We start from the raw sequence: 57,671 nt of genomic DNA, 5'->3' as shown, positions 1-57,671 counted from the left end.
ATCTTTATAAACTTCACGGCCGATACCAGATTTTTTATAACCACCAAATGGCGCACCAGCTGGAATTTGATTATACGTATTAACCCAAATACGTCCAGTACGAATTGCTTTTGCAACATTTAATGCACGAAGTAAGTTTGTAGTGAAGACACCACCAGCTAAACCATATTCTGAATCATTAGCAATGTTAATTGCTTCTTCTTCATCTTCGAATTTTTCAACAACAACAACAGGTCCAAAAATCTCTTCTTGTGCTAATTTATGACTATTATCTGAAAGTTCAATGATTGTTGGTTCGAAGAAATAGCCTTTATCTAAACCATTATCAGTAATACGATGTCCACCCGTTAAGATATTTGCTTTGTCATCTTCTTCTGCTAATTTAATATAACTTTCAATTTTTTCAATTTGTTCTGGGCCAGTTTGTGCACCCATTTTTGTATCTTCAGCGAATGGGTCACCTACTTTAATATTTTCGAACGCTTCTTTTAATTTTGGTAATAATTTATCATATAAAGATGATTGTACTAATAAGCGTGAACCGGCACTACATACCTCACCTTGGTTGAATAGAATACCTAATTGAACGCCTTCAATGACTTGATCTAAATTTGCATCATCAAAGATAATATTAGCACTTTTACCGCCAAGTTCTAATGTAGTCGGCACAATACGTTCAGCACCTGCTTTAGCAACACCATAGCCTACATCAGTTGAACCAGTGAATGATAATTTATTTACACCTTCATGTTTGAAAATCGCATCACCTGATTCTGAACCTTTACCAGTAATGACGTTGACTACACCTTTAGGTAACACATCTTGAAGAATTTTAGCTAATTCAATTAAGCTTAATGGTGTAGAAGATGATGGTTGAATCACCACTGTATTACCTGCTGCTAATGCTGGACCTAATTTCCAAGATGCAAGTAAGATTGGGAAGTTCCATGCTACTACTGCACCTACTACTCCCACAGGTTCATTTACAACTAAACTCATAGTGTTATGATCTATTTGATTAACCGAACCTTCATCAGTCGTTAATACTCCTGCAAAATATTTAAATTGTTCAGCTACTTGAGGAATATCGATCGTTGAAGTTTCACGATAAGGTTTACCATTTTGAAGTGATTCAACTGTTGCTAGATGTTCCTTATTTTCTTCAATACGACGACTAATTTCTAATAAATAATCTGCACGTTCTGCTTTAGAAATTTTACTCCAGCTATCAAATGCATCATGTGCTGATTGCACTGCTTTATCAACATCTTTTTCATTTGCTTTAGCAACTTTAGCTAATTCTTCACCATTTGCTGGGTTAGTTACCGTAAGTGTTTCTCCGCTTTCACTTGGTTGGAATTCGCCATTTATAAATAAATCATATTGTTCATCTAAAAAATCTCTAACATTTACTTTTGCCATACGTTTTCATCCCTCTTTCTTTGTTTATAAATAAATCATAACGTAACTCTCTATAAAGTAATGTTAAATTCACTTCATCATTGATACGTTTTGTATATTTATTATTTACCCTTTTTTTACAAAACTATGCTTAATTTAACCATTCAATTACATCTTCTTGTGGTTGACGTGTTTTAGGTTTTGTAGGATTCTCTTTTCTGTAACCAAAAGCTACCATAACTGAAGGTGCAAACTGATTACTATCAATGATTCCTTCATGTTCTAATAACTCAGTTACGCCATCTAAATCGAAACCTTCCATTGGACAGGAATCAATATTCATTAATGCAGCTGCTGTCATCATATTACCTAATGCAATGTAGGTTTGTTTAGACGCCCAATCCAAAATGGTTCTAGCGTTGTCATTAATATGAAAACGTGTTTGGAATCCCTGTACTTTATCTTTAAACATTGGAATGGTGCTCTCTTCATACTGCTTAATCCCTCTAATAAATGACTGTACATAATCAGACGTCTGTGTTACATTCTTACGAGCTAAAATTAGTACAAAATGACTGGCAGATTTAAGTTGCTTTTGTGCACCAGAACTATAAGGTATTAATTTCTCACGCAGCGTTTCGTTTTGAATCACAAGAAATCTCCAAGGCTCAAGGCCTAACGAACTAGGAGATAATCGTCCTGCTTCAAGAATTGTATTAAATTCAGAATCACTTATCTTTTTTGTTGTATCGAATTCCTTAGTAGCAAATCTAAATTTAAACGCATCTATAATGGTATTTTGAATCTGATTGATAGTCATCCACTCCTCTATTAAAAATCTTACTCAAATTATAAAATACAAACTATTTTAGCCAAAATAATTAGCTCAAAATGATTTGTCTAATTCTAAGTTGTAATATTTCATTTTAAATGATATTTTATGTATATAATTTCACATTATACAAAATAAAAAATCCTTTTTAATTGATTTGTGAACTAATTCACAATATAATAGGGTTGTAAGTTTTGTTAGAGATAATATTTAATGATTTTGTACCAAATCTCTTACTTTAACTTTAGTCTTACGTATTTATTAAATTTTAACTTTTTTATACAAAATGAAATGGGGTTATTTTAATGACAAAAATTATGTTTTTCGGAACTCGTGATTACGAAAAAAAAGACGCTTTAAATTGGGGTAAAGAACACAATGTAGAAGTTGTTACTTCTGAAGAAATTTTAAGCGAAGACACAGTAGATCAATTAGAAGGTTTCGATGGCGTAACTACAATGCAATTCGGTAAATTATCAGATTCTGTTTATCCTAAACTTGAAAAATACGGTATTAAACAAATCGCTCAACGTACTGCTGGTTTTGATATGTATGATTTAGATCTTGCAAAAAAACACAATATTGTAATTTCTAACGTACCAAGTTATTCACCTGAAACAATTGCTGAATACTCAGTATCAATCGCTTTACAATTAGTACGTAAATTCCCTGCAATTGAAAAACGCGTTCAAGAACATAATTTCAAATGGGCTGCACCTATCATGTCTACACCTGTTAAAAACATGACTGTTGCAATTATCGGTACAGGCCGTATTGGTGCTGCAACTGGTAAAATTTATGCTGGTTTTGGCGCAAAAGTAGTAGGCTATGATGCATATCCAAACAACTCATTAGATTTCTTAGAATATAAAGATTCAGTTGAAGAAGCCATTGCCGATGCTGATATCATTTCTTTACATGTACCTGCTAACAAAGAAAGCTTCCACTTATTCAATGCTGACATGTTTAGCAAAGTGAAAAAAGGCGCTGTATTAGTAAATGCCGCTCGTGGTGCTGTTATTGATACACCAGCTTTAATTAATGCTGTAAATGATGGTACTTTATACGGTGCTGCCATTGACACATATGAAAATGAAGCTGATTACTTCACATATGACTGGACAGGTAAAGAAATTGAAGATAAAACTTTACTTGAATTAATTGAAAATGAAAACATCTTAGTGACACCTCATATTGCTTTCTTCTCAGATGAAGCAGTTAGAAACTTAGTTGAAGGTGGATTAAATGCTGCATTATCTGTAATTAACACAGGTAAATGTGACACTCAATTAAACTAAGATTTAATATATAAAAAGGCCTGGGACAACTTATGATGTCCTAGGCCTTTTTTATGTGTTAGTAGTCGACTACTGAATGAGACGACGAATTATTCTGTCTCACTCTTTAATACTTTTTCTTCTATAATTTGAAGTACCCCTTGTTCATCATTACTTGGCGCTATAAATTTTGCAATATCAAATAATGATTGATCATGGCTATTTGCCATAACATAACTATGCTCTGCAAATTCTAGCATATCTTTATCATTGTTAGCATCACCGAATGCCATTAATTCAGATGGTAACATTTCCCATTTTTTTAACAAACGTTTTAACGCTTGGCCTTTTGTCATATTAGGCATAATAATATCAATACTATCATGGCCACTTGAAACCAGTTTAATTTCTTCTTTAAACTTTGTTTCTAAATCTGTATCCAAAGTGGGATGTGTCTCACGATTAATATTTAATGCAATCTTCACATATTCATCATTAGGTAAAGGTTGAAATGTATCTATTTCTTCTAATTGACGATAATAAAAATGGGCATCTTTTTTAAAGGCTTCTGACGTATCTTTTAAAATATATGCACTTTTAAGTCCACATATAATGAATTCGTCGATATGTTGATCAAGATGAATATAATTCACTACTTTTTCATATATGGTTTGATCAAAACTACGGTAATTATACAATTGATTACCATGATAAATCACTGCACCATTCTCAGAAATGAAGTACATGTCTCGCTCTCCAAAAATAGACTTTAACTTAGCATATTGATTACCACTGGCTGCAATAAATTCAATATGTCTTCGTTTTAATTCTTGATAAATTATCTCAAAGCGCGCTTTGTCATATTCTTTATTTGTATCTAAAAATGTCCCATCCATATCTACTGCAATGGCTCTAATCATGAGTGGTTTCCCCCTTACAATACTTTTCATCGTCCATTATATCCACCTTATGATTGGGATTGAAGTCAGTACTTGAAGAGTGAAACTATATTCACATTTAGAAATTACATACAAAGAATAAAATTTTATGCATAAAAACCGCTCATCAATGAGAAGATGAACGGTCAACTAAAATATTTATTTAATTTGTTTAGCTACGAAAATTTTTCTTTTTTCCCAAACGCCTGTTTGTTGATTATAATTATCACACGTTATTAATGTCAGTTGATTAGTTTCCCCTTTATGTTCGTCCAATACTTGAACATCTTCAGGATCTACATCTCGAATGCTTGTCATTTTATATTCTCGAGTTTCATCTCCAACTTTAAAATAAACTTTGCTGCCTTTTTTTGCTGCTTTTAAATTTGTAAATTGGTAATGTGGACGATCAGTAAATGTATGTCCTGCAATAGAAATATTTTGATCATCAAGTGATTCGTCATCTTCTGCAAAACTTACACCTCTATTAAGTTGTTCAGGTGTCGCAGGACCAGGATAAACAGGTTCTTTGATTTCCGCATCGGGTACACTGATATACCCTGCCATTTTCGATTTATCTTTTGGAATCGTAGGTTTTTCTTTTGATGTATTGCTTTTATCATTTTTATCATATTGTTCTATTTTATCATCATTATCTTTTTCATGTAAGTAATTATCAATATATGGTTTCGCAAATAAATATACTGCTACTAATATCAAAATCACACCAATAATGGTCATGAGTCGATTTGTCCAATTTTTCACTAAGTAGTACTCCTTTAATTTTAAAATTCTTAATTCATAGTATATCATTTATTTTTCTAAATAAAATGTTAGATTATATGACATATATTTGATTTAACTTCATGCAAGTGCTTAAATTAACAATAAATACTATAAGTAGGTGCTTATCATGATTAGAAAAGCAGAACGTAAAGATTTACCTGATATATTAAATATTTATAATGATGCCATACTGAATACAACTGCTGTATATACTTATAACCCACAAAGTCTTGCTGAACGAGAAGCATGGTTCGAAACAAAAGTGCTTGCAAACGAACCTATATTTATATTTGAAATAGATAATAAAGTTGCTGGGTTTGCCACGTATGGTCAATTTAGAAATTGGCCTGCCTATTTATATTCTATTGAGCATTCTATATATGTAAATAAAGATTATCGTGGAAGAGGCGTGGCATCACATTTACTCGAGCATTTAATTGATGATGCTAAACACCGCCAGTATCGCACTATAGTTGCAGGCATAGATGCATCAAATGAAGCAAGTATTAAACTTCATGAAAAATTCAATTTTAAACATGCTGGTACGATTGAAAACGTAGGCTATAAATTTGAACGTTGGCTTGATTTAGCTTTCTATCAATATGATTTAAATACGGATAAATAACTCATAAAAAAATCGAGATCTTGTTATTCACATAACTGTCTCGACTTTTTTGTTTATTCTTCATCTCTAAGGCTATCTATTTTTTCATGTTTTCTATTTTCAAGCATAAAACACACATAGTAAAAAAGAAATACAAACATTATACTCATGGACATTGATTGAAGTAAAAGATTCTCCCAAGTTCCTTCGATCGTCCATACACGCGTTAACGTTGTATTAATGATGAAGGCTAAAAATAAGAGATATAATCTAAGCATATCATCATCCCCTTTTGAGTTATTTTATATCCAAAAGTGAAATATTGCAATTACTTTTTTGAAATTTTCTGATAATTTAAGGCGTAAAAAAACCACTCTTGAATATGTTGTCATTCAAGAATGGTTTAGGATTTTAAATGTTATGAAAAACTATTGACTGGGTCTTCTGCATTACCAAAGATTTTTTGTTTAATGGCTTCTCCTGTTGGTGTACCTGCTAAACCACCTAGTCCAGTTTCTCTAAGTTGTGCAGGTAAGTTTCGCCCTACTTTGTCCATCGCTTCGATGACTTCATCGATTGGAATTCTACTTTTCACACCAGCTAAAGCTAAATCAGCTGAAATTAATGCATTTCCTGAACCAATGGCATTACGCATGACGCATGGAATTTCAACAAGTCCAGCCACTGGGTCACACACAAGGCCTAATAAGTTACTAATAGCTAATGCCATCGCATGACCTGAAGCTTCTGGTTCACCACCAAAGACAGATACTGCAGCTGCTGCTGCCATAGCTGATGCTGAACCTACCTCTGCTTGACAACCTCCCGTTGCTCCAGCAACACTCGCATTATTTGCAACCACACGTCCAAATAATGATGCAACAAATAGAAAATCAATCATTTGATCTTCTGTTAAACCATGTGTTTTTTCTAATTTAAATAATACGCCCGGAATCGTACCGGAGGAACCAGCTGTCGGTGTTGCACAAATAATCCCCATTGCTGCATTGACTTCATTTGTTGCTACAGCGCCTTTAACTGCTTCCATCATTTCATGGCCTGATAAAGCATGATAATTCTCGTTGTAATCACGGATTTTAGCTGCATCATGTCCCGTATAACCTGTGACACTTTCTACCCCATCTCCTGTAGTCCCTTTAACTACAGCATCACGCATTACTTGTAAATTTTCTTTCATTAAATCTCTAACTTCATCACGTGATTGACCTGATAATTCCATTTCTTCTTGAATCATAATATCCGCGAATGACATATTGTTTTCAACAGCATAATCTATAGTTTCTCTAATTGAATCGAACATTTTTAATCCTCCTTTATTTTATATAGGATATATTTAAGTGATTATATTTTTCTTTGATTTGATTTAATGTTGATTCTTTGATTGCTTTTGTTAACGGTAAAACAACTAAACTATTATCATCATCTGTTTCAACCAATTCTTCGTCTATACTTACGCCAAGTTCGTTTACTTCATTTAAGAAATGATTCACTTCCGACTTATTTTTAGATCCATCCATGACTAAAATGGGTAAGCCATGATTAAAGTTAACATCTATACCTTCAACACTAATTCTTCTCAATTTAATGGTACCGCCACCTATAGAATTACCAATCACTTCAATATGACGTCCATTTGCTTCAGCAATTAAATAAGCACAATTTGGATGTTCTCCAATACTTTCTCCATCTTCTTCAATAATGTCAACATGAATACCTAAATCGTTAGCAATAGTTAATGAATCTTTAATTCGATTATCGAACGTACTATAACCCATTGCACCACCTACAATTGCTAAATCTGTACCATGCCCTTGGTGTGTTTTTGCGAATGATTCATAATAATGAATTGCTAATGTTTCTGGTTTAATGCCTCCGAGTACATTAAAAGCAGCATTCCCTATTTTTACTGCTCCAGCTGTATGAGAACTTGAAGGTCCCATCATGACTGGTCCAATAATATCAAACGCACTTTGATAGTCATAACTTTTTTTAGTAGCCATTCTTAAACACTCTCCTTAGGTTGTTTTTGTTTAGATGGTAATTTGATAGATAAATCCATGAGATTGAATTTTTTAATCAATGTACTGATCACGAACGCCAAAATGATACTTGAAATTGCTACAGCAATGATTGTAATTACTGCTTTCATAGGTGTATTAAAGCCAAACAATACAATTGCACCAGCAATTGGTGTAGCCATACCTTTTACATTTATTACTAGTCCACTAAATGTTACAATACATGCATTTACTACACCAATCAAGGCATTTGTTCCATATAATTGTAATGGATATTTAGCAATTAAATCAATTTGAGTGAGCGGTTCAACAAAAACTGCAAATGCTTTAGATGGACCACCAATGTTTAATCTACTAAACATCACGTAGTTAACAAATGAAGCGCCTGTACAAGTTAATGCACCGATTGCCATTGGTACACCTGTTAAACCTAATAAGCTTGTCAGTACCATTGAACTTAATGGTGTCATACCTGTAACTGGAATGACTAATCCAAGTATCACTGCTAAAGCGTATGGATGACTATCTCCTACAGCAGTAATTGCACCACCAATTTGTTGCAATACAGCCATTACTCCTGGGCTAATGACTGTTGCTAAGCCAAATGCAACAGCTGGAGCAATTAAAATAACTGCAATTAAGTCTAAACCTTCTGGTACTTTTTTCTCAATAAATTTAATACCAAATGAAATAATATACGCTGCAATAAATGCTGGTAATAATTTAAAATCATGTAATACTAAACCAACGATAACTGCAAATACTGGTGAAATACCTAAATTAACACATGTCAAAATTCCTACTGCAACGCCAGCTAAACTCCCTGCTAAATCTCCAATCACTTGGAAGAAGTGAATATGGAAAACGCCACCTATCGCATAACTTAAGAATGCCTGTGGCAAGAAAGTTGCACACGCTGCTCCCGACAGTGCTTGTAATCCTTGTTTCCCATATGGTGCAAAGTTTAAGAAAAGTGTCATTACAATTAATACTAATACAAGAGTCCCAACGCCTAAAATAATATTCATTTCCCGATAACCTCTTTCTCTCTAATTTCCTAGCCAATGTCATAGTACACCCCTTGGAAAACGTTTTCAACACCTAATACAGTAAATCTAAAATTTATTTGTGAAATAATTCACATTTTAAGTATTTTAACGAATTTAATTTTCATGTAAAAAAAATTAGACGCAAAATATTAATTTTGTTCATAAAAAAACAGTAGAAACGAGAAATATACTCACTTCTACTGAAAAAGATGTTTATAAATACACTCAGTTATAATACATCTTTTAGTAATATGAATGTTCACCACTTGATTGAATTTTATCAATTATTTATTGTTTTCTTACTCACTCTATTTCTTAATGGGGTGGATCTCTTATACACACAAACATACTTAACTATATCGTTTTACTATTCTAAAACGTTAGAATAAGTTGTTATATTTTGCGTATCGATGAGTGTATACATGATATAAAATAACTCATGAAAATTATTGAAAAAAAGTTGAAAGGATAGAAATGGCGTTTCTAAACATGCATACTTATTATAAATTGTACGAATGTATACATAGTATTCTAGTAATAATCGTTTAAATAATAAATTTAGGAAAAGATTCATAGAGGGTTTTAAATCATTGGAATTTAAATAAAGCGTCTCAATCATATTTACGTGTGATAGTTGATCAATGAAATTAGTATTGTTCATAACTATCACTCCTTTCCATACTTAACAGATAATGTTATTTGGAATGAGGAATTTATATATATTATTTAATATCTATATTAGATTTTTGTCAATATATTTATTAAAAAATATATTATTTTAATTATAATAAGGAATGTTAATGGGAATTTACTATTAAAAAGTAGGGACATAAAAACGATATCTGTCCCTACTTTGTCATCTGATTCTTCGAGTTTCTTTCTAAATAATCATGGGCTAAACGCTTTAAATCTTTAATAATGCTTCTGTAAGTTGATGTGTATGTTGATAGATTTGTTTATAAATATTGTAATAAGATTCATATTGTTGATGTCGTTGCAAATTTGGTTCATATATATGTTCAACGTCTATAAATTGCGCTACACAGTCATCAAAAGAATCAAACCATTGTAACCCATACGCCGCAATCATTGCTGCCCCCATACTTGGTCCTTCTTCATGCTTCAATTTACGTATAGATGCATTAAAAATATCAGCTTGCATTTGAAGCCAAAATTCACTTTTTGCTCCTCCACCAATTGAAGTAATATGTGTAATTTCTTTTCCCGCTTCTCGCATCAATTGAATTGAATCATATAAAGAAAAGGTAATACCTTCTAGTACCGCTCGTGCAAAGTCTGATTTAGAATGGTTACCGCTAATGCCAATGAAACTTCCTCGAATAAATGCATCGCCATGTGGTGTACGCTCACCAGCTAGGTAAGGTGCAAATAATAAACGATTTGCACCTATTGAAGAGGTACTCGCTTGTTTAACAATTTCATCAAACGTATCGTTCTCAAAAAATGTTCTCTTTAACCAATTAAGACTATATCCTGCAGCCAGCGTTACTCCCATTGCATAATATGTATTTGGAACACTATGATCAAAAAAATGTATATTATTTTTATAGTGCGTTTGATTACTTTTTTCTACGTTTACGATTACACCAGAAGTACCAATACTACATAATGTATCATTATCATTGATTATACCTGCACCAATTGCACCACAAGCATTATCTCCACCCCCAGCAAATACTTTTACCGAAGATGTAAAACCCAGTTCACTCACTAAGGGTTCTTGAATAGTTCCAACTTCGTCTGTGGATTTCACAAGTGAGGGATAAACATCTCCTATATCAAATGTATCTCCAACTTCTTTTGACCAATCATGCGTTTCTGGATTAAGAAGGAGCGTACTTGCAGCGTCAGAATATTCCATGTGAATCTTACCTGTTAAACGATAACGTACATAATCTTTAGGAAGAACGAACACATCTACTTTCTTCCATAGTTCAGGTTCATGAGTACTTACCCACATCATCTTAGGAAGTGTAAAACCCTCAAGAATCGGATTTCCATTTAATCGCTCTCCATAAACCGATCTAATTTGCTTACATTGTTCTGAATTACGTGTATCATTCCAAAGAATAGCATGTCGTACAGGGTGACCTTCTTTATCTAAAGCTACTAGCCCATGCATTTGCCCTGAGAATGAGATACCCTTCACTTTATATAATTTCATTTCATCAGAATGATTTAACTGATATATGCCTGTTTTAACTGCATTAAACCATTCCTCTGGATCTTGTTCACTATATCCAGGTTGGGATTGTATTAAATTTAAAGGCACACTTGTTGAAGTAATCACATGGCCTGATTGATTTACCGCAATAATTTTAACTGCGCTAGTTCCAAGATCAATACCTAATACTGCTTCTTTCATACGACTCACCCTTTATATCACTATTCATATAATTATATTAATGACAATTTATTATTTTTATATTTTCTATTATATATAAATTAAATTTAGCTATCTATGTATTTATGATAGCGTTTTAAATAATTATTTCAATACTTATTTTAAGTAAATAAAAAAAGGACAAAAACCGATTGATTTTTGTCCCTTTTTATTATCTGTTTCCTACATCTTGTCCAACTTCCACTGTTCTATCTTGCTTGTTATAAACCGCACCTTGAACACTACCAAAGTTAGGATCGTTACGTTTTTCTTCTACACCAAAACCTAGACTTTTGAAAATATTGACATCATTATCATCCATAGCATTTTCATAGAAGATTGTTCCACCATCATTATAAAAACGTGGCTTATTAATAGATTCTTGTAACGTCCCATTTCCTCTTAAATAATCTACAATGACTTCATTAAGAATCGTTGGAATTTTATTTCCTCCAGGCGAACCAATACCCATATAGAAGTCGGGTCCAACAATAATAGTAGGTGACGTATAAGAACGTGGTGCTTTATGTTTCTCACCATAGTTTGGACTGTTTGGATCTGTTGAAAAGTTTGTTAGCGAGTTGTTCATATAAAAACCTTCTTTAACATATTTACCTGTTCCAAAGAAGCTTGATAATGTATTTGTAGTACTTGCTAACTTACCGTTCTTATCAATCACTACAAAGTGTGTTGTACTTGTATTATCAATACGTTGTGTATTGAAGTCACTACCTTGTTCATCAAAATTGATACCGTTAATCTTATCTAGTAAATAATCTTGAGATAAGTAGGTATTGCTACTAGATTCTTTACCGTTAACAATATCTCTATTTCGATACATAATATCACGAGATTTGACAATCCCTGTAATATAATCTGTACGATCATTTGCAGAATTTACGCTTTCATCAATCTTCAGACCTTGTTCCATTAAGATTCCACCTAATGGGTTAGATGCAGCATAAACAGTATTGTTTAAATATTTTGTACTAATAGGTTTCTTTTCTTCTGTTTTTACTTGTTTAAAATCCTCTTCAGTGAGTTGATTTTTTAATTGTTTAGATAAACTTTTTCCAATATGATTATAAAAATAATCCGGTCCTTTATCTCGAATTTTCTTTAAAGTATTTGCTAAAGCAGGTTGTTTTACAATTGCACCTTCACGAACTGTACGCTTGCCTTTAAAGAAGGGAGAGTTTCGATCAATGTCAGAACCAAATAATTTCAAGCTACGTTCTAACTCTGAATCTACTTCAAAGCCATCTTCAGCTAATGGAATGACATAGTTTAAGATTTTTTTCTCATCCATTTTACCTTCTTTTTCATGCATATCATGTAAACCGCGTACAAAACCAGGTGTCCCTATTTTATCTCCCTTTTTGTAATTAAATGAAGATGTTGTTTTATATTCATACATGCGAGGTTCTTCACCATTTTTACCATCGTATGTAAGTGTAGCGCCGCCACCACCTAATCCAGATGAATGAGGTTCTGTTACTGCAAGCGCGTATGCGACACCTTCCGCTGCGTCAACTGCATTACCACCATCTTCAATAATTTTATTACCTACACGTGTTGCGATCGCATTGTTTGAAGCGACACCATACGTTTTTTGCTCATCAGAGGTTGCTGATTTACGGTTAGCAATCTTATTTTCATATAGATCATCTTTATCAAGTTTATCTTCTTTATTAAAAAAATAAAATATAAATGAGATTAAAATTGTAATCACTAAAATGACTGATAGTGTCACTTTATTATAGATATTCATACTACTTGGCCCCTTTAGATAAATATTGCTCCGTGGCTTTATTTAATTCATTTTTTTCGTAATTATCGAGACCTTCATTTGCTCTAGCAAATGTAACCATTAATAAAATAGCAATAATAATGAGTGTTGTAACAATAGGTAACCAATGTTGTTTAATATTCAAAAGAATACCCCCCATTCTTTTCTTTCAGATGAATTGTTTTATCTTTAATATTATTGTAATAACGTTGTGACTCCATACTATTCATATGATCTTTTGTTAATTTTCCATCTGCAGAGCGAACAGGTGTAATTTGAAATTGATGATGCTGACCATCCCAATCATGTTGAACAACTATACTTTTTTGATTTTTTGATAGAAAATCAGCAGAGGTTAAATTTCCTAAACTATAAAAAATACTAGCATGTTTATATTTCTCAATACTTTGTATAACTGTATTATGGCCAATGATTACATCTGCACCTGCATCAACTAATGCATGGGCATAAGCTTTTTGGCGATCTGTTACATTACGTTCGTTAGGAATCCCCCAATCTACGTTCACAACTACAAGATCATTGTTTTCCTTTAAGTTTTTAATTAATGGTACAAAAATTTTGGGATCTAAGCTAATAGATGTCGTATTTTTTAAAGGATCTTCATAATACGATTCAATATCTGTGAACGAAACATTAGCGACTTTTTTATTTTTAACTTTTTGTTGCACCGTTTTACTATTAATTGGATTCGAACCATTTCCAGTTAAAAAATTATAATCTGTTTGTGCTTCAACTTTTTTGGATAAATCTTGCGCTTGTACATTATCTATAGTGCTATTAATTAAATTGATACTTTTAATATTTTGTTTTTTTAAAAACATAATGTTTTCTATGTTTTTGTTTATATTTTCTTTAGGATTTTTAGAAAATTGGTTCACATATAAAGAAGCTGTGGAAAAATCACTTTGTTGTAATGGCTGTCTTAAACTTTTAAAAACATCATTTAAATTGACTTTTCTGATGTCATTATTCAAAGTGATATTTCCTAAATATGTATTTCTAATACTATTACCCGAATGTGGCATCGCCTCTACAGGTTCAACTTTAACAGCTCGAATAGCAAAAATTAGAAGTACTACTGTGATAACTAAGACAATAAACGTATACAAAAAGTTTCTTCGTTTATGTCGTTTCGATTGCTTAAGTAACCATTCGCTCGCTGATAATCGTTTTTTCTTTTTCATTATTATGCGCTCCTCGCTCGCGATTAATTAATAAAGCTATATAAGAACAAGATGACATAAGTAATACATGTTAATAACATTGTCGTAGCTAATGTAATTACAACACCTTGTTTTTGAATGGTATTGGCAATAATACCAGGAATAACAACTCCGATACCTGAAACCTCTACAACTTCAAATGGAGTGAGTGGATAAATTAAATCAAAAACAAATTTTAGAACCATACCAGTTAAAATCATCGCTGCAAATTTACGTCTACCATAAAGAATGACCCATCTACTAATACCAAACGTAACAATAAAATAAGTGAGACAACTAATGACCAACACAGATAGTAACATAATGGGTTGATCAAAAATAAGTGCTAAATAACCAGGTACAACAAGACCTGCGGGATTAATCCCAAATTTTTCTGCAAAAATTAAACTTAATACAATACCAACAAATAGGGAAAAGTATAATTCCGAACCTATCATTTTATTCTATCCCTTCTATAAATTCTGCTATTTTTCCACCTGGACCATGAATATTTCCAACACAAAATATGAGTGCCTGATGTGATTCACTAAGAATCGCTTTTTCTATATCTGAAAAATCATGATTTTCAAGGTTTATGTATGTTTTTTCAGGTAGATGTTGCATTAAATCTGTAACCATTTGCGTGCTTTTTCCTGTACAAATTAAGGTATCGAATTCGACGTCCTCAATAAAATTCTCAACGAACTGTCGCGTTCGATCCACCCTGTCAGAACGACAGTTAAGAATCACTACTTTTTTTGTATAAGGATAATCGTATGATTCTACTTTATTTAATATCGCTTTCGTAGACTGAGGCTCATTAGCAGCAAACGCATTAACAAATACATTTTTTGTGTTATTTGCATTAAAATATTTAATTTCAACCGCTCCTGGATCAGGAGGTGCATTTAACATGCCGCGCAGTGCAACGTCTTTTTCAACTCCTACAGCTTGCGCTACACCTAAAGCGATAGCGACATTATCAGGAAATACTAAATAATTAAATTTCCTTAAGTATGATTCAGGTATATCATTTTTATCTACAACAATAAGTTCAGTTTTACGTTTTTTAGCTTCCTTAGCAAAAAAGTCTGTAAACTCATCCTTCATGACTACTAATTTTCCATTTCGGGGAATCGTTGCAGTAAATGCTTGAGCAATATCTTGAAGTGTCGGCCCTAATACGTCCATATGGTCTTCCATAACATTGACAATGACACCAATATTCGCTTTTACTAAATCTTCTTGAAAGACAATTTGATAATCTGGATTCACTGCCATACATTCATTAACAAGCGCATTGCCTTTTTGCTTAACTACTTTTTGCACAATGTCTCTTTGTTCTCCTATGTTGGCGCCTTGCGGTTTTCTAAGGACAGGATATTCTTTCTCTGTAAACCAATACAACATTCTGGCATCAGTGCCTGTTGTTTTACCAATGACATGATATTGATCTTCTCGCAAAATACTATAAATCATTCTTGTAATAGTTGATTTACCACGAATACCATTAATATTTATTCGTAGAGGAATCTTATTTAAACGGTGTGTATGTCGCTTTTTCTCTCTAATTCCTAGAAATAATATCAAAGCGATACAAATGATAATGAGAATCAAACTGAAGTCCCTCTCTTTAAACATATTTTTTCTTTCATTTAATATTATCTTAATGAATGCGTTAAACACTTTAATAAGGGTATGCTATCATCTTAATATTTAGTCAGTTTTAAAAATGTAAATATTCAGTTAAAAATAGTATAAAATTATAAAAAAGTTAATAGAATATCAATATTTTCTCGAATAAATTATTGATTATTTCAAATTAATATCGACAAATTTAATTACCTTACATTTATTAATAGTAAATCGATAAATATTTACTTCTTATTTACATTTACTTAAAACTCTCATGTTAGTTTATAAGTAAACATTGCTATGACTCTAGGAGGACATAAATGGATAAATCTATGGCTAAACCTGTTAAAATTGCAGTTGGCATTTATCTTTCTTTAGTTTTACTGGCTTGTTCTAGTTATCTCATCTTTATTTTGATTGGCAGTCTACAAGGAAATGACATGAGTAATTCTGTATTAGATACTGATCATCGTTATATCAACAACAGTTCTCAATCTTCTCACGAGACAATCAATAAAAACAAATCACCACATTCGACTTCAAATTTTACTGAAATAGAAAAAGAAGATGCCCTATCTTCACATAACGATACTATTAATACTGAATATAAAGAAACAGATACTAACTCTAGAGAATAATACAAGTTAGTATCTGTTTTTATGTTTATATAAAATGCGAATTAATATGTTACTTACTGCTAGACTATTAATAAGTGACATGTTTTTATTGAATTTTGCTGAAATTTTACAACCTAAATATTCGATTTTCATTGTATTTCAAATTCTTAGAATGATATTCATTTTACTCATTATTTTATTATTATCTTTTTAAAAAAACAGCCTAGTCATGTGTGCTATCATAGATGTTTCATTCTTTATTCAAGTGCTTTTAAAAATAACACCAATGTTCAAACTAGTATTTAATCTTTTCCCATTATATTTTTCAGTTGTGTAAAGAACTTTTGACGTTCTGGTAATGGGAAAATAGGATAAATATGGAATAAGTTATAACCAGGTGTAAAATCATGTTTAATTCCTTTATCATTTAACATTTTAGAGAGCTTTAATGCATCTGGATATAACGTTTCTTTTGTGCCTATAAAAATAGATATACGACCAAGACCCTCTAAATCTCCGTTAATTGGCGATATTTTATAGTCTTCTATTGGCGTATCACCAGACCATAATTGAATGAAATATTTACTTCCTTCAATTCCTAGCATAGGATCTACTTTTTCATACTTTTTAGCTTCAGGATTACTAAATGTTGCATCAAGAACTGGAGACAGCATCACAATATGTCCTGGTTGTGGTAATTGTGTTTCTTTTTTAAGATATTGTGCAAATGATAAAACGATTTGACCGCCTGCTGAATCTCCCATTATCGTCATATGTTGCGGATTTTCAACTTCCAATATTTCTTTTTGATAAATATTTTTTAGTAATTCAAATGTTGTTCGATAGTCTCTGTGAGGTACTTTAGGATAAACAGGCATAATCACTCGTGCATCCAATTCTCCTGCAAGTTGATCAATAAAATCAAAATGATTATCTAATGGATCTTGGAACCAAGCACCACCATGAATGTAAAGCACAACATCTTGATGAGGTTCTCTTTTATCATTAACTATATATGTGACAGATCCATTAATACTTCTAGTATGCGCACGATGTTTAAATTCATAATCCGTCCCATCATATTTACCAGCTGTTAAAGGTTTAACTTCCTCTAATGCTTTTTTAGCATCATTCGTATTTTCAAATGTTTTTTTTCATTCCAGACATACGAATATATTTTTCAGTAATAAAGCTTTGATAACTGCGTTTTTCTTTTACTTTAATGTAAGCTAAAGTTCCAAGAATTGCAGATGTCGCTACGGTTAATAATCGTTTTTTCATCTTTTGACCTCCTATACTCTATATTATTATATACCTCAGAGTCGTTATATTTTAGTAAATCGCTTATTCAACTTTTAAATATTTAAAAAAGTAGTGATAAGTGCTATTCTAAATATAATTATCAGAATTTTTATTCTATTTTAGAAAGTAGGTTATGCTGAATGAAAAGAAATAAAATTGTGCTGATTGGTAGTGGATTCGTAGGTTCTGCGTTTGCACATGCAGTTGTAGCTAAAGGACTAGTCGATGAACTAGCTATTATTGATATTGATGAAGATAAAGCAAAAGCAGATGTATGGGATTTAAATCATGCTACACCTTTTGGTGATAAGTTTGTAGATGTACATCTTGGTTCGTATAGTGATTGTAGTGATGCTGATATCGTCGTGATCTGTGCAAGTGCAAAATTAGATAAAGGTGACACACGTTTAAAATTATTAGAAGATAATGTGAATATCTTTGTGCCTATGATTCAAAAAGTCATTGCTCATGGTTTCGATGGTTATTTTGTACTTCCATCTAATCCAGTCGATATTATGAGTTATGTTATAAAACGTGTGTCTCAATTTCCTAAGAATAAAATTATTGGATCAGGAACTTCATTAGATACAGCTCGCTTCGAATTTTTCTTAAGTCGCACGTTTGATGTGGCACCACAAAATGTCTATGCGCCTGTTATTGGCGAACACGGCGATTCTCAAGTAGCTGTTTGGTCTCATGCTCAAATTGCCGGTGAACCTGTCCTTGATTTACTGAATAAAGGAGTAGACCAAACCACGTTCAAACAATCTATCGCTTCGCAAACCACTCAAGTGGGATATGATATTTACGTTCGAAAAGGTACTACAAACTTTGGTATATCATTAAGTTTAGTACGTATTGTAGAAGCTATTTTATTTAATAAAAATGTGATTATGAATGTTTCAAGTTATCTTGAAGGTGAATATGGACTAAATGACCTTTATATTGGAACGCCAACAGTGATTAACGGTAATGGTGCTGATCGTGTCATTGAACTGAAATTGGAAGAAGATGAACTTACTCGTTTCAAACAATCAAGTCATATTATTTTAGAGCATCAACAACGTGCTGATGCTCTCATTGAATCAATTTTAAATAAATAGTAATAAAAGAGCCTAAACACAACAATTCATTTATCGTGTTTAGGCTTTCTTAACTTATTTTAAACTCTCATGCATTAAACTTAATTGGTGCTCAAAATCTTGCATATCAATAAAACGCGCTTGTCGATGCATTTCTTTTCCGTCCAAAAATATTAAGTCCACTGGAACAGTAAATATAGATAGTTCTCCCGCAATAGCTTCTACATTAGATTGATTGATAACAGCAAAATGGACTTTAGAATAATCATTGACGATATCTTCAATTTGTGGCAATACCGCATGACATACTGAACAATGATTCCGCATAACATGAATCACTACTAATCGATGCGTTTGAATAAATTGATGAAATTGTTCAATACTTTCAATATTTTTAGTCATATTTTCACCTACTTATTTAATTTAACGGTCTCGTTCTCTTATACATACTTATTTTACGATGTTACACTTATTTTTTCATCTAAATCCTCTTGTTAAATACGTTCAACAATAGTTCAATGATTTTCTCTTCAAAATAGAATACATCTTATTAAATTAATGTTATAATGTTTGTGAAATAATTCACAATTTATATTGGAGGAATCAACATGAAAGCTTACATCTATGAAAAACCTGGCGTAGCTAAGCTCGTCGATAAAGAAAAACCAGTTGTTACGGAAAGTACTGACGCTATTATTAGAATGGTCAAAACAACAATTTGTGGTACTGACTTACATATTATTAAAGGAGACACACCTGAAGTTCCTCAATATACTATATTAGGTCACGAAGGTATTGGTATTGTTGAATCTGTTGGTTCGAATGTCAATAACTTCAAAGTCGGCGATAAAGTCATTGTGTCTTGTATCTCATCTTGTGGCAAATGTTATTACTGTAAAAAAGGTATCTATGCTCATTGTGAAAATGGCGGTGGATGGATATTAGGTCATCTTGTTGATGGTACGCAAGCAGAATATGTGAAAGTCCCTTTTGCAGATAATTCTTTATATCATGCTCCTACTTCTTTACCTGATGAAGCACTCGTGATGCTTTCAGATATTTTACCGACTGGTTATGAAATTGGTGTATTAAAAGGAAAAGTAAAACCTGGTAGCACTGTTGCTATTGTAGGTGCTGGACCAGTTGGATTAGCTTCTTTATTAACTGCTCAATTCTACTCACCTTCAAAAATAATTATGATTGATTTAGATGATCATCGTTTAGCTACAGCCAAAAAATTTGGAGCGACTCATACAATTAATTCTAGTAATGTGAATGAAGCAATTAAACAAATCAAAGATATCAATCATCGTGGCGTCGATGTTGCTATTGAAGCAGTTGGTATTCCAGCAACATTTGATTTATGTCAAAAGTTGATTGGCGTCGATGGAACAATTGCTAATGTTGGTGTTCACGGCTTACCCGTTCAATTTGATATCGAAAAATTATGGATTAAAAATATCAACGTTACAACTGGTTTAGTTTCTGCTAATACCACTGAAGAATTGTTGGAAGCACTCAAATCTAAAATCATTCAACCTGAACAACTCGTGACACATTATAGTAAATTAAGCGAAATTGAAAATGCTTATGACTTATTTAGAAATGCTACAGATCATAAAGCAATCAAATTATTAATTGAGAATGATATAACTAAATAATGTTGTGTATTAAATAAAAAATAAAAGAGAAAGATTTCTTTTTGAATTCGTCGCCCTACTATAGCAAAGAGAACTAGCATTGAAAACCTTGAGACAACACCTTTTCAATTCAGTCATCGACCGCCAATACATTAAAAATGCCTGAGACACATATGATGTCCCAGGCTTGTTTTATTATTTAATTGTCATAATACGCTTACCAGGATCTACTGAATCAACATCATCGAATGTTAATGTTTTATCATCTTGATTTGTAATAATCACTGGTGTGACAACACTTGGCGCATGTTCTTTTAAGTATGCTAAATTAATCTTCATTAATGGTTGACCTTGTGTAACAGGTTCATTGACATCAACTAAACTTTCGAAGCCTTCACCATTCAATTTCACTGTATCGATACCAATATGAATTAATACTTCAATTCCTGTATCAGATTCTAAACCGATGGCATGTTTCGTTGGGAAAATTGTTTTAACTGTACCATCAAATGGTGCTACAATTTCGCCTTTTTCAGGAACAAATCCAATACCGTCACCCATCATTTTTTCCGAGAATACTTTATCTGGAACTTCAGATAATGGAATGATATGACCCGTACCTGGTGCATAGATATCCGTTTCTTTTACCTCTTCCAACTGTACTGGCTCATCTGATGTATCTTCAGTCACAGTGGTTTCACTAGGTTTTGTGATGTCTCCATTCATAATGCGTGCCATATCATGTTTAATTTGATCTGATTTAGGACCAAAAATAGCTTGCATATTATTTCCTACTTCAAGCACCCCTGAAGCACCAAGAGCTTTTAGTCCTTCAACGTCTACTTTAGACTTATCATTGACTTCAACACGTAAACGTGTAATACAAGCATCTAAATGCTTGATATTTTCTTTACCGCCCATTGCATCTAACACATCAAAAGGTAATTTACTTGCAGATGTATTAGCTACAGAGGCTTGTTTATCTTCACGACCTGGCGTTTTAAAGTTGAATTTAACAATTAAGAATCTAAATACAACATAATAAATAACAGCGTAAACTAATCCTACTGGAATCACTAACCACCATGGTGTTTTATTTGGAAGAATACCTAATAAAACAAAATCTATGAATCCTCCAGAGAATGTATATCCTAGATGTAAATGTAGTAGATAAAGTGTTAAAAATGATAATCCATCAAGTACTGCATGAATAAAGAATAATAATGGTGCTACGAATAAGAATGAAAATTCTAACGGTTCAGTAATACCAGTTAAGAATGATGTTAAAGCTGCTGATAACATCAAACCTCCAACTACCTTTTTATTCTCAGGTTTAGCTGTTTGATAAATTGCTAATGCTGCTGCTGGTAATCCAAACATCATAACAGGAAATTCACCTTGCATGAATTTACCTGAAGTTAAATGAACACCTTCACGTATTTGCTCAATAAAAATACGTTGATCTCCTCGAATAATTTCTCCAGCTGCATTTTTCCAAGAACCAAATTCAAACCAGAATGGCGCATGGAAAATATGATGTAAACCAAATGGAATAAGTAATCGTTTAATAAATCCAAATAAGAATACTGCCAATCCAGTATTAGATTCTAACAAACCTGTACTAAATGCATTTAATCCATTTTGAATGAATGGCCAAATCCAAGCCATTGGGAAAGCTAAAATAAACGATGTCGTTGCCATCATAATCGGCACAAAACGTTTACCCGCAAAGAACCCTAAATACGATGGTAAGGAAATATTATAAAATTTGTTATAACACCAAGCTGCTAGAGCCCCTATAATAATCCCACCAAACACTCCAGTTTGAAGTGTAGGTATGCCTAAAACATTTGCGAATCCTTTAGATGGGTCTTCCAATTGTGCTGGCGTAACATTTAAGAATGCTCCCATTGTTTTATTCATAATAATAAATCCGACAAAAGCAGCAATGGCTGCTACACCATCTCCACCTGCTAGTCCTATTGCTACACCGAGTGCAAAAATGATAGGTAAGTTATCAAAAATAATACCACCAGCACCTGTCATCATGTTAGCAATATTTTGAATTACTCCATTTTTAATAAATGGAAGATAATGCTGTAATGCTTCACCTTGAAAAGCTGTTCCAATTGCTAGTAATAATCCAGCTGCAGGCAAAATTGCCACAGGTAACATCAATGCTTTACCAATACGTTGCAATTGTCCAAATAGCTTTTTAAACATTTTGATTCAATCCTTTCAATATATCTTTTTTACGCATTAAAAAAGCATGACCAAATAAGCCCATCATTTATGACAAAAATAATGATAGCTTATCTGCTCATGCCTAATCGAATAGTAACACGCAGTTCTTTTTTAACAATTTAATTATACCTATAATATAAAACGTTTTCAACATCTTTTTTATTAATTATACCTATAATATAAAACGTTTTCAATATCTTTTTTACTAATATTTTACATTTTTTATAATTTAATTATTTATAAAAAAAACACTGACAAAAGCATTACTTTCGTCAGTGTTTCGAATCTATGTCTTATAAGAAACGTTTAGCAGCTACAGAGATTGGTGGTACTTTATCGAAGTCAAATTCTTTGTCTTCTGTGATAGATCTGTAAGCCCATTTACCATAACCATATGCTTCTTCGTTAACGATTTGACCTGGTAATGGCGCAGCGTTTGGATCAACATGTACATCAACAACAGTTGGTACATTTTCATTTAATGCTGCTTCAACAATTTCATCAATACGGTTAGGGTCTTTTAATACATAACCTTTACCACCAGCAGCTTCAGCGAATTTAGCATGATCCATATCAGAGAAGTCGATGGCATATTCTAATTCACCAGCAGCTTGTTGTTCATATTTGATGAATGATAATTGTTTGTTATTTAATACGAAAATTGTCATTGGTAAATCGTATTGAACAGCAGTTGCGAAGTCTTGCATTACCATTTGGAATGCACCGTCACCAGTAATTGCAATTGCTTGACGACCTGGGTAAGCAATATTAGAAGCAAGGGCACCTGGAAGACCGCAACCCATTGTACCTAACCATGCTGAGATAATAAATTTATTATTAACATTTAAGTCTAAGTAACGTGTACCCCAAACAGTTGAAGTACCAACATCGATTGAGTATACAGCGTCATCTTTACTGTAATCATTGATAGCTTTCATTAAGCGTTCTGGACGAATTGGAGCACTTGTATTATTCATGTCTTTTTCCATCCATTTATCCCATACAGCTTTACGTTTTAACGTCTTGTCTAAGAATGAACGACGAGGTACTGGTTTGATTGCTTCAGTTAATTGATGGAATGCTAATTTAACGTCGCCAACAATACCAACATTAATATCGAAACGTTCACCGATTACGTTTGGATTTGTGTCGATTTGAATCGCTTTAATATTTTTCTTAGGTAAGTAATTTGCATAAGGGAAGTTAGTACCAGCCATAATTAATAAATCAGCATCTTGAATAGTTTGGTAAGACGTTTTTGTACCAATTTTACCTAAGTTACCCACACTGTATGGATGTGAATCAGGTAAAACAGTTTTAGCTGGTAATGTATGAATTACAGGGATTTTAGCTGCTTCAATGAAGTCTTGTAATTCAGTTGAAGCATTTTTTGCACCTACACCAACAAGCATAACTGGTTTTTTACTTTTGTTAATTAATTTGGCAGCTTTTTTAATGCTACGATAAGATGGTGTTGGTAACACTGGTCTAGACGTATCTACTGGACGATGTGTAGTGTCTTTAATTTTTTGAGTTAATAGGTCATTTGGACAAATAATAACTGCTACACCATTTTTTTCATATGCAGTACGAATCGCTTCATTTGTAATTTCAAATAAGTCATCACCTTTTTGAACTTGGTGATGGAATACTGCTACGTCGTCAACCATTTTAGAAATGTTAGTTTCTTGGAAGAATTTTGTACCTAATAATGTACTATTCGTTTGACCTGTAATAATAAGTTGAGGTACACGGTCCATTTTAGCGTCATACATACCATTTAATAAGTGAACAACCCCAGGTCCACCAATACTTAAAGCTACACCGATTTTACCTGTTAACTTTGTATATGCTGCAGCTGATAAGCTTGCAACTTCTTCATGACGTACATGATAAAATTTGAAAGTATCTCTAACTGTTCTTAAATTATCTACTACTGCATCAACTGAGTCACCTGGAATACCCCATAAGTGATCAATATCCCAAGCTTGTAATGCTTTAACTAATGCTTCATTTGCTTTAATTTTCGCCATTGATTAAATAGCCCCTTTCCTAAATATACATTTTATTTCTGTATTCCCTTTAGTAAAACAACTTAATCATAATTGGAATAAGAATTGAACTAATAACTGCTGTTAAAATCATTCCAATTGAGCTAAATGCGCCAGATTCGATGTCGTGTTCTAACGCTTTTGCAGTTCCAAAAGCATGTGATGCATTTCCGTATGTTAAACCTCTCGCGATTGATGTTTTAAATTGACCAACCTTAAGTAGCATTGAACCCATCATACTACCTATCAATCCAGTAGTAATGATAAACAGTACTGTAATCGTATCTGTACCTCCAAGTTCTTGAGAAACTTCAATTCCTACAGCAGCTGTGATTGATCTAGGTAATATAGTTACGATTGTTTCTTCTGAGTAACCTAATAACTTTAACGAACTAAACACTAACACAAAATTCAATATCACGCCAGCCATGACGCTTGAAAAAATGACCCCAATATTTTCTACAATCTTATCTTTATTTTTATAAAGTGGATAAGCAAGACATACAACAGTGGCATTTAATAGATGGTTAATCCATTGACCGCCAATCATGTAATCGTGATAGTTTTGACGTGTTAAAAGTAAAACAATAATTATTCCAAGTGAACCGATTAATGCTGGATTCAATAATGGGTTATTATATTTACGTTGTAATATTTGAGCAAGTTTATACATTACAACAGTTAATAATATCATTAAAACGCCTTTTAATATATCCATTTTTAATGATTTCCTTTCTTAGTATGAGGTTTTTTCTTAGACATTGTTTCAGCAATAAATCCAGAAACAAGTGCCACACAGCTTGTACCAATAATAATCAAGAGGAAGAAAATAATATAACTTGTAGTGATATTAGAAACAATATCCATAATTCCTACAACTGAAGGAATAAAGAAGAAGACCATTGTGGTTAATAAGAAGTCGGCTCCTTTAGAAACCCATTCAACGCGAATAATTTGAAAATGTAATAAAATATAAAATAATATCATACCGATAATACTTCCTGCTAATGGTATATGTAGCCATTTTTGTAGCAGTGAACCTATAATACTAATCGCTACCACCAATACGATTTGAAGAATAATCTCTATAATATTTAATGCTTTTTTCAAAACGACTGACCTCCATAAATTTGTCGAATTTGTTACAGCGATTTTTTAGTCTATATTCAAAATTGTAATCTATATTGACAGATTATAAAAATATTGATTTTATATATAACTTATAGTTATTTTCTATGGAACCGTTTTAAAAATAAAAAATAGTGAGAGAACCTACGTTAAGGTTTTTCACTATTTATAAAAATGAACCGTTTACTTGTTTTCCAATCTCTCAGTCATAAATTTTATCCATTTAGACGTTGCATAACTTAAAAGTTTATCTTTTTTCCAAATTGCTCCAAGTTCCCAGCTCATACCTGAGTCTTCAATTTTTATACTTTTAATCTCATCTTTTAACATCTTGGCAATATGTTCTGGTAAAATACTAACGCCTAATCGTGCTATTACTAAATATTCAATGAAATTCCATTGTGATACATTGGACACTGTATTTGGGATAAAACCAGCATTTTTTGCAGCAGCTATAATTTTATCATTAAGATAAAAGTCCTCATTGAATAATATAAAATCTTCATTTTTCAAGTCAGCCATAGTAACAGATGAACGCTTAGCTAACTGATGTTCTTCACTCACTATAAGTCTTAAATCTTCACTATATAAAGACACATAATCAAATGTGTTCTCATCTATAGGAATGGTCGTAATGCCAATGTCTATTTGATCGTTAACCAAACGATTTTCAATCGATTTACCCCCACTTTCATTAAGACTATAGGTAACGTTTGGATATAATTTATGAAACTCCGCTAAAATATTAATAAATTGTTGCATATCCATCACTGCTGACATTCCAATATTAATATGGCCTGTTTCTAAACCAAGCAAGCCATTAATTTCATTTGGAATATTATCATATAATGCTAAAATCTCTTCACATTTTTTATAAAACACTTTTCCTGCATCTGTAAGAACTAAATAACGCTTTTGTCGATCGAATAAAGGCATGTCTAATTCATTTTCAATATCTTTTATTGCTTTACTTATAGTTGGTTGAGCAATATATAAAGATTTAGAAGCATTCGTCATACCACCTTGATTCACAACTTCCATAAAATATTTCATATGCTTGATATCCAATTGCTCACCTTCTTAAAAAATTCTTTTTTTATTATACATTATTTTTGTAAGAAAAATGTAAATTCATTAGATTTTGAATTCATTCGATAACTTACTCAAATATGTATACTTTATGGAAAAATAATATTTATAAATAAATTATTTTTCATATAAACAAAACTATATTTTCAAATTACAAAAAATGTTATAATCAAAATCGGCTCAAACGAATATGAGGTGATGAATTGAGCTTTTACGAATTTATGCAAAATTTTATAGGCGATGACACACCATTAGGTGAATTGGTAAATTGGATTAATCAAGATAACACTTTTCCTAAAGACGTGAAGAGCCAAAACGAAATATTGCTATATTTTCGAACAAATCCGTGTCTTGAAAACATACCGGTGACTAGTGTTAAAAGAGCATTAGCTGTTTTTAACCAATTCACAGATGTATGATTTCAACAAAATGTAGTTATACATTACATGGAAGTATCATCTCACTAAGGCGCCCTCGGGGCGTCTTTTTTATGCACAAATTTAGCTACAATATATTACGTATATTTCAGAAGTATTACAGTTATTTGTATAATTCATTCCTTATATTGTATTACAACTTTTTAAATAATATTATTATTTTAGATTTTAAATTATTTAATTTTTGAGGAGAACTTAATGAAAATTAAAACATTCATTTTACGTCTAATATTAGCTACGACAATTATTTTTACTGGCACTTATACATATCAAAATGTTGAACATACACATACTTCTGAAGCAGCTGGTTATAACTATTATAATAAATATCAATGTACTTGGTGGGCATATAAACGCCGTGTTCAATTAGGTAAACCGGTTTCAAATCAATGGGGCAATGCAAAAAACTGGTACTATAGAGCTCAACGTGCTGGTTATAGAACAGGACATAAGCCTAAACGCTATGCTATTATGCAATCATCTGCAGGATATTACGGTCATGTTGCCATCGTTGAACGTGTTTACAGTAATGGAAAGATTCTTGTTTCAGAATATAATTATAACCGTCCACTAGCATACAGTACGCGTTATATTAGTGCATCTGCTGCGCGTAATTACAATTACATTTATTAATTGACACAACATAATAAGCCATGAAAGTTTAGTGATGGAATCTCTTCCATTTCTAAATTTTCATGGCTTATTTTTAAGATTGGCGTATTGATTTTAAAATGCGTTCTGCCGCTTCAGTATTTGCTTTAGGTTCTTGTTTGAGTTGCTCAGCAACTTTTGAAATTTCTTCACTTTTAGCGCCTACAACAATCGCTAATGATTTATATTGCAAACTCATATGTCCTTTTTGAATACCTTCTGAAACAAGGGCTCTACAAGCTGAAAAGTTCTGTGCTAAACCTACTGCAGCTACTACATGTCCTAATTCTCTAGCAGACTCAACGTTGAGTAAGTCTAAAGACGCTTTCGCAACTGGTAATACTTTCGTTCCTCCGCCAACAATGGCTAAAGTCATCGGTACTTCAATTGTGCCCACAAGACGTCCTCGGGCTTCATCATATTTCCACGTAGCAATACCTCTATACTGACCATCGCGTGCTGCATAAGCATGCGCACTTGCTTCAGCACCTCGTGTATCATTACCTGTAGCTAGAACAACGGCATGAATTCCATTCATGACTCCTTTGTTATGTGTTGCTGCCCGATGAATATCGACTTGTGCAAGCACTGACGCACGTTCCATTCTCTTAGCTACTTCTTCACCAGAATAATCGCCGCGATTTAAATCATTGATATCAATCTCACCTTCTACCCTTACAACAGAAGACGTTGCTTGATTAGATAAGATACTCATTAATATCTCTTGATCTGTTAACTCATTTTTTAGATAGGCTGTCACTGCTTCTAAAATGGTATTAAGCATATTTGCACCCATCGCATCTTTAGTATCAACAAATACTTTAAGAGACAATAACTGTTCATTAGGAAATGCATCTATGTCAATACCACGATAACCACCTCCACGATGGATGATAGAAGGATAGGCTTCATCTGCAATACGTTTAATTTGGTTTTCTTGTTTTTGAATACGTTGTGTTAAGTCTTCTGTATCTTTAACATCATCAAATACGATTTGTCCGATCATCAAGCGTTCACTTTTTATCGTTTTAAATCCTCCAGTTTGGTTAACAAGTTTCGATCCATAACTCGCAGCAGCAACAACTGATGGCTCTTCAACCATCATAGGTACCACATATTCTTTCTCATCTACGATAATTTTAGGTAATAACCCAACTGGTAACGTACCCTGGCCAATGACATTTTCGATGAGACTGTTTGCCACTTCCTCATCAATAACTGGATTGCTTAATAATGTTTGATAATTCGTTTTATCTAACCATCCGTAGTCTACTAATTGTTTTAATTTATCTTCTCTTGATAAATGGCGAAAGTTTTTATCTAAACTTTTCATATTAATGTACTCCCTTTTCAATCATTAAAGCAATGCCTAGTCCTCCACCAATGCAAGCTGTTGCGATACCTGTATGTTGATGTTCTTGTTCTAAAGCATTCACAAGTGTTGTAACGAGACGTGCACCACTTGCGCCAATAGGATGTCCTAATGCAATGGCACCACCATAAATATTTAAAATGCTATCAGGAATTTTTAAATGATCCTTAACAGGTATACTTTGAGCTGCAAATGCTTCAGTCATTTCTATAATATCAATATCATTAATGTGTTGATGTGTTTTTTCTAATAATTTTTCTACTGCATAAAAAGGTGCATAACCCATGTATTGTGGATCGCAACCTACTTCAGCGTAATCGCCTACTATGCCAAGAATTTCAAATCCATGTTCTTTTGCAAATGTTGCTTCCATTAAAATAAGGGCAGATGATCCATCATTAATACTTGAAGCATTACCACCGGTGACTGTTCCATTCTCTTTAAATATTGTTTTCAAAGTAGATAATTTTTCGACACTACTATTTGGTCTTATACCTTCATCAGAAGTCATCTCATTACCTTCAGCGTCTGTCATTTTTATAATTTCATTATCAAATTTACCTTCTTCAACTGCCTTTGCAGCTTTAGCATGAGAATGGTTAGCAAACTCGTCTTGCATTTCACGTGTTACATGATATTTTTCGGCTATATTTTCTGCTGTGACACCCATTGGAACATAATGGAAAGCATCCGTTAATCCATCATGCATAAAACTTTCTACAGGATCTTCTCCGTCTTTTAAAATAAGTTTAGGTGCATTAGTCATACTTTCAACACCACCAACAGCAACGACTTTAGCTTCCCCTAACTGAATAAGTTGCTTCCCTAAAATAATTGCTTTCAGTCCTGAACCACATACTTCATTAATCGTCATCGCTGGAGTTGTATCAGGAATACCTGATTTAATAGCAATTTGTCGTGCAGAATTTTGTCCTATACCACTTTGTAAGACATTTCCGAAAATAACTTGTTCAATAAGAGCTGGATCGATATCAATTGATTCAATAGCTCCTTTTAAAGCTGTTGTACCTAGTTCAACAGCTGAATAATTTCTCAATTTCCCTTTATATTTGCCAATTGGTGTTCTTTTAGCACTTACAATAGCGATTTGTTTCATTCTTTATCTCCTTGCCTGTAATATAGATATAATTGTATTTTAGTAATTTATTTTGGTAAAATACAGAGTATTGTATTGTTAAAATTAGACTATTCGAAAGGATGACATGCCTGTGAATATAGGTATCGATAAAATCAATTTTTATGTCCCTAAATACTATGTAGACATGGCGAAGCTTGCAGAGGCTCGTCAAGTTGATCCAAACAAATTTTTAATTGGGATTGGACAAACACAAATGGCAGTAAGTCCAGTATCTCAAGATATCGTATCAATGGGAGCCAATGCTGCTAAAGATATTATAACAGAAGATGATAAAAAACATATTGGAATGGTTATCGTTGCTACTGAATCTGCTATCGACAACGCTAAAGCCGCAGCAGTTCAAATTCACCATTTATTAAATATCCAACCTTTTGCACGTTGTTTTGAAATGAAAGAAGCTTGCTATGCAGCTACACCTGCAATTCAACTTGCTAAAGATTATCTTGCAAACCGTCCTAACGAAAAAGTATTGGTCATTGCAAGTGATACAGCACGTTATGGTATCGAGTCAGGCGGTGAACCTACACAAGGTGCTGGTGCAGTGGCAATGTTAATTTCACATCAGCCTCGCATTTTACAATTAAACAATGATGCTGTTGCTTATACAGCAGATGTGTATGATTTCTGGAGACCGACTGGTTATAAATATCCACTTGTTGCAGGCGCATTATCAAAAGATGCATATATTGAATCATTCCAAGAAAGTTGGAAAGAGTATGCACGTCGTGAAGATAAATCATTATCCGATTTTGAATCATTATGTTTCCATGTGCCTTTTACTAAAATGGGCAAAAAAGCATTAGATTCTATCATTAATGATACTGATGAAACGACTCAATCTCGATTAACGTCTGGTTATGAAGATGCTGTATACTATAATCGCTATGTAGGTAATATATATACTGGATCACTTTATTTAAGCTTAATTTCATTACTTGAAAACAGAACTTTAACTCCCGGTCAAACAATTGGATTATTTAGTTATGGTTCTGGGTCTGTGGGAGAATTCTTTAGCGCCACAGTAGTGGAAGGTTTTGAACAACACTTAGATAAAAAAGCACATCAAACTTTATTAAATGAGCGTCAAGAAGTATCTGTAAAAGAATACGAGTCGTTCTTCAGACGTTTTGATGATTTATCTTTCGATCATGAGATTGAAAACGTAGAAAACGATAAAAATATCTTTTATTTAGAAAAGATTGAAGATGATATTAGATATTATCATTCTCCTGAATAATGTATATCACTCAGATATTAAAAAAGGTGGGACGACGAACTCAAAATGAATTCGTCATCCAATCTCCCCAACACATTATAAACGCCTAAGATAACGAATTATGTCTTAGGCGCCTTTTATTTATGGTTTAGTTGTGTATAATGGTCGATATAATTGACTCATATTCACATTTTCAATTTCTAACAATTTAATTTTATTATCAATTGTTCCACCATATCCTGTTAAACTACCATCTTTTCCTACAACGCGATGACAAGGAATAATAATAGAAATTGGATTTTTTCCTACCGCTCCACCTACAGCTTGTGCAGACATTTTTGGTTTGTTTAATAATTGACCGATATGTTTGGCAATCGTTCCGTAAGTAGTAAGCTCTCCATATGGAATCGTATTAAGATAAGCCCATACTTCTTGTTGAAAAGGTGTACCATGAGGTTGTAAAGGAAAATCAATCTCTGGATTATTTCCTAAGAAATAGTCATCAAGCCATCGTTTTACTTTTTTAAAAATATATAATTCATGATTTGTAGGAAAACGTAAATGTGTGTATTGATATAAATATTCTAATTGCGTCACTACTTCTCCGTCTGTAATGATTTCTAAATTACCTACTGGAGATTGATAAAGCATTGAATAAGACATATAGCTTCCTCCTTACTCTATTGTATTGTAATAAAAAATAAGAAGCGAGACTGAATTCATTTGAATTCCTCTTCTCGCTCCCATTAATCCATTCTGACACATTTATTAATAACTTTTTAATACTAAGTTTATTTTAATAACACAATAATTCTTAATTGAAGTTATATAATTCATAACCTTTATCTTTAGCATATTCTAATGCTAAAATTTCTAATATATTGATAAACGCTGGCTCATCTTTCACATTTACATATTGGAATTTTAATCCATAATCTTCAGCTGTGATTGATTTAATATCGTCTTCGCTTACACCTTTTTGTTGAGCTAAGCCTTTTTTAAATTTTGTTGTGCCTACACCAGATTTTAAGTTATATTGTCCCATTTTATTAAATAAGTCTTTCGTAATAGGTTGATAACCTGTTGAATATCCTCCAGTTTGACCTACAAATATTGGTGTTTTTTTATCAAAAATAACATATACACCAAATTTATCTTGAACTTTTTCACGATCTTGTTTACTAAATGATAAAGCATTATTTTTGTCATACTTAAATAATTTTTTAAGTTGCTTTTTATTATCTTCTTTAATTTGATCTAATCTTTTACTACCTTTCATATTATACCATCCTCCAGTATAGAGTATTTTTATCTTTTATCGAATTAACATTGAATCATTCTATAAAGAATACTATTTTTCTATAATTTTTTAATTTTTATTTATAATTCTAATTAATTTCTTTAAATTTTGTATACCCTATTCATCCTAGTTAAAACTTTTCTATATTGTAAATTATTTAATGCTAAACATAAAAAATCATTTCTTTTATTAAATTATAATTTATTAGTTATTCTCTATTTATTTATAGATATTTCTATTCTATAATCATATATTATGTATCTCTATATAAATATTTTATAGTTTACATGTTAGGGGAGAAAGACATGAATGATAAAGATTTAAGAGTGATAAAGACTAAGAAAGCGTTAACGAGTAGTTTATATGCTTTACTAGAAATAGAACCCTTCTCTTCTATTACAGTTCATAAAATTTGTGAAAATGCTGGTATTCATCGTACTACATTTTATAAACACTTTTATGATAAATATGAACTACTCGTCTATTTACTTGAAGTCATTGGAAAAAATTACTTTGCAATTGATATTAAGGAACGTATTAATCGTCCGTTTCAAGTTTTGTCTAATTCATTAAATCGTGAAACATTGTCTAGAATCGAATACATGCAAGAAGAAGATAATGAATACAACAAAGTTAGAAATCAGTTTCTTATAGATATTATCAAAAATGATTTTTATGAAAATATGGATCGGATAGCACTTGAAGAAACCATTCCTAAAAGCTTAGTTTTCTATGTTTTTGGTTCAATTATAGATGGTTTTTTAGAGTGGCAAAAAAATGAGGAGACAACACTTACACCTAAAGAAATGGATGAAATTTTTCATAAATTAGTTAATATTAAAACGATTAATTAATGATCAAACAATCGTTATATCGTTTTAGTAAATAAAACCCGTCGAATTAATTCAACGGGTTTTATTTATTATTAATTATTGTTTTTTATATGATTTAATTTTAATTCATTTAACTCGCTAGATGCATTAATATCACAACTACAATCTGTATCACAACCACCACATTTTCCTTGAGTAGAGCGATTAAAGAATTTATATAATGTATACGCAGCGTAACCAAAAATAGCAACAAAAATGATTACGTTTATTAATAAAGTCATTGTCATCATCCTTATATAAATAGTTTTGTTATTTGATAAAATGCAAATGTTAATATATACGCTGTAAAAATTGGATAAATTAATGCTGTAAGTGTCCATTTCCATGATGTTGTTTCTTTACGAATTGTTGCAACAGTTGAAATACATGGCACATATAATAATATAAAAATCATAAAGGCATAGGCAGATAAAGGTGTGAACTGTTGTTGAATGACATTCACTAAACCACCTTCACTAGAAGAATACAGGATAGCCATAGAACTTACAATGACTTCTTTGGCTAAGAATCCTGGAATTAACGTAGCGCCTGCTTGCCAACTACCAAATCCTAATGGAGCAATTAGATGTCCAAAGAATTCTCCAATACTATGCATGAAGCTTTCATCAATCTGTACATTCACCCCATGAGGACCGATGTAACTCAATGCCCAAATGACTACAGAACCACCAAAAATAAATGTACCTGCTTTTTTAACAAATCCTTTTGCTTTTTCCCAAGTACTTCTCCATAACGTTTTAACTGATGGCACTCTATATGTAGGTAGTTCTACAATAAATACGGAATTCTCACTTTTAAGAATAAACTTGTTAAGTAATGTACTTACAATTAATGCCACTACAATTCCTAATACATATAAACTTAGCACTACAAGAGATTGATACTTTTCAAAAAATACTCCTACAAAAATAGCATATACTGGCAATCGCGCCGAACATGACATGAAAGGTGCAATTAAAATAGTGATTAGTCTTTCTTTTTCATTTTCAATACTCCGTGTTGCCATAATACTAGGTACATTACAACCAAATCCAATAATCATTGGAATAAATGATTTACCACTTAATCCTATTGATTCCATTGTTCTATCCATTAAAACTGCAATTCGTGCCATATATCCTGAATCTTCTAAAAGTGAAATAAAGAAGAATAATACAATAATTTGTGGCACAAATACTAAGACTGAACCTACTCCAGCTACAATACCATCTGTAATCAAATTCTGTAGAAATGGCGCAACATGTATATAATGCATGCCTGCCTTTAACCAGTCTGTGAGCGGTCCGCTAAAGAAAGCATCGAGCTGATCTGATAATGGTGTTCCTATCCAAGTAAAGGTCGTTTGAAAAATCAGCCACATAATGACTAGAAATATTGGAATACCTAAGTATCTATTCATTATTATTTTATCGAGTTTTTCAGTTAAAAATTGCTGTTCTTCATTCGGATATTCAACGACACCATCTAATAGACGATCAATGTATTGATTTCGAATTATTTCAATATGTTGTCGTATTGATATATCTAAGTGTTGACTTAACTTCTCTTTAATAGGTTCAATTTGTTCGGAAATGACTGAAGGTAGTTCTCGCTCGATTTCCGGATTGTCTAATAAATACTGAATTGCTATAAAGCGTAAACGTTTTGAAGGATATTCTGTATGTGCTTGAATGATAGAAGTCATTTGCTTAATCGCATCTTCAGTTTCTTTACCATAACTGATTTTGAAGTTACGTTTTTCTTTTGGATTTAAAAAAGACAATTCATTTAGCAATTCCTCCGTACCTTTTCCTTTACGAGCAACAATGGGAAATACAGGTACTTTCAGTTTTCTCATTAGACCTTCATATTTAATTTTAATACCTCTTTGCGTTGCCACATCTACCATATTTAATCCAATGATAATAGGTTCATTTAATTCCATTAATTGTATTGTAAGTTGAAGGTTTCTCTTTAATTGACTGGCATCAATAATGTTAATCATACCTGTAAATGTATTTGTCATCAGATAGTCTGTGACGATTGTTTCATCTTTAGAAATAGGTGATAAATCATAAATACCCGGTAAATCGATTAAATTGCCAATATCTTTCTTTAATTGTCCAACTTTCTTTTCAACTGTAACGCCACTCCAGTTTCCAATGTATTCATACGAACCGGTTAGTGCATTAAACAATGATGTCTTTCCTACATTTGGATTACCTAATATACAGAAGCTTTCGTGCATAGGCTTACTCCTCTAACATAATTAAACGTGCATCACGTTGACGAATGCTTACACATTGGCCATTAATTTCAACAACACTTGGTCCATTTAACAAGCACTTTTGTTTAATACTGATTTTACTACCTACATTTAAGCCAAAGGCACCTAAACGATATAGCATATTTTTATTTTGAATATCAATTTGTTTAACTACATACTTTTTATCTTTTGATGCAGTGCTTACATTTATCATTCCAGTCACACTTTCTATTTGTAATTAATAATCATTCTCAACACTTAAATGATAACCTTTTTCACTTACTTTTACAATCATTTATTTATTCATTTTTCATAAATTTTATATACGATTCATACATTGTTTAGCGTATTTATTTTCTTATTTAGACTATAAAAAAAGCTATGGAAAATCGAACGAATTCGACTTTCCACAGCACCTACCACTTAGTTATGTTAGAACATCTCTGATACGACTTTTTGTTCTAAGAAGTTTAATAAATAGTCAGGACTGCCTGTTTTAGCGTCTGTACCTGACATTTTGAAACCACCAAATGGGTGGTAACCTACAACAGCTGCAGTACATCCACGATTTAGATATAAGTTACCTACATCAAATTCATTTACAGCTTGAATCCAATGTTCACGATTGTTTGTGATGACCGCTCCTGTTAAGCCATAATCTGTATCATTTGCAATATCAATGGCTTCATTAAAGTTATCGAATTTGGTGAAGCCAACTACAGGGCCAAAGATTTCTTCTTGCATCACTTGATCAGAAGATGTTAATCCTGAAATGATTGTTGGATGGATAAAGTAACCTGTTGAATCATCCACTTCTCCACCAATTTCAATTTTTCCTTCTTTACTACCAATTTCAATATATTTTTTAATTTTATCGAATTGTTTTTTATTAATAACAGGACCCATAAATGTATTATTGACAGTATTACCTATTGTTAAATCTTTTGTTAACTCAATTGCTTTTTCTAAGACTTCATCATAAACAGCGCTATGCACAATGGCACGTGAACATGCTGAACACTTTTGACCGGAGAATCCGAACGCTGACGTTACAATAGAGTGTGCAGCTAAGTCTGTATCTACACCTTCATCTACTACAATCGCGTCTTTACCACCCATTTCAGCAATCACACGTTTTAAGAAAGTTTGACCTTCTTGCACAACTGCACTACGCTCGTAAATGCGTGTTCCTGTTGCACGAGACCCTGTGAATGTCACAAAATGTGTATGCACAGAATCAACTAAGTAGTCACCAATGTCTTTAGGATCACCAGGCACAAAGTTTACCACACCTTTAGGTAAGCCTGCTTCTTCTAAAATTTCAATCAGTTTATATGCAGTAAGCACTGTGTCTTCAGCAGGTTTCAATAACACTGTATTCCCTGCAACCACTGGTGCTAATGTTGTACCTGCCATAATTGCAAATGGGAAGTTCCAGGGTGGAATGGTTACACCTGTACCAATCGGTTTATAGAAATATTGATTGTGTTCACCTTCACGATCTAAGACCGGTTTACCATCTGCAAGTTCCATCATTGAACGAGCATAATATTCTATAAAGTCAATACCTTCAGCCGCATCTCCAACTGCTTCATCCCAAGGTTTACCCGCTTCATACACCATGACTGCTGCAATTTCTTCTTTACGACGACGAATTATTGCTGCGACACGAAGCATTAATTCAGCACGATCTTTGTGTGACCATTTACGCCATGCGTCATAAGCTTTGTTTGAAGATTCAAATGCGTTATCTACATCGTCTTTTGTCGCTTTTGACACTTTAGCTACTAATTCAGATGTATTCGCTGGATTAATTGAATCGAATGTATCATCTTTAATGATATGTTCACCATCAATGACAATAGGAAGCGTTTTACCTAAACTATGTTTTACTTTTTCTAACGTTTTTTGAAATCTTTCAACATTTTCTTGTACAGAAAAATCAATACCAGGTTCATTTTTGAAAGGTACTACCATACTTCATTACCCCCTATATGTTTTTAAGTATTTAAATTCATTCTCTAACCCTTTGTTTCTTAATCATGATATTTTCTATCATTAACTTCATTTTACTATGCTTACTCCTTCATTTGCAACCGCTTACAAAATTGTTTGTTTGACCTTTTATTCAAATACTAATGTAGCCCTATCAATACACTTTATTATATAAATAATTTATAATTTAAATAAAATAAAGTATAATAATCACAACACAATTAACCGACATCTAGAAAAGGAAGTATATATATGAAAGCACTTATCACTGGTGGAGCAGGCTTTATTGGCTCCCATGTAGCAGAATATTTTATGAAACATGACACAGAAGTACATGTTATTGACAATTTAAGTTCCGGTTTTTTAAAGAATATACCTTTTGTGAACAATGAACATATTTATATTAAAGACATCACCGATTTTGAATTTGTAACACAGTTAATACAAAAAGAACAATTTGATTTTGTCATTCATTTAGCTGCTATGGTGAGTGTAGTAGAAACTATCGAAAAGCCAGAATTATCCAATCGTATTAATATAGATGCTACTGTCAATATATTAGAAGCAATTCGAACATATAATCCAAATATTAAAAAAGTCATATTTGCTTCTTCTGCAGCTATTTATGGTCATCTACCCGATTTACCTAAATCCGTAGAACAATCTAAACCATTTCCATTATCTCCATATGCTATTCAAAAGTACGCTGGAGAACAATATGCTAAGATTTATAATCATTTATATCAAATTCCTTGTACTTGTCTAAGGTTCTTTAATATTTACGGTCCTAGACAAAATCCAACATCTGATTATTCAGGAGTCATTTCTATTATGAATACTAAGTTTTTAAATCATTCAACCTTTACATTTTATGGAGATGGTGAACAAACACGTGATTTTGTTTATATCGATGATTTAATCAATGCTATATCAATTGTTCTTAATACTACTCTAACGGATGGTTTTATCTATAATGTAGGCACAGGAACACAAACAAATTTGAAAGCTGTTTTTAAATCGTTTGAAAATGGCTTTGATTATCATATACCTTATCAATTTGAAGCTCCACGTCTTGGAGATATTAAACATTCTTGTGCTGACATTACCCCACTTAAATCATTAGGTTACAAACCTAAATATAGTATTGAAGAAGGTATTACAGCTTATTTGACTTATAATAAACATAACAACATCAATATTTAATAGAAAAACGGTTAGCTTTTATTAATATGCTAACCGTTTTTTACTATTTGAGTAGCTTATAAAATTCTTTAAGTGCTAATTGATTATATTCTTGTGCGTTAAACACTTCATATTGAGATGGTTGTTTTTGAATACACTGTTCTAATGCGACGGTGATATCATCAACATCATGACTCACAAGAGTACCATATTTACCATTACCGAGTACATAGCGGTTTGCTATAATATTTGACGCGATAATATTAACTTTTAAAGTTAATGCTTCAAGTAATACCATTGATTGTCCTTCATAATGAGACGTTAAGCAGAAGACGTCTGCTTGTTTCATGATATAGTATGGATTCTTCCTTTGACCTAATAAAAAGACATGTTTTTCTAATTTCAACCTTTTTATTTGTTGTTCTAATTGAACACGGATAGGACCTTCCCCCATAATATATAACTTTGTATGCGGATGACTGACATGTACTTTACTAAATGCATCAATAAGTAAGTCGAAGCCTTTTTCAGGTGATAATCGTCCTGCAGTTACAATTTTGAAATCTTCTTCCTTAAATGGTACTGAACTTATATCTCCATTATTGATGCGTACGAGTACGGATTGGTGTTGTTTTTCAAATTTTTCAGAGTCATCTAATTTTAATTGATTGATTTTATTCAAATTAATCACATTTCTGGAAGTGACAAATTTCTTATTCAATGATTTATCATTCATCTTCTGTTTATTTTGATCTTTAGAAGCATCGGATACACATACTAATTGATCAAATTGCCTATACAGCGAGAGTACACCTTTTAAATTTTGATAATGTATTTTAACACCGTTAACTTTTCTTTTCATATCTGCTTTAATATCACTATGTAAATAAATCAATTTACGTTTTACTTTTGTTGCTAAAATTAAATTAGCCCAAAACATAGAATACCCACTAAAATCAATCGCATAGTCGAATTGGCTATGACCTAATACTTTTCGTATTTCTCTTTCGTATACTTTCTTCGGATATATCAAATGCTCTAACGTACTTTTTAATCCTCTCTGTCTTACGAAATCGATCCTATACGTTTCTTTCAATGATGCTGCTAATGGAGGTACTCTCAAAATAATTCTAACGTTTTTATTAATACTATTTAAGTTATTTAAAACTTCAAGATTTTTACTTTTATTAGTAAACAATGTAATGTCATATGTTTCATAATCGACATTTTCTAATAAATTAATGATAGACGTTGTAATACCATTATTTTTCATACCACCAGGATAAATTAACACTCTTTTCTTAGCACAGATCTTACGTTTAGGACGCTTACGTTTACCCTCAAATAGTATGTTAATAAGTGTTTCAGTAACAGTTCCATCATCTAGATAGGTATATTGATTTTTAAAATATTGATATTTTTTCTTCACTGAATCTTCATCATATACTTTTTGCTTAATCGCTGTAATCACATCTTCAATATGATGAGCGACAGGACCAGGTAGGTCACGATTAGCAATATACATACCTCGTGATGATTGATATTCATCCAAATCTGGAGTATAGAAGACAATCGGTTTATTGGTTACTAAATAGTCAAAGAAGATACTTGAATAATCTGTAATCATTAAATCAACGATCGCTAATATTTCATTGGTATCAAAATAATCAGGAATTAAATAAGGTTTTAAACGTTTTATTTTAAGCGCGTCTTTATATAAATAAGGATGTACTTTGACTAATACTTGATAATCTAGATGATGTTTAAGTTTTTCAACTTCTTCAACGATATGATTTAAACTTGCCTCTGGTGCATTGACATCCTCGCCTCTCCAAGTTGGACAATACAATAAAATACTTTGTTCTTTACTAATATGAAGATAATGATTCAACTCGCTAATCATGTCTTTTCGATTTGAATTTAAAGTTAAATCGATTCTAGGATATCCAATTTCCAAAAATTCTCCACCATAAATATTTTCAAGTCTAAAGGCTCGTTTAAAAATCGTCGTCGTATGGTGATTAGGACTAATTAAGTAATCGCTGCTTAAAAAGTTTTTAATAATATTTTGAGAACCATATAGACTATTTTCAATGTCTAATCCCATATATTTTAAAGGTGTCCCATGCCATGTATTGATATAGATTTGCTTTGGCTTTTTAATGAAATAGGATGGAAAAGTAGAATTATTAATTAAATACTTACTCTCCGTTAATGCTTTCAAATATTCTCTTGATTCTTTAATAACAAACTCTACATTTTTATAGTGCTTAAATCTTGCTTTATAAAATAGCAATGTTTCGTTATGATCTACTACCCATATGTGTTTATATTTACGATAACGAGGTTGCTGAATTAAACTTTTAAATATTGCATATGGACTATCTGTGATACTTTTTCCATCTCTCACTTGATATAATATCTGATATTCCTTAACATTATTCTTTTTATAATATTTAGCGTAAGTCATTACTTTACTTGTATAAGCAGATTTATTTTTTCTTTGTATTGGCGTAAATAAAAAATTCAATTTACGTCTTAATTGATTTGTAAGACATGTCTTAAGTGTCATATTCATTATCCTTTCTAAGTTGCTTTTATTTCTCTTAAGTTGTTTCATTAAAATGAATTGAACGATTTCAATGATGCACATATAGTAATACACACATTCAGCACTCTACAATTATATCATTTAATTATATTATATAATAAATATTTAATTTCAATACACATTGTTATTTTATATAAAAAATCAACCTTTAAGTATACGTGTTCCTACTTAAAGGTTGGTTACTATATTATTCAAAATGATTAGGCATATTTATTGTTTCATTTTGGTCAATCGTTCTTATCACTTTTGCTGGCACTCCAGCAGCTAAACTATTCGGTGGAATATTGTTTGTTACAACACTACCTGCTGCAATAACTGAGCCATCACCAATTGAAACGCCTGGCGTAACTGTCACACTCGCACCAAACCAAATATTACTTCCTATATGAATAGGTTTTGCCAATTCCCATCCTTTATTACGATCTTGATAATTAAGTGGATGATGTGCTGTATATAGTCCACATGATGGTCCTATAAAGACGTTATCGCCAATCGTAATGCCACCACCATCCATTAAATAACTATTGCTATTGATAAACACGTTTTCTCCAACTTTTATATTCCAACCATAATCTGTGTCAAATGGACTGCTGATTGAAAGTTGTTTCGCTTCATAACCAAGTAATTCTTTTAAAATCGCTTGTCGTTTTTCTCTATCACTAGGTCGCGTATGATTATATTCAAAGCATAAGTCTTTAGCACGCTGTCTGTCCATTCCTAATTCCTTATCAAAATTAGCATCATACCATTCGTGTGCTAACATTTTTTCTTTTTCAGTCATTATCTTTTCCTCTTTTCTTTTTATAAATATAAAAAGTATTCTCCCTACGCTATACGTAGACAGAATACTTTATTATCTTCATAAGTACTACATACTAAGACGTAATATAGTCACCGCCATTAACATGGATAATTTGACCTGTAATATAAGAACTATCTGCATAACTTGCTAAGAATACATAAGCTGGCGCAAGTTCAGCAGGTTGACCACGTCGACCCATTGGTGTATCTCCACCTTGATTTTCTACCTTATCTTCATCAAATGTTGATGGAATTAATGGAGTATAAATTGGACCTGGCGCTACACCATTAACACGAATTCCTTTTTCCATCAATGATGTTGCAATAGAACGTGTGAACGACACAATAGCACCTTTCGTTGCTGAGTAATCAATAAGATGACCAGAACCACGATAAGCCGTTACACTTGTTGTATTAACAATTGCATCACCTTTACTTAAATGAGGTACTGCAGCTTGTGTTAAGAAAAACATCCCAAAAATATTTGTTTTAAATGTTTCATTGAAATGTTCTGGTTTAATATCTAAAAAGTCTTCATTAGGAAATTGCACGCCGCCATTATTTACTAATATATTGAGACCACCAAAATCGTTAACAACATTTTCAATAAGTTCTTTTGATTGATCAGCATCTTTTAAATCATGAGAATATGCTTTTGCTTTAACGCCGATTTCTTTTAAACGATTGACAGTATCTTCAGCATCTTCATGTTCATTATAATAACCAATAGCTACATCAGCGCCTTCTTTGGCATATAAAATCGCTACTGAACGACCAATACCGGAGTCACCACCAGTAATTAATGCGACTTTTCCTTTTAGTTTACCGCCTGCTTTGTATTCTTCCATTTCAGCAATAGGTCTAGGATCCATGTCTTTTTCAGAACCTGGTTGTTTTTCTTGTGTATAACCTTTAATTTTTTTATGAAAATCTAATAAGTCCATACATCTTCACTCCTTCTTTATTTACTTAACCGTTCCCATTTCTTTAATTTTTAAAACAAAATGATTACACTTACTACTTTTGAATGATATAAAGTCCATACTACAGATGCATGAAATTTTAACATAGAATCTTTATAATATAATTAATCTAAAAATGACTCATATAGAGATAAAAAAGGAGTGTTACAATATGAAAGGCATTCTAAAGGGTATCATTACTATTCTTATCATTTTAGGGCTTGTAAAAACAGTTCAAGATCATGATTTAATGAATGAAGCTAACCAATACTATAATGAAGCTAAAAGTGGTGAACTTATACAATCTATCACTCACCCAAATTTCAATAATTTTAAAGATTTAGATTTAAGTCATTTTAAACCATCTGATTTCTTTTAATATTCATAGCTATCATGAATAAAAGAACAATGTACTCATTTTATTTAGAGTAACGTTGTTCTTTTTTTATTAAGCAAGGTCATTGACTAATATACCCTAAGGGGGTATATTGAAGATGGTAGGAGGACAAAAATATGACTCAAAATCATCAAATTACCTTGAATATCATTGGTATGACATGTGCCGCTTGTTCTAATCGTATTGAAAAACGATTGAATAAAATAGATGGCGTTCATGCTCAAGTGAATCTGGCAACTGAAAAAGCAACCATTGATTATCCTAATGATCAATATGAAGTAAGCGATTTTATTGAAACGATCCAAAAATTAGGATATGACGTTGAAACAGATAAAAGTGAACTAGACGTTATAGGTATGACGTGTGCCGCTTGTTCTAATCGTATTGAAAAAGTATTAAATAAAACAACAGGCGTTAAGCAAGCAACAGTCAATCTAACCACAGAACAAGCAACGATCGATTATTATCCAGGTCAAACTGATGTTGATACGCTCATTGGACGAATACAACATCTCGGCTATGATGCTAAACCTAAACAATCAAAAAAAGAACAAGCTTCTCGTAAAGTTCAAGAATTAAAAAGAAAACGTAATAAACTCATTATTTCAGCAATATTAGCTTTTCCATTACTTTTAACTATGCTTGTTCATTTATTTAATATACCGTTACCTGAAATATTTATGAACCCTTGGTTTCAATTTATCTTAGCCACTCCCATTCAATTTATTATAGGATGGCAATTTTATGTTGGCGCATACAAGAATTTACGTAATGGTGGTGCCAATATGGATGTTCTTGTAGCACTTGGTACTAGTGCAGCTTATTTCTATAGTATTTACGAAATGAGTAAATGGTTATTAGATTCAAACACACAGCCCCACCTTTATTTTGAAACCAGTGCTGTTTTAATCACTTTAATTTTATTTGGCAAGTATTTAGAAGCACGTGCAAAATCACAAACAACACATGCTTTAAATCAATTATTAAATTTACAAGCCAAAGAAGCACGTCTTATTAAAGATGATGGAACAGAAACAATGGTTCCGCTTCAAAATGTTCAAGTTGGAGACACATTACTTGTTAAACCAGGAGAAAAAATCCCAGTAGATGCGAAAGTCATTAAAGGGACAACAACAGTAGATGAATCTATGCTAACTGGAGAATCCATGCCTATAGATAAAACCGTTGATAATGAAGTGATTGGTGCAACACTAAATAAAAATGGTGTCATTACCGTTCAAGCAACAAAAGTAGGTCAAGATACTGCTTTATCTAATATTATTAAAGTAGTTGAAGAAGCGCAAAGTTCAAAGGCACCTATTCAACGTTTAGCAGATATAATTTCTGGCTATTTCGTACCTATTGTTATTGGTATTGCCGTACTCACTTTTATCATATGGATTATCTTCGTTCATCCTGGTCAATTTGAAGATGCACTCGTTGCCATGATCTCTGTATTAGTCATTGCTTGTCCATGCGCATTAGGACTTGCAACGCCAACTTCTATAATGGTTGGTACAGGACGTGCAGCAGAAGAAGGTATCTTGTTTAAAGGTGGCGAATATGTAGAACGTACTCATCAAATTGATACAGTTGTATTTGATAAAACGGGTACATTGACACATGGTACACCAGAAGTGACTTACTTTAAAGGTGATGATACTTTATTACAATATGTAGCTTCTGCTGAAAATAATTCTGAACATCCCTTGGCAACCGCGATTGTTAAGTACGCTAAAACAAAACAGCTTACTTTAACAAATATAGAGCACTATGAAACATTACCAGGTCATGGTATTAAAGCTACAATCAATAATAAGACATTATTCATAGGCAACCGATCATTAATGTCAAATCATCATATTGATACAGCATCTTTATTAGATGAAATTACCCAAATTGAACAAAAAGGACAAACTGTCATGTTGATTGCATATGATCAGATATTACGTGGTTATATCGCTGTAGCAGACACTGTTAAATCTGAAGCCAAAGTTGCAGTTCAAGAACTAAAAGACATGGATTTACGTACGGTAATGATTACAGGTGATAACCACTCTACAGCTCAAGCTATTGCAAATGAAGTTGGTATTGATCATGTTATCGCCAACGTTCTTCCGGAAGATAAAGCTAAACATGTTGCTCATTTTCAAGATAAAGGTGAAAACGTTGCGATGGTTGGCGATGGTATTAATGATGCACCTGCTTTAGTTCAAGCAGATATTGGTATTGCCATGGGAACAGGTACTGAAGTCGCAATTGAAGCAGCTGATATTACTATCTTAGGTGGAGACATTGCCTTAGTACCTAAAGCGATTCACGCAAGTCATAAAACGATTCGAAATATTAAACAGAATCTTTTTTGGGCGTTCGGTTATAATGCTGCTGGTATTCCTATTGCTGCTATGGGCTTACTCGCTCCATGGATTGCTGGTGCAGCGATGGCATTAAGTTCTGTAAGCGTTGTAACTAATGCATTACGTCTAAAACGAATGAAATTATAAATGAATTTTAAACTTTATACTTTCATAAAAATTTAAAAAGCGTAAAATATGGGTATAGTAATTATGAAATATTCGGAGGTGACAATCAATGATTAATAAAGTCATTAAAGTAGATGGTATGAGTTGTGACCATTGTAAAAATACAATCGAATCAGCATTAGCTAAAATTAATGGTGTCAGAACTGCTGAAGTAGACCTTGATAAAAACGAAGTTCGTGTAGATTATAATGATGAACTTGTTTCAACAAAAGACTTACATGACGCTATTGAAGATCAAGGCTATGATGTTAAAGAATAATAAAAAAGTTGGAGGTAATACTCCAACTTTTTTTATTTTAATTTACCCTTAGTTTAGTCGTACCACTAGTTAAAACATCCATAGTTGCATCAAGTGCATCTACTATGAGATTTTTGACAGCTGCTTCTGTATAGAAAGCAATATGTGGTGTTAAAATAATATCTTCTCTTTTGATAAGTTGCTTTAACAGTACATCATCTATCTCTTTTCCACGATAATCACCTGGGAATAATCCTCTTTCATATTCATATGTATCTAATGCAGCCCCTTTAATTCGACCACTATCTATAACAGAAAGTAAAGCTTGTGTATCTACAATTGATCCCCTTGCCGCATTCACAAATACGGCACCTTTTTTAAAATTTGAAAAAACAACGTCATTAAACAAATGATGATTATATTTCGTAGCTGGAATATGCACGGTAACAATATCAGCTTCTTTAATTGCTTCTTCTAATGTATCTTTATAATCAACGAATTTTGCTAAAGCGTTATTTGGAAATGGATCATAAGCAACAACCTTGCTGTTATAACCTTTTCCAAAAATTTCTGCCACAATCGAACCTATGCGTCCAGTACCAATTACTGCCACAGTTAAATCTCGGATAGATTGTGATAATATAGAAGGTTCCCAACGAAAGTCATAATTATGCACTTTATGTTGAATACGTTTTTGATACCTTACAATATTGATGGCTTGTGTAACAGCAAATTCAGCAATTGAACTTGGAGAATACGAGGGTACATTTGAGATAATGATGTCGTACTTAGTAGCTAAATCTAAGTCATACGTATCAAATCCTGCACTACGTTGTGCAATTTGCTTAATTCCATATTGTTTCAATTTCGCAAAAATCTCTTCTGAAATTGGATGTTGTTGAGATAACGATAGACCATCAAATCCTTTTACAGTATCAACTGTTGTCTCTGTTAACATTTCTTTGGTTAAATCAACATCAACATTGTTTTGTTTCGCCCACTCGTTAATATATGGTATATCTTCATCTCTTACACTCATAATTTTAATTTTGGTCATATATTGATCCTCTTCCTTCATAATTTTTTAACTATGCTTTGCTTTATACATATCAGCTAGGTCAATTAACCTACTAGCTGCTTCTTCTAACCATTTATCATCTAATGCAAGTGAGATACGCACGTAATGTTTTCCATTTTCACCAAATGGTATACCTGGAGCAACTAAAATAGATTTCTCTTTTAATAAATATTGTTCAAAGGTTTCACTATCATAACCTGGAGGTGTACGTAACCATGAATAGATACCGCCTTTAGAATGCACAAATGGTAGATGGGCTTCACTTAATTTTGCTTCAAACTTATCTCGACGCCGTTTAAATGTTTCATTCTGTTCTTCTAAAAATTCATCATAATGATTAAGTGCATACGTCGCTGCATCTTGTAACGCACCAAACATTCCAGCATTTGTATGCGTTTGATATTTCTTTAATGCTTGAATCATGTCTTTATTTCCTACTGCAAAACCCACTCGGAAACCTGACATATTATATCCTTTTGAAAGTGAGAAAATTTCAATAGCGACATCTTTACCGTGTTCTGAAGCAAGTATGCTTGGATTTTTAGCATCAAAGCCAAAAGCACTATAAGCAAAGTCGTGCACAATTTTTGTATTTGTACCTTTGAATCGTTCAATTGCTTCATCAAATACTTCTTTTGTAGCCGTTGATCCTGTTGGATTATTGGGATATGTTAAATAAACAAGCGTTGTGTTGTCTAGTACTCTCTTATCTACATTATCCCAATTTGGCAAATAATCTGGAGGATCTAAATTTAATGGAACCGGATTGGCATCTGCGAGCATCACTCCTGCTAAATAATCTGTATATCCAGGATCCGGAAGTAGCACATTTTCTCCAGGATTAACAACACATGTAGGTAAAGCTACTAGTCCATTTTTTGTACCATATAAAATACATACTTCATCTTCTTTATCTAATGTCACATTGTACTGACGTTGGTAAAAATTAACAATGGCCTCTTTAAATGATTCTTTACCATGAAAGGCACCATATTTTTGATTTTCAGGAATCCGAATCGCTTCAGAAAAATGCTCAATAATACCTTCTGGTGTTTCACCATCGGGAATGCCTACTGCCATATTAATAAGTGGTAAAGGGCCATGTTCTACTTTACGTCCCATCGTTTTTCCAAAATAGCTATCAGGAATGGCTGCTAATCTTTTTGAAATAACCATGTTATTCCTCCTTAAATAAAAAGCTATATACCACTTTTGTGTGGCATATAGCTTCATGAGATATATGTCACTTATCTTTGAGGTTATTTATTATCCTCTTGGAGTTAGCACAGTACTTTATATTTATGAAGCCTGTTGCTGAAGTTTCATTGGGCCAAATCCCTTCACTTCTCTCGATAAGTTCTTACGTATTAAGTCTTATTTTAACATTACACTGATAATTGTCAATTTTCAGATTTATTTATTCTATTTCATATTTTTTATATCTTCTAACATAGCCTCTGCTGTTATTTTAGCACTTGTTAATACAATGGGTACGTCTCCGTCTGGATATATGCTTGCTTTACGCCTGAAAAATATAAATCTATATAATTACAGGACAGATAATAATTATTTTGTGTCTCAGTAAATTCACTAATAAAGTATTTAATATATCATTTATTTTAATATAGGCAGACGTTCTCACAAAAATAATAACTGACAGTATAGAAAACCAATGAACTAGTTCAATACATCACATTACGATAGTCATCTTATAAATAAACATCTTCTTTAGTTAAATTTTTTTATCCATTCATCGTTTAGAATATACATGACATTATTTAATAAAAAAGAAGTGGGATAGAATTCACTTTGAATTCGTCGTCCCACTTCAGCAAAAAAGACTAAAGTTGAAAAAGCTTAAACAAGCACATTTTCAATTCAGTCATCAATTGTCAATATATTAAAAATACCTGAGACATTTAATAATGTCCCAGGCTTTATTTCAATAACTCGATATCCTATCCAGTTATCTACTTAAATCTTACCACCAACCGTTAGCATTACGGAAAGCAATTGCTGCATCCCATGAACCGTAACGTGATTTAGCATAGTTAGCCATACCTTGAGTTTGTGATGCTACTGAACCAGTACCCCATGATTGATTAGTTTGGCCTAAACCATGGTATTGACCATTAGAAGCATTTGGGTTACCGCTTGATTCTGGCATTACGATAGCGTTCCAAGCAGCTTCAGTACCACCGTTAGCTAAGAATTGAGCTTTAACTGATCCACCAGTTGAAGCAGTTGAGTATGAAGTTGTTTTTGGTGCTGAGTATGAAGTTGTACGAGCACTGTAGTTATTGTAGCTAGACGTTCTTTGTACTGGAGCTGAAACAGCTTTTACATTTGAAGTGCTAGCTTGATTATTTGAACTTACTGATTGAGTTGAAGCTTGATTATAAGACTCAGTGTAGTCAGTAGTTGATTGAGCTGTGTCAGCACCACCAGTGTAAGTATAGTTCCAAGACCAAGTGTTACCATTTGAAGTAAAGTTATATTTGAAACCGTCTTTTACGAATGAAATGTCATATGCACCAGCTTGTACTGGGTGAGCATTTAATTCAGATGGGTTATTTTGAGCTAAGTCAGCTAAATGAGAATAGTTAGTTGTTTGTTCTGATGCATGTGCACTGTGATCGTTTGTTAAAGCATATCCTGTTAAACCTAAAGTTACTGCTAATGACGAAGCGATTACTGTCTTTTTCATAATAAATAATTCCTCCAAAATTGAAATATATATTTTCGTTATGTTTCGTTCTTTGTTTAAGATTAATTTCTGTTTTGATTTGTTGTTTAACTTTTGACAATAGCTACTATAACACAAAATTCATAGAATAGTATTACGCTTTTTTTACAAAAAATTACAATTAATCCATCATTTTGTAATATTGAAATATATTAAATACTTCTTGTAATATATAAAATCTATCAATATGGAGTTTATTTTTATTATAAATTAACGTTTTACAATACTTTCTTACAAAAATTACAATACTTTAACATCATTAGTAATATTACAAATTAATGTTTTGTTACATTACTGTAATATTTTTAAAATGTAATTGGCTATTTAAATTCTTTACTTTTGATAAAAAAACAAGAGCTTGCACGTATTCAGTTTCCTTATTATTTTTAATAATCTTTTACTCCCCAAAGTACCTTTTCACAATTACGAATAATATATTTTAGTATCTCAATACGAGAGGTTTTTTTATGATCAGCAGGGACCACAAGCCATGGTGCATAGGATGTATTTGTTTTCTCAATCATATCGTGACTTGATTCCACGTATAAATCCCATTTTTCTCTATTTCGCCAGTCTTCATCTGTAATTTTCCATTGTTTATTAACATTTTCTTGACGATCTTTAAAACGTTTTAATTGTTCTTCTTTATCTAATGTAAGGAAGAACTTTAAAATAATCGCTCCTTCATCTGTCCACATTTTCTCAAATGCGTTTATTTCATCATATGCACGTTGCCATTCATCGATAGTAGCAAAACCTTCGACACGCTCTACCAATACACGACCATACCAACTTCTATCGAATAATTCGATGTGCCCTGTTCTTGGCATTTCTTTCGCAAATCTCCATAAATAATGATGTTTTAATTCAACATCTGTAGGGGCACTAATGCCATTCACTCGATAACCCGTTGGATCTAATTTTTCTCTAATTCGTTTAATATTTCCACCTTTACCAGCTGCATCCATACCTTCAAATACTAAAATAAGTGGAATCTTTCTATCATATAAAGCGAATTGAATTTCTCTCATACGATTTTGCAATTCCTCAATGAGCTGTTTATATTCATCTTTTTTTACTTTATCCACCTTTCTATCAAAAAGGTGTGTTTTAAAATTAGAATGAAATTTACCGTCTCGCTGTTCTTCTTTTTGCTCATGCTTCTCAATCGCTGTTTCAAGACGTTTGATAATATGTTCATACATTGTTTCAATCGCTTTTTCTCTTTCGGTATAATCAATGATTTCCCATGCTTTATCATTTTTTATAAATTGACGCATGTCTTTAAGATAAATATCTGTTGAAAGTACATTACTATATTCTTGAACTTTCCAACGCGTCAATGGATTATCTTTGGTTTGTTGAATATGTTCTTGACGTTTTTCTTCATTAATTTCTATGAAAAACTTAATGATTTCATAGTGATCTCGTTTAAGCATATTTTCAAAAGAAGAAATTTGTTGTTTGAGTACATCATAGTTTTTATATTTGGCGTGTTTAATTTTATTTTCTCTATAATCTAGATAATGAGAATACCAACTTCTAAAATAAATATTTATATCACCTTTTTTAGGTAAGGTATTCCAATATTTTTGTAAAAATTGATATCTTAAATCATCCTGTTTAGGTGACTGTGTCGCAATAAATTGTGTATACTTCGCATCTAAATTTAATAATAACTCATTAGATAAGCGCGTCTTCCCAGATGCAGGTACACCTTCAAATAATAACATCACTGGAATGCCTAGTTCATGTGTACGTCGTGTTAATTCTGCTGTTTTTAATGCTAAAGCTTCAATTTTTTTCGCCATTAACCCTTCATCCTTTTAATCTTTTTTCTATTTTATTGTAACATTATTGGCGTTTATCGTTTAAATTTAAAAATGCCTGAGACAATTCATCATGTCCCAGGCTAATGCGTTTATCCCATAAATTTGTAAATATCATTTGTAAATAATTTTAAGACTCTGCGTAAAATAACATCTAGTATAAATGCTGTTACTAAAGGTACAACAAAAAATCCAATAATAATTAGTATGATACTCATAACAGCTGAATCGACGTGTAAAAATTTAAATGCACTAATCGGCCCAATCATACCAATAAATCCAAACCCAGCAGACTCTTTTGTTCCAGCAATACCGATAAGACTACCCACTACACCAGAAACCGCTGCGGTAATCAAAATAGGTAGCATAATAATTGGATATTTCACCATATTTGGCATCATCATTTTCACGCCACCAAAGAAAATAGAAATTGGTACTGCAACACGATTTACTTGACTTGTGCCAATAAGTAAAACCGCTTCAGTAGCTGAAATACCAATTGAAGCTGAACCAGCTGCCAAACCTGTAATACCAATGGCAATAGCAATAGCTACTGTTGATAATGGGGAAATAATAATAAAACTAAATACCATTGAGATTAACATACACATCAATACGGGTTGTAATTCAGTGAAACTATTAATCATATTACCAATCGCAATATTTATAGTATGTACATATGGTAGGATGAACACACCAATTGTAGCTGAGATACCTCCAACAATTGTTGGATAAACAATTAATGCCATACTTCCTACACGTTTTTCAATAAGTAGAATAAATAAAACTGCAATTGCAGCAGTAATCATCGTATTGATTAGATCACCAATACCTGCAATAATCCAAGCCCCATTCTTAAATTGAGCAGCACCACTTCCTACATAAGCTGCACTTGATACGACTGCAATCGCAAGAGGAGTCATATTAAATTTAATCGCAATTAACGCACCTACTAATGCTGGTACAGTAAATTGTAATGCTTGAACAACATGTAGTAATGTTGCAAAAATAGGATGGTGATGCATAAGAGCTTTAAAGATTTCACCTAAAATGGCATTCGGTACTAAACCTACCACAATCCCAATAGCCACTCCGGAAAGTACTCTAAAAATAAAATCTCCAACGCTTATTTTTCTAAGTTCTGTTGTCATTCTTATACCTCCTATAATATTTTGTTGTTGTATTAAGTAATGATAAAAAATACTATAACACATTTTCTAAATTTTCAGAATATTTATTTTATCATTTTCTTAAATTTTTCTAGTTTTATGGATATTTTAAGAATTTTGACCAACAATATATATGTAATTTAAAAAGAAAAAACAAATTTCTTCTATTATAATAGTTTAAAATAGAAAGAGTAATCATACTCTTTGACAACCTTCTTTGTTCGTTTAATAATTTAAAGTAATCACATTTTAAAATGAAAGGGGTGTCTTTGTGCCAAGCAATAAAATGGATCCAAGAGTCATACGTACAAAACAATTACTCGTAGAAGCATTTCTAAATGTGTCACAAGAAAAAGAAATGACCCAAATTACAGTAAAAAATATTACTGACCGTGCTACTGTTAATCGGGCTACATTTTACGCACACTTTAATGATAAATATGAAATATTAGATTATTCATTATCAATGACTGTTCTTAAAGATATTAAAGAAACGTTGTCTATTTCAGAAACGCTCAATGGTCAGATTATCTCTAAATTATTTGTCTCGATAGCATATTATTTGGAAAATGTACAAAATGCTTGCAAACTCAATCGTGAGACATTTTGTAACCATGCTCATAAATGCATTAACAACGAGTTGGAAGCTATGTTTACCCTTATGTTACAACATAAATATCCCGAGCACGATTCTAGTATTATTGAAAATAGCGCAAGCTTTTTAGCCGCTGGTTTATGTGGACTGGCAAGACATTGGTTAAATACAAGCGAACTAAGTGCTGAGCAATTTATTAATCAAAACTTACCATTTTTACTTCACCATATTACAAATCTATAATTCTATAAACAACACTTACAGTCTTAATGATTGTAAGTGTTGTTTTATAGAAAAGCATGCGACTTGCATAAAATGATTATTTACGTTATATTATAAACAACACTTGTTGTTTAGATAATAAGTGTTGTTTAAATAAAGTTTAGTTAGGAGGGATGATATGTCCAAGATAGAAAATCATGAGGGTTTTAAACGTACCTTTAAAAATCATAAATTAACATTAGGTCTATCCATACCATTTGATAGTAAAAATAAAGAGTATATTGATTTTAATGAACAAGTGAAGTTTGCACAACAAGCTGAACGATTAGGATTTACAAGTTTATTCGTGAGAGATAATCCACTTTATAGTCCTCATTTAGGGCCCGTAACTGAAAATTACGACCCATTTGTTTTCCTAACGTATTTAAGTGCGTTTACCTCAAAAATTGCACTTGGGACCAGCAGTATTGTGGCAACACTACGTCATCCTATCCATTTAGCTAAATCAGCAGTCTCACTTGACCTTATTTCCAATCAACGTTTATTACTCGGTATGGCTACCGGTGATCGCGCTTTCGAATTCCCTGCATTTAAAGTAGATGAAAGTGCATTAACAGAACGTTATCAAACAACCATTCAATCATTAAGAGCGCTTTGGCAATCACATTCTCCCAACATTTCAAATTCAATTTTTGAATTATATGAGGATTCTGGGTTACAAGTATTGCCTAAACATCATACGATTCCGATGTTTGGTACAGGCTACTCAAGACAATCCATGTCCTGGTTACAACAGCATATGGATGGTTGGTTATTTTACGCCCAACCTTTTCAAGATCAAAAGAAATTAGTTGAAGCTTGGCACAGTGATACTGACCGCTTCAAGCCATTTATGAATATTTTAATGATTGATTTATCCCGAAATCCAAACGAAACCGTAAAACCGATTAAAGGTGGTTTCCGTACTGGACGTAAAAATTTATTACAAATATTAAAAGCTTATGAATCCATTAATACAAATCATATTATCTTAAGATTTACAAATGATGATCGTGATATCGAAGAACTCATAGAAGAAGTTGGAACGTATATTGTACCCCACTTCCCAGCTCATACAAATTAGGAGGAATAAATAATGAGAGAATTACTAGATAGAATTAATCAATTAGCAAATAAAGAAAAAGTTGAAAGTTTGAGTGTTGAAGAAAAACAAGAACAACATCAATTAAGACAAGAATATTTAGGAATGATTAGAGGCCAAGTCCTTCATACATTCTCAACTATGAAAGTTGTCGATCCACTTGGTCAAGACGTTACACCTGATAAAGTGTATGACTTAAGAGAAGAATACGGCAACATTCAAAAAAATTAAAATTTTATTATCAAGACTTAGACTGCCTTCAAAGTTCTGACTTTGAGGGCAGATTTTTTATGTCCATATTTTGAGTAAAGTTCTTAATTGAATCACAGCTCATTTTGTTGAAACCCTTTCCTAGAGAAAATATAAAGTAGTTCTTTGATTTTAATAATTAAAACTACTTAATGAAGTGATTGCTCACTTATGTTCGTTTATGCGACTGATTCTATATGCCACTCAACAAATATATTTCATAGTCTATCGTAGAATAGTTCAAGCCACAAATATTTATTTATAAGATATATTCAGGTATAGAATCAAACATCATAACTTATCACGATAATAATTATGATATTATATAAAATAAATATATAATAATATATAAAACAACTAAGAAGGTGCATCTATGAATAAAGTATCATATAATTTCCCACCATCAAGAATTGAAAGAGCAAAAGATAAATTAAAAACATTTATTTATAATGAATATTATTTTAGTCCTGGCGATAAAGTATTAGAAGCTGGATGCGGGGATGGGGCCATCCTATTCAAACTTATTGAGAAATATAAAATTGAAAGACATGGTATTGATATTTCTGAAAATGCAAAAAGTATTGCAACTGAGTATATGATTAAAACTGGAATCAAATTTAAGTATGTTATTGGAGATGTTCAAAATTTACCTTACCCTCAAAATACATTTGATACAGTTAGTTCATTAGGTGTTATAGAACATTTTCTAAACCCTGATAAAGTCATGAAGGAAATGTATAGAGTATTGAAAACTAATGGACACCTTATATTAATGACACCAAATAAATATTCGTTTGGTATTTTAGATAAGAAAATAAAAATTTTATTAAAAGTTTGGAAATTTGGTTATCAAACGGAATATAGCGTAAATGATTTAGAAAAGATAGCTAATAAATATGGTTTTAAAGTAGTCTCACGAAAGACTTTTAAGAACGACTCAATCAGTTTTAAACTGATTTCATCAATTGATCAAATATTAAATGTTTTTAATAAAAATTTTGGATTCTACAGTTATATCTACCTCATAAAGGAGGTAGATAAAAATGATTATAAATCATATCAAACTTCAATTTAATGAGACAGTTACAAAATATGATTCTGTTTTAATTGTTTTAACCTATCAAGGACATCTTGTTTTTGTTAAAAATAAAAAAAGAGCATGGGAATTAACAGGAGGTAAGGTAAACCATAATGAAACGATGAATGAGACAGCTATCAGAGAGGCTTATGAAGAGTCTGGCGCTGTCATCAATGAAAGTGATATAGACTATTTAGGTTACTATATACTACCAAATGGCCATACCACTACAATTACAAAAGCTGAAGTAAGCTATTTTAAAGATATACCGAAATATTCAGAAACTACTGAAAGAATACTTACGAAAGAACCATTAGACAAAAATTTATTATCATTTCAAGATGGGTTATATGAAGAAATTTTTAAATATTTAGGGGCATACCATGAATAAGGTTAAAAAAGGGTATTTATTTAATATTATTTCCATAGCAA

General features: G+C 32.1%; 53 protein-coding genes, 2 pseudogenes and 1 riboswitch (1 of these 56 cut by a window edge). Of the genes and pseudogenes, 18 read left to right on the top strand and 37 right to left on the bottom strand.

Going from position 1 to position 57,671, the window contains the following annotated elements; all coding sequences use genetic code 11:
- Both HMPREF2930_RS10070 and HMPREF2930_RS10065 read right to left on the bottom strand, forming a co-directional pair.
- On the bottom strand, positions 1-1,422 hold the 5' portion of the coding sequence (locus HMPREF2930_RS10070) for an aldehyde dehydrogenase family protein (RefSeq protein ID WP_017175047.1). The gene continues 72 nt to the left of window position 1, outside the view; the window shows 1,422 of its 1,494 coding nt (coding positions 1-1,422); it begins with the start codon at positions 1,420-1,422; its stop codon lies off the left edge, out of view.
- A 130-nt stretch (positions 1,423-1,552) separates the two neighbouring features.
- Positions 1,553-2,221 carry an NAD(P)H-dependent oxidoreductase gene (locus HMPREF2930_RS10065; RefSeq protein ID WP_017175048.1) on the bottom strand — a complete coding sequence of 223 codons (669 nt, stop codon included), beginning with the start codon at positions 2,219-2,221 and terminating at the stop codon, positions 1,553-1,555.
- A gap of 317 nt (positions 2,222-2,538) precedes the next feature.
- On the opposite strand from HMPREF2930_RS10065, the gene HMPREF2930_RS10060 reads away from it, so the two are divergent.
- Positions 2,539-3,531 (top strand): D-lactate dehydrogenase, encoded by a 993-nt coding sequence (locus HMPREF2930_RS10060; RefSeq protein WP_017175049.1) that lies wholly within the window; start codon positions 2,539-2,541, stop codon positions 3,529-3,531.
- 89 nt (positions 3,532-3,620) lie between these two features.
- On the opposite strand, the gene HMPREF2930_RS10055 is transcribed toward HMPREF2930_RS10060, so the two are convergent.
- Positions 3,621-4,430, bottom strand: coding sequence for a Cof-type HAD-IIB family hydrolase (locus tag HMPREF2930_RS10055; RefSeq protein ID WP_017175050.1), 810 nt, complete (start codon positions 4,428-4,430; stop codon positions 3,621-3,623).
- 177 nt (positions 4,431-4,607) lie between these two features.
- Positions 4,608-5,213 (bottom strand): class A sortase SrtA, encoded by a 606-nt coding sequence (srtA, locus tag HMPREF2930_RS10050; RefSeq protein ID WP_017175051.1) that lies wholly within the window; start codon positions 5,211-5,213, stop codon positions 4,608-4,610.
- Positions 5,214-5,361: 148 nt separating this feature from the next.
- Between srtA and HMPREF2930_RS10045 the strand changes: the two genes are divergently transcribed.
- The gene (locus tag HMPREF2930_RS10045; RefSeq protein WP_017175052.1) at positions 5,362-5,859 is read left to right on the top strand and encodes a GNAT family N-acetyltransferase; all 498 of its coding nucleotides are present in this window, start codon (positions 5,362-5,364) and stop codon (positions 5,857-5,859) included.
- A gap of 397 nt (positions 5,860-6,256) precedes the next feature.
- Here the strand turns inward: HMPREF2930_RS10045 and sdaAA are convergent, their stop codons facing one another.
- From sdaAA to pgsB, 9 genes are all read right to left on the bottom strand, one after another.
- On the bottom strand, positions 6,257-7,159 hold the full coding sequence (gene sdaAA, locus HMPREF2930_RS10035) for an L-serine ammonia-lyase, iron-sulfur-dependent, subunit alpha (protein ID WP_017175054.1): 903 nt from the start codon (positions 7,157-7,159) through the stop codon (positions 6,257-6,259).
- A 13-nt stretch (positions 7,160-7,172) separates the two neighbouring features.
- Positions 7,173-7,859: a serine dehydratase beta chain gene (locus HMPREF2930_RS10030; RefSeq protein ID WP_017175055.1), complete on the bottom strand. Its 687-nt coding sequence runs from the start codon at positions 7,857-7,859 to the stop codon at positions 7,173-7,175.
- A 2-nt stretch (positions 7,860-7,861) separates the two neighbouring features.
- Positions 7,862-8,905, bottom strand: coding sequence for a PTS sugar transporter subunit IIC (locus tag HMPREF2930_RS10025; protein WP_017175056.1), 1,044 nt, complete (start codon positions 8,903-8,905; stop codon positions 7,862-7,864).
- 925 nt (positions 8,906-9,830) lie between these two features.
- A complete protein-coding gene (xylB, locus tag HMPREF2930_RS10015; RefSeq protein ID WP_017175058.1) occupies positions 9,831-11,312 on the bottom strand; it encodes a xylulokinase in 1,482 nt (493 codons plus the stop codon).
- A 190-nt stretch (positions 11,313-11,502) separates the two neighbouring features.
- The gene (locus tag HMPREF2930_RS10010; RefSeq protein WP_017175059.1) at positions 11,503-13,101 is read right to left on the bottom strand and encodes a gamma-glutamyltransferase; all 1,599 of its coding nucleotides are present in this window, start codon (positions 13,099-13,101) and stop codon (positions 11,503-11,505) included.
- A 1-nt stretch (position 13,102) separates the two neighbouring features.
- Positions 13,103-13,264 carry a hypothetical protein gene (locus HMPREF2930_RS11620; RefSeq protein ID WP_002488200.1) on the bottom strand — a complete coding sequence of 54 codons (162 nt, stop codon included), beginning with the start codon at positions 13,262-13,264 and terminating at the stop codon, positions 13,103-13,105.
- Positions 13,254-14,324: a CapA family protein gene (locus tag HMPREF2930_RS10005; RefSeq protein ID WP_017175060.1), complete on the bottom strand. Its 1,071-nt coding sequence runs from the start codon at positions 14,322-14,324 to the stop codon at positions 13,254-13,256. The genes HMPREF2930_RS11620 and HMPREF2930_RS10005 overlap by 11 nt, the downstream gene beginning before the upstream one ends.
- A 23-nt stretch (positions 14,325-14,347) precedes the next feature.
- The gene (gene pgsC, locus HMPREF2930_RS10000) at positions 14,348-14,800 is read right to left on the bottom strand and encodes a poly-gamma-glutamate biosynthesis protein PgsC (protein ID WP_017175061.1); all 453 of its coding nucleotides are present in this window, start codon (positions 14,798-14,800) and stop codon (positions 14,348-14,350) included.
- Position 14,801: 1 nt separating this feature from the next.
- Entirely contained in the window at positions 14,802-15,959 is a 1,158-nt protein-coding gene (gene pgsB, locus HMPREF2930_RS09995; RefSeq protein ID WP_017175062.1) for a poly-gamma-glutamate synthase PgsB, read from the bottom strand.
- A 350-nt stretch (positions 15,960-16,309) separates the two neighbouring features.
- On the opposite strand from pgsB, the gene HMPREF2930_RS09990 reads away from it, so the two are divergent.
- Complete coding sequence (locus HMPREF2930_RS09990; protein ID WP_048762467.1) at positions 16,310-16,615, top strand: hypothetical protein; 306 nt, start codon at positions 16,310-16,312, stop codon at positions 16,613-16,615.
- Positions 16,616-16,896: 281 nt separating this feature from the next.
- Here the strand turns inward: HMPREF2930_RS09990 and HMPREF2930_RS09985 are convergent.
- A pseudogene (locus HMPREF2930_RS09985) lies at positions 16,897-17,875 on the bottom strand (alpha/beta hydrolase fold domain-containing protein).
- A gap of 161 nt (positions 17,876-18,036) precedes the next feature.
- Here HMPREF2930_RS09985 and HMPREF2930_RS09980 point away from each other — a divergent pair.
- The gene (locus HMPREF2930_RS09980) at positions 18,037-18,999 is read left to right on the top strand and encodes an L-lactate dehydrogenase (protein WP_017175065.1); all 963 of its coding nucleotides are present in this window, start codon (positions 18,037-18,039) and stop codon (positions 18,997-18,999) included.
- A 54-nt stretch (positions 19,000-19,053) separates the two neighbouring features.
- On the opposite strand, the gene HMPREF2930_RS09975 is transcribed toward HMPREF2930_RS09980, so the two are convergent.
- Entirely contained in the window at positions 19,054-19,380 is a 327-nt protein-coding gene (locus HMPREF2930_RS09975; RefSeq protein ID WP_017175066.1) for a thioredoxin family protein, read from the bottom strand.
- Between the two features lie 206 nt (positions 19,381-19,586).
- On the opposite strand from HMPREF2930_RS09975, the gene HMPREF2930_RS09970 reads away from it, so the two are divergent.
- Positions 19,587-20,639: a zinc-dependent alcohol dehydrogenase family protein gene (locus HMPREF2930_RS09970; protein ID WP_070597397.1), complete on the top strand. Its 1,053-nt coding sequence runs from the start codon at positions 19,587-19,589 to the stop codon at positions 20,637-20,639.
- A 174-nt stretch (positions 20,640-20,813) separates the two neighbouring features.
- Here the strand turns inward: HMPREF2930_RS09970 and ptsG are convergent, their stop codons facing one another.
- The 5 genes from ptsG to HMPREF2930_RS09945 all read right to left on the bottom strand — a co-directional run bounded on the left by ptsG (position 20,814) and on the right by HMPREF2930_RS09945 (position 27,109).
- On the bottom strand, positions 20,814-22,841 hold the full coding sequence (gene ptsG / locus HMPREF2930_RS09965; protein WP_017175068.1) for a glucose-specific PTS transporter subunit IIBC: 2,028 nt from the start codon (positions 22,839-22,841) through the stop codon (positions 20,814-20,816).
- 314 nt (positions 22,842-23,155) lie between these two features.
- Positions 23,156-24,895 carry a pyruvate oxidase gene (locus tag HMPREF2930_RS09960; protein WP_017175069.1) on the bottom strand — a complete coding sequence of 580 codons (1,740 nt, stop codon included), beginning with the start codon at positions 24,893-24,895 and terminating at the stop codon, positions 23,156-23,158.
- 49 nt (positions 24,896-24,944) lie between these two features.
- Positions 24,945-25,631, bottom strand: coding sequence for an LrgB family protein (locus HMPREF2930_RS09955; protein ID WP_002449420.1), 687 nt, complete (start codon positions 25,629-25,631; stop codon positions 24,945-24,947).
- Positions 25,632-25,633: 2 nt separating this feature from the next.
- A complete protein-coding gene (locus tag HMPREF2930_RS09950; RefSeq protein ID WP_017175070.1) occupies positions 25,634-26,023 on the bottom strand; it encodes a CidA/LrgA family protein in 390 nt (129 codons plus the stop codon).
- 201 nt (positions 26,024-26,224) lie between these two features.
- Entirely contained in the window at positions 26,225-27,109 is an 885-nt protein-coding gene (locus tag HMPREF2930_RS09945; protein WP_017175071.1) for a cidABC operon transcriptional activator CidR, read from the bottom strand.
- Between the two features lie 224 nt (positions 27,110-27,333).
- On the opposite strand from HMPREF2930_RS09945, the gene HMPREF2930_RS09940 reads away from it, so the two are divergent.
- Together HMPREF2930_RS09940 and HMPREF2930_RS09935 are read left to right on the top strand one after the other, a co-directional pair.
- Complete coding sequence (locus tag HMPREF2930_RS09940; RefSeq protein WP_002454831.1) at positions 27,334-27,549, top strand: sterile alpha motif-like domain-containing protein; 216 nt, start codon at positions 27,334-27,336, stop codon at positions 27,547-27,549.
- 216 nt (positions 27,550-27,765) lie between these two features.
- A complete protein-coding gene (locus HMPREF2930_RS09935; protein ID WP_017175072.1) occupies positions 27,766-28,200 on the top strand; it encodes a CHAP domain-containing protein in 435 nt (144 codons plus the stop codon).
- Positions 28,201-28,273: 73 nt separating this feature from the next.
- Here the strand turns inward: HMPREF2930_RS09935 and HMPREF2930_RS09930 are convergent, their stop codons facing one another.
- Positions 28,274-29,551: a hydroxymethylglutaryl-CoA reductase, degradative gene (locus HMPREF2930_RS09930; RefSeq protein WP_017175073.1), complete on the bottom strand. Its 1,278-nt coding sequence runs from the start codon at positions 29,549-29,551 to the stop codon at positions 28,274-28,276.
- 1 nt (position 29,552) lies between these two features.
- Entirely contained in the window at positions 29,553-30,707 is a 1,155-nt protein-coding gene (locus HMPREF2930_RS09925; RefSeq protein WP_017175074.1) for a thiolase family protein, read from the bottom strand.
- Between the two features lie 112 nt (positions 30,708-30,819).
- Here HMPREF2930_RS09925 and HMPREF2930_RS09920 point away from each other — a divergent pair, with 112 nt between their 5' ends.
- Positions 30,820-31,986, top strand: coding sequence for a hydroxymethylglutaryl-CoA synthase (locus HMPREF2930_RS09920; RefSeq protein ID WP_017175075.1), 1,167 nt, complete (start codon positions 30,820-30,822; stop codon positions 31,984-31,986).
- Positions 31,987-32,106: 120 nt separating this feature from the next.
- Here the strand turns inward: HMPREF2930_RS09920 and HMPREF2930_RS09915 are convergent, their stop codons facing one another.
- Positions 32,107-32,628 carry a methylated-DNA--[protein]-cysteine S-methyltransferase gene (locus tag HMPREF2930_RS09915; protein ID WP_017175076.1) on the bottom strand — a complete coding sequence of 174 codons (522 nt, stop codon included), beginning with the start codon at positions 32,626-32,628 and terminating at the stop codon, positions 32,107-32,109.
- Positions 32,629-32,779: 151 nt separating this feature from the next.
- Positions 32,780-33,244: a hypothetical protein gene (locus HMPREF2930_RS09910; protein ID WP_017175077.1), complete on the bottom strand. Its 465-nt coding sequence runs from the start codon at positions 33,242-33,244 to the stop codon at positions 32,780-32,782.
- Positions 33,245-33,570: 326 nt separating this feature from the next.
- On the opposite strand from HMPREF2930_RS09910, the gene HMPREF2930_RS09905 reads away from it, so the two are divergent.
- The gene (locus HMPREF2930_RS09905; RefSeq protein WP_017175078.1) at positions 33,571-34,119 is read left to right on the top strand and encodes a TetR/AcrR family transcriptional regulator; all 549 of its coding nucleotides are present in this window, start codon (positions 33,571-33,573) and stop codon (positions 34,117-34,119) included.
- A gap of 71 nt (positions 34,120-34,190) precedes the next feature.
- Here the strand turns inward: HMPREF2930_RS09905 and HMPREF2930_RS09900 are convergent, their stop codons facing one another.
- The 4 genes from HMPREF2930_RS09900 to pruA form a co-directional block, all read right to left on the bottom strand.
- Positions 34,191-34,379: a FeoB-associated Cys-rich membrane protein gene (locus HMPREF2930_RS09900; RefSeq protein ID WP_017175079.1), complete on the bottom strand. Its 189-nt coding sequence runs from the start codon at positions 34,377-34,379 to the stop codon at positions 34,191-34,193.
- A gap of 11 nt (positions 34,380-34,390) precedes the next feature.
- Complete coding sequence (gene feoB, locus HMPREF2930_RS09895) at positions 34,391-36,385, bottom strand: ferrous iron transport protein B (protein WP_017175080.1); 1,995 nt, start codon at positions 36,383-36,385, stop codon at positions 34,391-34,393.
- 4 nt (positions 36,386-36,389) lie between these two features.
- Positions 36,390-36,617, bottom strand: a complete 228-nt coding sequence (locus HMPREF2930_RS09890; RefSeq protein WP_002449375.1) for a FeoA family protein — start codon at positions 36,615-36,617, stop codon at positions 36,390-36,392.
- Positions 36,618-36,835: 218 nt separating this feature from the next.
- Entirely contained in the window at positions 36,836-38,380 is a 1,545-nt protein-coding gene (pruA, locus tag HMPREF2930_RS09885) for an L-glutamate gamma-semialdehyde dehydrogenase (protein ID WP_017175081.1), read from the bottom strand.
- A 270-nt stretch (positions 38,381-38,650) separates the two neighbouring features.
- On the opposite strand from pruA, the gene HMPREF2930_RS09880 reads away from it, so the two are divergent.
- Complete coding sequence (locus tag HMPREF2930_RS09880) at positions 38,651-39,601, top strand: NAD-dependent epimerase/dehydratase family protein (protein ID WP_017175082.1); 951 nt, start codon at positions 38,651-38,653, stop codon at positions 39,599-39,601.
- 43 nt (positions 39,602-39,644) lie between these two features.
- Here the strand turns inward: HMPREF2930_RS09880 and HMPREF2930_RS09875 are convergent, their stop codons facing one another.
- From HMPREF2930_RS09875 to HMPREF2930_RS09865, 3 genes are all read right to left on the bottom strand, one after another.
- Entirely contained in the window at positions 39,645-42,152 is a 2,508-nt protein-coding gene (locus tag HMPREF2930_RS09875; RefSeq protein ID WP_017175083.1) for a glycosyltransferase, read from the bottom strand.
- Positions 42,153-42,378: 226 nt separating this feature from the next.
- Positions 42,379-42,972, bottom strand: a complete 594-nt coding sequence (locus tag HMPREF2930_RS09870) for a sugar O-acetyltransferase (protein WP_037541495.1) — start codon at positions 42,970-42,972, stop codon at positions 42,379-42,381.
- A gap of 94 nt (positions 42,973-43,066) precedes the next feature.
- Positions 43,067-43,936: an SDR family oxidoreductase gene (locus tag HMPREF2930_RS09865; RefSeq protein ID WP_019835151.1), complete on the bottom strand. Its 870-nt coding sequence runs from the start codon at positions 43,934-43,936 to the stop codon at positions 43,067-43,069.
- 190 nt (positions 43,937-44,126) lie between these two features.
- Between HMPREF2930_RS09865 and HMPREF2930_RS09860 the strand changes: the two genes are divergently transcribed.
- The 3 genes from HMPREF2930_RS09860 to copZ all read left to right on the top strand — a co-directional run bounded on the left by HMPREF2930_RS09860 (position 44,127) and on the right by copZ (position 47,153).
- A complete protein-coding gene (locus tag HMPREF2930_RS09860) occupies positions 44,127-44,333 on the top strand; it encodes a hypothetical protein (RefSeq protein ID WP_017175086.1) in 207 nt (68 codons plus the stop codon).
- A 134-nt stretch (positions 44,334-44,467) separates the two neighbouring features.
- Positions 44,468-46,855: a heavy metal translocating P-type ATPase gene (locus HMPREF2930_RS09855; RefSeq protein WP_017175087.1), complete on the top strand. Its 2,388-nt coding sequence runs from the start codon at positions 44,468-44,470 to the stop codon at positions 46,853-46,855.
- An 88-nt stretch (positions 46,856-46,943) separates the two neighbouring features.
- A complete protein-coding gene (copZ, locus tag HMPREF2930_RS09850) occupies positions 46,944-47,153 on the top strand; it encodes a copper chaperone CopZ (protein ID WP_017175088.1) in 210 nt (69 codons plus the stop codon).
- A 37-nt stretch (positions 47,154-47,190) separates the two neighbouring features.
- Here the strand turns inward: copZ and HMPREF2930_RS09845 are convergent, their stop codons facing one another.
- The 6 genes and pseudogenes from HMPREF2930_RS09845 to HMPREF2930_RS09825 all read right to left on the bottom strand — a co-directional run bounded on the left by HMPREF2930_RS09845 (position 47,191) and on the right by HMPREF2930_RS09825 (position 53,936).
- On the bottom strand, positions 47,191-48,189 hold the full coding sequence (locus HMPREF2930_RS09845; RefSeq protein WP_017175089.1) for a D-lactate dehydrogenase: 999 nt from the start codon (positions 48,187-48,189) through the stop codon (positions 47,191-47,193).
- Between the two features lie 27 nt (positions 48,190-48,216).
- Positions 48,217-49,386: an aminotransferase class I/II-fold pyridoxal phosphate-dependent enzyme gene (locus HMPREF2930_RS09840; protein WP_017175090.1), complete on the bottom strand. Its 1,170-nt coding sequence runs from the start codon at positions 49,384-49,386 to the stop codon at positions 48,217-48,219.
- 68 nt (positions 49,387-49,454) lie between these two features.
- Positions 49,455-49,569, bottom strand: a riboswitch (SAM riboswitch).
- Between the two features lie 63 nt (positions 49,570-49,632).
- Positions 49,633-49,793 (bottom strand): annotated as a pseudogene (locus HMPREF2930_RS11905) (dehydrosqualene desaturase); the annotation flags it as partial.
- 398 nt (positions 49,794-50,191) lie between these two features.
- Entirely contained in the window at positions 50,192-50,917 is a 726-nt protein-coding gene (locus tag HMPREF2930_RS09835; RefSeq protein WP_017175091.1) for an aggregation-promoting factor C-terminal-like domain-containing protein, read from the bottom strand.
- 425 nt (positions 50,918-51,342) lie between these two features.
- Positions 51,343-52,767, bottom strand: a complete 1,425-nt coding sequence (locus HMPREF2930_RS09830; protein ID WP_017175092.1) for a polyphosphate--AMP phosphotransferase — start codon at positions 52,765-52,767, stop codon at positions 51,343-51,345.
- Between the two features lie 110 nt (positions 52,768-52,877).
- Positions 52,878-53,936, bottom strand: a complete 1,059-nt coding sequence (locus HMPREF2930_RS09825) for a PTS sugar transporter subunit IIC (protein WP_017175093.1) — start codon at positions 53,934-53,936, stop codon at positions 52,878-52,880.
- A 304-nt stretch (positions 53,937-54,240) separates the two neighbouring features.
- On the opposite strand from HMPREF2930_RS09825, the gene HMPREF2930_RS09820 reads away from it, so the two are divergent.
- The 5 genes from HMPREF2930_RS09820 to HMPREF2930_RS09800 all read left to right on the top strand — a co-directional run bounded on the left by HMPREF2930_RS09820 (position 54,241) and on the right by HMPREF2930_RS09800 (position 57,630).
- Complete coding sequence (locus HMPREF2930_RS09820; protein WP_202596561.1) at positions 54,241-54,792, top strand: TetR/AcrR family transcriptional regulator; 552 nt, start codon at positions 54,241-54,243, stop codon at positions 54,790-54,792.
- Positions 54,793-54,949: 157 nt separating this feature from the next.
- Positions 54,950-55,894, top strand: coding sequence for an LLM class oxidoreductase (locus HMPREF2930_RS09815; RefSeq protein ID WP_017175095.1), 945 nt, complete (start codon positions 54,950-54,952; stop codon positions 55,892-55,894).
- Positions 55,895-55,906: 12 nt separating this feature from the next.
- Positions 55,907-56,143: a DUF896 domain-containing protein gene (locus HMPREF2930_RS09810; protein ID WP_002488270.1), complete on the top strand. Its 237-nt coding sequence runs from the start codon at positions 55,907-55,909 to the stop codon at positions 56,141-56,143.
- A 391-nt stretch (positions 56,144-56,534) separates the two neighbouring features.
- Positions 56,535-57,236 (top strand): class I SAM-dependent methyltransferase, encoded by a 702-nt coding sequence (locus HMPREF2930_RS09805; protein WP_017175096.1) that lies wholly within the window; start codon positions 56,535-56,537, stop codon positions 57,234-57,236.
- Positions 57,205-57,630, top strand: a complete 426-nt coding sequence (locus tag HMPREF2930_RS09800) for an NUDIX hydrolase (protein ID WP_002449463.1) — start codon at positions 57,205-57,207, stop codon at positions 57,628-57,630. The genes HMPREF2930_RS09805 and HMPREF2930_RS09800 overlap by 32 nt, the downstream gene beginning before the upstream one ends.
- Positions 57,631-57,671 lie beyond the last annotated feature (41 nt).

The organism is Staphylococcus sp. HMSC068C09 (assembly GCF_001813735.1).
Lineage (GTDB): Bacteria > Bacillota > Bacilli > Staphylococcales > Staphylococcaceae > Staphylococcus > Staphylococcus hominis.
Note: the sequence above shows the minus strand (reverse complement) of the source record. Positions and strands in the feature narration are given on the sequence as shown.

Bases quoted from the DNA above. Each gene is read 5' to 3' on its own strand.
- HMPREF2930_RS10065 (WP_017175048.1), bottom strand. From the start codon at position 2,221: ATGACTATCAATCAGATTCAAAATACCATTATAGATGCGTTTAAATTT.
- HMPREF2930_RS10060 (WP_017175049.1), top strand. From the start codon at position 2,539: ATGACAAAAATTATGTTTTTCGGAACTCGTGATTACGAAAAAAAAGAC.
- HMPREF2930_RS10055 (WP_017175050.1), bottom strand. From the start codon at position 4,430: ATGATTAGAGCCATTGCAGTAGATATGGATGGGACATTTTTAGATACA.
- HMPREF2930_RS10045 (WP_017175052.1), top strand. From the start codon at position 5,362: ATGATTAGAAAAGCAGAACGTAAAGATTTACCTGATATATTAAATATT.
- sdaAA (WP_017175054.1), bottom strand. From the start codon at position 7,159: ATGTTCGATTCAATTAGAGAAACTATAGATTATGCTGTTGAAAACAAT.
- HMPREF2930_RS10030 (WP_017175055.1), bottom strand. From the start codon at position 7,859: ATGGCTACTAAAAAAAGTTATGACTATCAAAGTGCGTTTGATATTATT.
- HMPREF2930_RS10025 (WP_017175056.1), bottom strand. From the start codon at position 8,905: ATGAATATTATTTTAGGCGTTGGGACTCTTGTATTAGTATTAATTGTA.
- xylB (WP_017175058.1), bottom strand. From the start codon at position 11,312: ATGAAAGAAGCAGTATTAGGTATTGATCTTGGAACTAGCGCAGTTAAA.
- HMPREF2930_RS10010 (WP_017175059.1), bottom strand. From the start codon at position 13,101: ATGAATATCTATAATAAAGTGACACTATCAGTCATTTTAGTGATTACA.
- HMPREF2930_RS10005 (WP_017175060.1), bottom strand. From the start codon at position 14,324: ATGAAAAAGAAAAAACGATTATCAGCGAGCGAATGGTTACTTAAGCAA.
- pgsC (WP_017175061.1), bottom strand. From the start codon at position 14,800: ATGATAGGTTCGGAATTATACTTTTCCCTATTTGTTGGTATTGTATTA.
- HMPREF2930_RS09990 (WP_048762467.1), top strand. From the start codon at position 16,310: ATGGCTAAACCTGTTAAAATTGCAGTTGGCATTTATCTTTCTTTAGTT.
- HMPREF2930_RS09980 (WP_017175065.1), top strand. From the start codon at position 18,037: ATGAAAAGAAATAAAATTGTGCTGATTGGTAGTGGATTCGTAGGTTCT.
- HMPREF2930_RS09975 (WP_017175066.1), bottom strand. From the start codon at position 19,380: ATGACTAAAAATATTGAAAGTATTGAACAATTTCATCAATTTATTCAA.
- HMPREF2930_RS09970 (WP_070597397.1), top strand. From the start codon at position 19,587: ATGAAAGCTTACATCTATGAAAAACCTGGCGTAGCTAAGCTCGTCGAT.
- ptsG (WP_017175068.1), bottom strand. From the start codon at position 22,841: ATGTTTAAAAAGCTATTTGGACAATTGCAACGTATTGGTAAAGCATTG.
- HMPREF2930_RS09960 (WP_017175069.1), bottom strand. From the start codon at position 24,895: ATGGCGAAAATTAAAGCAAATGAAGCATTAGTTAAAGCATTACAAGCT.
- HMPREF2930_RS09955 (WP_002449420.1), bottom strand. From the start codon at position 25,631: ATGGATATATTAAAAGGCGTTTTAATGATATTATTAACTGTTGTAATG.
- HMPREF2930_RS09935 (WP_017175072.1), top strand. From the start codon at position 27,766: ATGAAAATTAAAACATTCATTTTACGTCTAATATTAGCTACGACAATT.
- HMPREF2930_RS09930 (WP_017175073.1), bottom strand. From the start codon at position 29,551: ATGAAAAGTTTAGATAAAAACTTTCGCCATTTATCAAGAGAAGATAAA.
- HMPREF2930_RS09925 (WP_017175074.1), bottom strand. From the start codon at position 30,707: ATGAAACAAATCGCTATTGTAAGTGCTAAAAGAACACCAATTGGCAAA.
- HMPREF2930_RS09915 (WP_017175076.1), bottom strand. From the start codon at position 32,628: ATGTCTTATTCAATGCTTTATCAATCTCCAGTAGGTAATTTAGAAATC.
- HMPREF2930_RS09910 (WP_017175077.1), bottom strand. From the start codon at position 33,244: ATGAAAGGTAGTAAAAGATTAGATCAAATTAAAGAAGATAATAAAAAG.
- HMPREF2930_RS09905 (WP_017175078.1), top strand. From the start codon at position 33,571: ATGAATGATAAAGATTTAAGAGTGATAAAGACTAAGAAAGCGTTAACG.
- HMPREF2930_RS09900 (WP_017175079.1), bottom strand. From the start codon at position 34,379: ATGACTTTATTAATAAACGTAATCATTTTTGTTGCTATTTTTGGTTAC.
- feoB (WP_017175080.1), bottom strand. From the start codon at position 36,385: ATGCACGAAAGCTTCTGTATATTAGGTAATCCAAATGTAGGAAAGACA.
- HMPREF2930_RS09890 (WP_002449375.1), bottom strand. From the start codon at position 36,617: ATGATAAATGTAAGCACTGCATCAAAAGATAAAAAGTATGTAGTTAAA.
- pruA (WP_017175081.1), bottom strand. From the start codon at position 38,380: ATGGTAGTACCTTTCAAAAATGAACCTGGTATTGATTTTTCTGTACAA.
- HMPREF2930_RS09880 (WP_017175082.1), top strand. From the start codon at position 38,651: ATGAAAGCACTTATCACTGGTGGAGCAGGCTTTATTGGCTCCCATGTA.
- HMPREF2930_RS09875 (WP_017175083.1), bottom strand. From the start codon at position 42,152: ATGACACTTAAGACATGTCTTACAAATCAATTAAGACGTAAATTGAAT.
- HMPREF2930_RS09870 (WP_037541495.1), bottom strand. From the start codon at position 42,972: ATGACTGAAAAAGAAAAAATGTTAGCACACGAATGGTATGATGCTAAT.
- HMPREF2930_RS09865 (WP_019835151.1), bottom strand. From the start codon at position 43,936: ATGGACTTATTAGATTTTCATAAAAAAATTAAAGGTTATACACAAGAA.
- HMPREF2930_RS09860 (WP_017175086.1), top strand. From the start codon at position 44,127: ATGAAAGGCATTCTAAAGGGTATCATTACTATTCTTATCATTTTAGGG.
- HMPREF2930_RS09855 (WP_017175087.1), top strand. From the start codon at position 44,468: ATGACTCAAAATCATCAAATTACCTTGAATATCATTGGTATGACATGT.
- copZ (WP_017175088.1), top strand. From the start codon at position 46,944: ATGATTAATAAAGTCATTAAAGTAGATGGTATGAGTTGTGACCATTGT.
- HMPREF2930_RS09845 (WP_017175089.1), bottom strand. From the start codon at position 48,189: ATGACCAAAATTAAAATTATGAGTGTAAGAGATGAAGATATACCATAT.
- HMPREF2930_RS09840 (WP_017175090.1), bottom strand. From the start codon at position 49,386: ATGGTTATTTCAAAAAGATTAGCAGCCATTCCTGATAGCTATTTTGGA.
- HMPREF2930_RS09835 (WP_017175091.1), bottom strand. From the start codon at position 50,917: ATGAAAAAGACAGTAATCGCTTCGTCATTAGCAGTAACTTTAGGTTTA.
- HMPREF2930_RS09830 (WP_017175092.1), bottom strand. From the start codon at position 52,767: ATGGCGAAAAAAATTGAAGCTTTAGCATTAAAAACAGCAGAATTAACA.
- HMPREF2930_RS09825 (WP_017175093.1), bottom strand. From the start codon at position 53,936: ATGACAACAGAACTTAGAAAAATAAGCGTTGGAGATTTTATTTTTAGA.
- HMPREF2930_RS09820 (WP_202596561.1), top strand. From the start codon at position 54,241: ATGGATCCAAGAGTCATACGTACAAAACAATTACTCGTAGAAGCATTT.
- HMPREF2930_RS09815 (WP_017175095.1), top strand. From the start codon at position 54,950: ATGTCCAAGATAGAAAATCATGAGGGTTTTAAACGTACCTTTAAAAAT.
- HMPREF2930_RS09810 (WP_002488270.1), top strand. From the start codon at position 55,907: ATGAGAGAATTACTAGATAGAATTAATCAATTAGCAAATAAAGAAAAA.
- HMPREF2930_RS09805 (WP_017175096.1), top strand. From the start codon at position 56,535: ATGAATAAAGTATCATATAATTTCCCACCATCAAGAATTGAAAGAGCA.
- HMPREF2930_RS09800 (WP_002449463.1), top strand. From the start codon at position 57,205: ATGATTATAAATCATATCAAACTTCAATTTAATGAGACAGTTACAAAA.